We start from the raw sequence: 57,671 nt of genomic DNA on the forward strand, positions 1-57,671 counted from the left end.
CTCTGATGCAGGGGCGGGTGGTTTTGCTGGTGGATGATGTGATGACCTCTGGTGCGACCCTGACCGCCTGCGCTGATGCCTGCCGCGCGGCAGGGGGTGCGGATGGACGGATCGCGGTTCTGGCGCGGGGCACACGGGCGTGAGCATGTGGGGCCGCCTCTGGCAATGATTGCAATGCCGCCCCATATGTCGCAGAACCAACCCATACAGACACATGGAGACCAGTATGAAAACGGTCGAACTCTATACATCGCCGCTCTGCGGTTTTTGCCACGCTGCCAAACGCCTGCTGACCCAAAAAGGCGTGGAGTTTTCAGAGGTCAACGTGCTGGCCAACCCCGGCCGCAAGAAGGAAATGATCCAGCGCGCCAATGGGGGCTATACTGTGCCGCAGATTTTTATCGGCGAGACTCATGTCGGCGGCTGTGACGAGCTGTATGCTCTGGAACAGGCCGGGAAGCTGGACGCATTGCTCGCGGCCTGAAACTGGGGGGCCTGAAATCAGGGGCCAGAAACTGCGGCGCTTGAGAGAGCCTTGCATAGCAAAAGGAAAATCTGATGCGCGCCGCTCTGTTGCAGATCACCTCAAGCGATTGCCCAAGCGACAATCTGGAGCTGCTGCAGCGCCTGATCCCTGAGGCAGTTGCCAATGGTGCGGGCTTTGTGCTGACACCGGAGGTGACAAACTGTGTCTCGCTGAGCCGGGCGCATCAGCAAGAGGTCTTGTGGCACGAGGCGGAGGATCCCAATCTGGCAGCCCTGTGTCAGACGGCTGTGCAGCTGGGGATCTGGCTGTCGATCGGCTCTTTTGGCGTCAAGACCGATGATCCCGATGGCCGGTTTGCCAATCGGCAGTTCCTGATATCGCCGCAGGGCGATGTCAAAGCGCGCTATGACAAGATCCACATGTTTGTTGTGGAGGTGACGCCGGAAGAGACCTTTCGCGAATCCGATGGCTACCGGCCCGGAGACCGGGCTGTTGTTGCCAAAACGCCCTTTGCCACCCTGGGGCTGACCATCTGTTATGATCTGAGGTTTCCGCATCTGCACCGTGCTCTGGCCAGGGCCGGGGCGGAAATCCTGATCGCACCTGCGGCTTTTTCACCGGTGACGGGTGCGGCACATTGGCATGCCTTGTTGCAGGCGCGCGCCATTGAAACCGGCTGTTATGTGCTGGCTGCAGCGCAGACGGGGACGCATAAAACAAGCCGTGGCGCGCAACGTAAAACCTATGGTCACACGCTGGTGGTTGCCCCCTGGGGAGAGATTTTGGCGGATGCCGGCACGGCGCCGGGCATTACTTACGTTGATTTTGACATGGAAAAAGTGGCAGAAGCACGCAGGCGCGTTCCTGCCCTGAGCCATGATCGAAAGTTTGACGGACCCTGATGGAAGAATCCCATTCTTTGGCGGTATCGCTGTTCAGCGAGATCCTTATGGCGGATCAGCTGGCACGGGCGCGTCTGGGCAAGGCCTTGCCCAAGGGGATGGAGCTGTCGCATTTTTCGGTGCTCAATCACCTGACCCGCACCGGGGTTGAACGCTCTCCGGCGCAATTGGCCAAGGCGTTTCATGTGACGCGTGGGGCGATGACCAATACCTTGAGCAAGCTCGAAGTGGCGGGATATGTGCATATTCGACCCGACTGGGATGACGCGCGCCGCAAGATGGGGGCGATCAGCCCGGCAGGACGTAAGGCCCGCGACGCTGCGCTGGCCAGCCTTGTCCCGCTGATCTCAGAGGTGGTGAGCGACCTTGGCGGCGACCGGGTGCGCGCGACGTTGCCCATCCTGCGCGAGCTGCGGGTCAAGCTGGAAACCACCGCCTGAACAGGGCTCGCTGGTTTTTTGGCCAGTAAAAGCGACAAATCAAAAAAGGGCACCATCGCTGGCACCCTTTTTCTTTTCCCTCTTATCCCTCAGTAAACGCAACAAATAGTGGTGCCGAAAAAACAACAGCCGGCAAGGGATGGTAGGGGGAATTTGACCTTTGGCATTCTTGCCAGGTGTGAGTGGTGGTTCTGGTAGTCTTTTGGCCAGTATTTTGGCGAGTGGTTCGGCCAGTGTTTGGAGCAATGACCGGATCTGAAAAACTATTTTCTATCCTCAACATATCAAGACAGACCATCAGACCCAAGGCCGCAAAAGAATGGCTTCCTACTCAAAAGGATAGGAATGTACTGTGGCCTGGGCGACTGGACGTCTAGAAGTTTGGGCCTCAAGGCAAGCGCAGGGTTACGCCGGCTTTGTGCTCGCGGTGACATAGTTGACCGACAGATCCCGGTCCGAGATAGACCAGTTCCAGCTCAGGGGATTAAACACAAATCCCTTGCGGTCCACCGGCGTCAGCCCGGCTTTCTGCAGCAGCTCAAACAGCTCATCCGGCGTGATGAATTTGTGCCATTCATGGGTGCCACGCGGCAGACAGCGCATCACCACCTGGCGCCAAAGATCGCCATGGCATAGCTTTTGGGATTGCGGTTGATGGTCGAGCAGATTTCCAGCCCGCCAGGTTTCAGCAGCTGCCGGGTGGCGGTGAGATAGCTGAGGGGATCCGCCACATGTTCGACCACTTCCATATTGAGCACCACGTCGAACTGCTCGCCCGCTGCGGCCATGTCCTCGGCGGTGGTGTGGCGATAATCAATCGTCAAACCGGTCTGCTCTGCATGCAGCCGCGCCACGGGCAGGTTGCCCGCCGCGGCATCGGCCCCGATCACTGTCGCGCCCAGCCGGGACATGGGCTCACACAAAAGCCCGCCGCCGCAACCCATATCCAGCAGTCGCAGGCCTTTGAAGGGCTCGGGCTGGGTCAGGTCGCGGTCAAACTCAGCCGCAATCTGGCTGGTGATATAGTCCAGGCGGCAGGGATTCAGCATGTGCAGAGGCTTGAACTTACCGTTTGGGATCCCACCACTCGGCTGCCATAGCTTCGAATTTTGCGATTTCAGCCGGATCGACTGTGGATTGAGGCGCTTGCATTCCTGTCTCCGTATGTTCTTTTGTACTCAATGGTTTCATCTAGGTCAGTAATGGACAAATTCTCGGATCAAAAGCGCGCAGTGCACTATCTTTATCCCCCGCTTGATACTTTTGATCAACGGATGCTCGAAGTGGGGCAAGGCCACAAAGTATATGTTGAGCAATCGGGAAACCCGCGCGGCATCCCGGTGGTGGTCTGTCATGGCGGCCCTGGCGGCGGCAGCAGCCCGGCGATGCGGCGGTATTTTGACCCCAAAATCTATCGGGTGATTCTGTTTTACCAGCGTGGCTGTGGCCGCTCGCAGCCGCATGCCTCCTGCAAGGACAACACCACCTGGCATCTGATTGCCGATATGGAAGAGATCCGCAGGCAGCTGGAGATCGACCGCTGGCTGGTTTTTGGTGGCAGCTGGGGGGCGACGCTGGCGTTGATCTACGCCCAGACCCATCCCGAGCGGGTTATGCAGCTCATATTACGCGGCGTTTTTCTGATGACCCAGGCCGAGCTGGACTGGTTTTACGGCGGCGGCGCCGGGCGGTTCTGGCCAGAGCCCTGGGCAAGATTTGTCGCACCGATTCCCGATGCTGAGCGCGGCGATATCATCGCGGCCTACAACAAACGTCTGTTTTCAGGCGATCCCGGGGAAGAGATCCGCCTGGGTCGCAGCTGGTCTGCCTGGGAGAATGCACTGGCCTCGATCCATTCCAATGGCCCCTCGGTCGAAAGCCCCGGAGACTATGCCCGTGCCTTTGCCCGGCGGGAGAATCACTATTTCATCAACCGTGGATTTCTGGATTTTGATGGGCAGATCCTGGCTAATATGGGCCGTATCTCACATATCCCCGGCACCATCGTGCAGGGTCGCTATGATATGATTTGCCCGCCGGTCTCGGCCTGGAAGCTCAGCGAGCTGTGGCCAAATGCGGAATTGATCATGGTGCGCAATGCAGGGCATGCTCTGTCAGAGCCGGGAATCAGCGCAGAGCTGGTGCTGGCCATGGACCGCATTGCCGAGGAACTGCTGCCTTGACCCGTATCGACCGTCGCGCCCTGTTTACCTCTGGTGCCGCTGCTGCCCTGCTGGCGGCGACTGGCACGTCTCTGGCCGCCTCGCCGCGGGCTGGCGGGGTTCTGCGTCTGGCCTTGCCGCGTGAAAGTGGCCTGTTGGATCAGGTGGCGCGCGGCGCCATGTTGGACTGTCTGACCGAGATCGCGCCGGATGGCTTGCTGCGCGCAGAGCTGGCGACGGCCTGGCACAGCCCGGGCAATGCCCGGACCTGGCTCTTTGATCTGCGCCGCGATGTGCTGTTTCACGATGGCAGTCCCTTGCTGGCGACAGATGTGGTTGCCGCGCTGGCAGATCTGGAGATTCCGGGTGTTGGCTCTGTTGCGGTTACAGCCCTTGCGCCGCATCAGGTGGCGGTTCACCTGACGCAGCCCAATCCGCATTTGCCGTATCGTTTGGCCGGGTCTGATTATGTCATCGCGTCACAGGGACAGGGGGATCTGCCGCTGGCGCAGCTGGTGGGAACAGGCTGTTATAAGCTCGAGCGCGCCCAGGAGGGGCGGCACTTTCGTGCCACCAGGGTCTCTGGTCACTATAAAGAGGGGCAGGCAGGCTGGGTCGACAGCCTTGAGGTTATTGTCATTCCCGATGCCGCTGTCCGTGCCGAGGCCCTGCGCGATGGCTTTGTGGATGTCGCAGCCCTGCCGCAACCAAAAGAGCTGCTGAAACGCGGCGGATTTCTCTATCACCCATCTGCCGAGGATATGGCGCTGGCCTTTCGCGCCGATGTTGGCATGCCCCGGATCGTCAGCCAGCAGTCGGCGCTGGATGATGGCCGGATTGCCGAACGCTGGTGGCGCCTCTGACAGCGGTCATTTCGGGCGCTGTCTCCAGACCTCTGTGAGAGAGGAAGTGTGGCTTTGGCCGTTGCGGGTTGAGCGTTCGCAACACAAGGCTTGCAGATTCGCAATCAGGGGCGTATATGGCTGATCAACAGCGGCGTGTTGAGCTCTGGTTCAAGACACCACCGGATTAGTTCAACGGGCCGCGCGCCCGTTTTTTTGTGCCCTTACCAGGCACCGTATCCAACGCCCAACCCGATTGTGGCCAACCCGATTGTGGGAAGCTTAATGACCAACGACCTGATTGCCAAAGCCGCGATAGACCGCCGCCTGGCCGAGATTCTGATCCCCGTGATCGAGGACCTTGGTTATGAGCTGGTGCGCATTCGTCTGATGTCCGGCAAAACCACCACGCTGCAGATCATGGCTGACAAGCCAGATGGCGGTATCGAAGTGGATGATTGCGCTGTCATCTCCAGTGCGGTGAGCGCCACGCTGGATGTTGAGGGTCCGATCCTCGATACCTACACGCTGGAGGTCTCCAGCCCTGGTATCGACCGGCCCCTGACCCGGCTGAAGGACTTTGACATGTTCGAGGGCTACGAGGCCAAGCTGGAAACAGATGAGTTGGTTGGTGGACGTCGCCGCTTTAAGGGCGAGCTGGCCGGCACCGAAGAAGACGAGGTTCTGATCAATATCGAAGATCAGGGCCAAACCGTTACCATTGGTCTGAAATTTGACTGGCTCTCTGATGCCAAGCTGATTTTGACCGATGATCTGATCACGGAAATGCTGCGCCAGCGTAAAGCTGCAGGCACCTTGAACGAAGACGCATTCGACGAGATCGAGGCCGAAGGGCCCGAAGGGGAGAACAAGTAATGGCTATCACCTCTGCAAACCAGCTAGAGCTGTTGCAAACTGCCGAAGCAGTGGCGCGCGAAAAGATGATCGACCCCGGTTTGGTTGTTGACGCGATGGAAGAAAGCCTCGCGCGGGCGGCCAAGAGCCGTTACGGCAGCGAGATGGACATCCGCGTGTCGATTGACCGCAAGACCGGCAAGGCGACCTTTACCCGTGTGCGCTCGGTTGTTGAGGATGACGCGCTGGAAAACTACCAGTCGGAATTCACCGTTGAGCAGGCCACACCGTATATGGCCGACCCCAAAGTGGGCGATACCTACGTTGAAGAAGTGCCTCCGGTTGAAATGGGCCGTATCGCGGCGCAGTCTGCCAAGCAGGTGATTTTGCAGCGGGTGCGTGAAGCTGAGCGTGATCGTCAGTACGAAGAGTTCAAAGACCGCGCCGGCACCATCATCAATGGCTTGGTCAAGCGCGAAGAATTCGGCAATGTTATTGTTGATGTGGGCGCCGGCGAAGGCATTCTGCGCCGCAACGAGAAGATCGGCCGCGAGAGCTATCGCCCTAATGATCGCATTCGTTGCTACATCAAGGACGTGCGTCGCGAACCCCGTGGGCCGCAGATCTTTTTGTCGCGGACCGCGCCCGAGTTCATGTCAGAGCTGTTCAAAATGGAAGTGCCCGAAATCTATGACGGCATCATCCAGATCAAAGCTGTGGCCCGTGACCCCGGCTCACGTGCCAAGATCGCCGTGATCTCTAACGATGGCTCGATCGATCCGGTTGGCGCCTGTGTGGGTATGCGCGGCAGCCGAGTGCAGGCCGTGGTCAACGAGTTGCAGGGTGAAAAGATCGACATCATCCCCTGGAACGATGATCAGCCAACCTTCCTGGTGAACGCTCTGCAGCCTGCCGAGGTCTCCAAGGTTGTTCTGGACGAAGAAGCCGGCAAAATCGAAGTCGTGGTGCCCGAAGAGCAGCTGAGCCTGGCGATTGGTCGCCGGGGTCAGAACGTGCGTCTGGCCTCGCAGCTGACCGGTCTCGACATCGATATCATGACCGAAGAAGAAGAATCGTCGCGTCGCCAGAAGGAATTCGAAGCCCGCACCGGCCTCTTTATGGAAACTCTGGATCTGGACGAATTCTTCGCGCAGCTGCTGGTTTCCGAGGGCTTTACCAGCCTCGAAGAAGTCGCCTATGTTGAACTGGACGAGCTTTTGGTCATCGACGGTGTTGATGACAGCACGGCTGCCGAGTTGCAGGCCCGTGCCCGTGATCACCTGGAAGCCAAGGCAAAAGCCGCAATTGATGCCGCCCGTGCGCTGGGCGCCGAGGACAGCCTGATCCAGTTTGAAGGTCTGACCCCGGTGATGATCGAGGCTCTGGCCAAAGACGACATCAAGACGCTGGAAGATTTTGCAACCTGCGCTGACTGGGAGCTGGCCGGTGGCTGGACCAACAACAATGGTGAGCGCATCAAGGATGACGGTATTCTTGAGCCCTTTGGTATGACCCTTGAAGAGGCGCAGACCATGGTTATGACCGCACGGGTCATGCTGGGCTGGGTTGATCCGGATGACCTGCTGGGTGACCAGGGTGAAGCAGACGATCTCGCCGAGGATGGCGACGAGGAAACCGGAGCGTAAGCTCCGGGTTTCCGAAGAGGAGAAGAACAGCATGGGTCGCGCAGGCGCCAGCAAAATTCGAGAAGATGGTCCGGAGCGCAAGTGCATCGCAACCGGCGAGAGTGAGCCCAAGCAGGGTTTGCTCCGGTTCGTGATGGGACCTGATTCTCAAGTGGTGCCCGATATCTTTGGCAAATTGCCGGGACGCGGGGTCTATGTGACGGCCAGCCGAGAGGCGCTGGATCTGGCGGTGAAGAAAAAACTCTTCTCGCGTGGTTTTAAAGCCCAGGTTTCGGTGCCCGAGGATCTGGCAAATGAGGTGGAGCGTCAGACGCTGCGCCGTCTTGTGGATCTGCTGAGCCTGGCACGAAAGTCAGGCGATGCGGTTGGTGGATATGAAAAAGTCAAGGATTGGCTAGGTAAAGAACATGCCTCGGTCCTGATTCAGGCAAGTGATGGATCAGGTCGCGGCAAATCGAAATTGAGTACCCCGCATCGGGGAAATTTCATTGGGTGCCTCACAGCGGATGAGCTGGGGATGGCATTTGGGCGTCAAACTATGATACATGCGGCGCTCGCCTCTGGTGGACTCAGCAAACGTGTTGTAGACGAAGCGCAACGGTTGCAGGGTTTGCGCGAAATGGTGGGCGGCAGCGGCCGCACAGAAGGATAAAGAGCTTTATGAGCGATAGTGACGGCAAAAAGACCTTGGGTCTGCGTGGCGGCGGTTCCCGGCCTGGGAACGTAAAACAGAGCTTTAGCCACGGGCGGACCAAGAATGTCGTGGTGGAAACCAAACGCAAACGCGTTCTGGTGCCCAAGCCGGGTGGCAATAAGGGCGGCAATGCCGCGCCTGCGACTGACGGATCACGTCGGCCTGCCGGGATTACCGATGCGGAAATGAGCCGCCGCCTGAAGGCGCTGCAGGCTGCCAAGGCCCGCGAAGTCGAAGACGCGGAAAAGCGCGCAGCTGAAGAGAAAGCCCGCGAAGAAGAGCGGGCCCGTCGGCGTGCCGAGGCGGAAGCCAAGGAACGTGAGCAGCGCGAAGCCGAAGAAAAGGCCCGTCAAAAGGCCGAAGAAGAAGCGCGCAAAAAGCAGGAAGCTGCGGACGCCGCCAAACGGTCGGCCGAACCCGCAGCCAAAGCGGCAGCACCTGCTGGCGGAGCTCCTGCCGGAGCCGCGGCGCCACGCAACAACCCTGCTTCGAAACCGGCGCCTGCGCAGACACCGCGCAAGTCCGACCGCGAGCGCGAAGAGCGTGGCAAAGGTAACAAAGCACGTACTGGGGATGACAGCCGTCGGTCCGGTAAGCTGACACTGGGTCAGGCAACTGGGGGTGCGGGCAACCGTCACCGTTCCATGGCCTCGATGAAGCGTAAGCAAGAGCGCGCGCGCCAAAAGGCGATGGGCACGGTTGAGCGTGAAAAGGTTCTGCGCGAAGTGCAGCTGCCCGAGGCCATTATGGTTTCCGAGCTCGCCAACCGGATGTCCGAGCGTGTTGGTGCTGTGGTGAAGTCGCTGATGAACATGGGCATGATGGTCACACAGAACCAGACCATCGACGCCGATACAGCGGAACTGATCATCGAAGAATTTGGCCATAAGGTCGTGCGGGTTTCCGATGCTGACGTCGAAGATGTGCTGAACATTGTGGCCGACAAAGACGAAGATCTGCAGTCGCGTCCCCCTGTGATCACCATCATGGGCCACGTTGACCACGGTAAAACCTCGCTGCTGGATGCGATCCGCGATGCGCGTGTTGTTGCAGGTGAGGCCGGTGGCATCACCCAGCACATCGGTGCCTATCAGGTGACCACCGACAACGGCACCGTGTTGAGCTTCCTTGACACACCCGGCCACGCCGCCTTTACCTCCATGCGCTCACGGGGTGCTCAGGTGACGGATATTGTGGTTCTGGTAGTCGCGGCAGATGACGCTGTGATGCCTCAGACCATCGAGGCCATCGCCCACGCCAAAGCGGCGAAGGTTCCGATGATTGTTGCCATCAACAAGATCGACAAACCGGCGGGTGACCCGATGAAAGTGCGCACAGATCTGCTGCAGCACGAAGTTGTGGTCGAAGCGATGTCTGGTGATGTTCAGGATGTTGAGGTCTCGGCTGTCACAGGCCAGGGCCTTGATCAACTGCTCGAAGCCATTGCGCTGCAGTCGGAAATTCTGGAACTGAAAGCGAACCCGGATCGCGCCGCCCAAGGTGCCGTGATTGAAGCGCAGCTTGATGTTGGCCGGGGTCCGGTTGCAACGGTTCTGGTTCAGAATGGTACTCTGCGTCAGGGCGATATCTTTGTGGTCGGTGAGCAGTACGGTAAGGTCCGTGCGCTGATCAACGACAAGGGCGAGCGCGTTGCAGAAGCCGGCCCGTCAGTTCCTGTCGAGGTTCTTGGTCTCAACGGCACCCCCGAAGCAGGCGATGTGCTGAACGTGACCGAGACAGAAGCCCAGGCGCGTGAGATCGCGGAATACCGGGCTCAGGCGGCCAAGGACAAGCGCGCCGCTGCCGGTGCTGCGACGACCCTGGAACAGCTGATGCAAAAGGCCAAAGACGACGAAACCGTCTCTGAGTTGCCAATTCTGGTCAAGGCCGACGTGCAGGGGTCTGCCGAAGCTATCGTTCAGGCGATGGAGAAAATCGGCAACGACGAAGTACGAGTGCGGGTTCTGCACTCTGGTGTTGGCGCCATCACCGAGACGGACATCGCTCTGGCCGAAGCCTCCGGTGCACCGGTCATGGGCTTTAACGTGCGGGCCAATACATCGGCGCGCAATACAGCCAACCAGAAGGGCGTTGAGATCCGTTACTATTCGGTGATCTACGATCTGGTCGACGACGTGAAAAAGGCCGCTTCCGGCCTGCTCAGTGCCGAGATCAAAGAAACCTTCATCGGTTACGCTGAGATCAAAGACGTCTTCAAGGTGTCCCATGTTGGCAAGGTTGCCGGCTGTCTGGTCACCGAAGGTGTTGCCCGTCGTTCGGCAGGCGTGCGCCTGCTGCGGGACAACGTGGTTATCCACGAGGGGACACTGAAGACGCTGAAGCGTTTCAAAGACGAAGTTCCCGAAGTGCAGTCCGGTCAGGAATGCGGCATGGCCTTTGAGAACTACGAAGATATACGCGCAGGCGATGTCATCGAGATCTTTGAGCGTCAGGAAGTTGAACGTAATCTGGATTAATCAGTCCGGACATCACCTAAAAAAGCCCCGGCAGTTTTGCCGGGGCTTTTTCGTTTTTGCGGCTCCACTAGGGAGGGAGCCGCTTCAGGGACTTTGGTGTAACAGCCAGGTCAGAGAGAGACCCGGGGGGATCAGACATCAGGTCCGGCCGCTGGGGGGCGAGAGAGACGCATTCGTCCTGAACCCCAATCTGCTACAGCCCTATATTGGCGCGATTTGCGCCCCCAAGGACAGAGGCCCCTTGGTATGGGGGCACGGCGCATTGGTGCATGCGAGCTGTCAAAAGGCTGGGGTGTTCAGAATGCTCTGCAGGTGGGATCAGAGGTAAGAAGGCTGGTAGGGTCTCAGGTGGGATCACCGGTCACAATCGCCGACATAGGTCCAAAACCGTCTTGGAAAACTCAAATGGGGCAGCCATTGGCTGCCCCTGTTCTGTGAGTGAGTGGTGGTCTGACAATTTGCAGTGCGGTGCGCGGTGGCCCCTTGTGGGCCTTATTGCCGACACGCAAAGCGCTGCCTGACGAGGTGTTGCCTGTATAAAACTGCCTTGGGATCCTTCCTCGGCACCGCAGGGAGAACGGCGCGGGGTTAAGATCCTTCAGAAACGAAGGTATTCTTGGTCTTGGCACTGCTAATCGAATGCTCTGCCCACTTTTTGCCAAAATGGTTAACAAAACGTTTCCACCGATTCTCTGGGCGGAAAACTTGAGCGGAATTTACGTAAATTTTATTTAGGATCTCTATGTTGGGCCGCATTAATTGGTAGCAAACAAAGTGCCAGCCACAACTTCTGGTGAAGAACAAGAGACCCTTTCTCCATACGAGAGAGCTCCAGATTGATTGGCTGGAGGTAAGGGCGGAGGCACGTGCCAGACGTGAGAAACGACTGGCACGGACCGGTGCTAGAGCCAATCTCGCAAAATTGGGATCAGCGGGATGTCAGCTGCGGGCATGGGGTAGTCGCGCAGATTTTGCGGGCGCACCCATTTCAACTGCTGCCCTTCACGGGCTTCAGGGATCCCCTCCCATTTGCGGCAGGCGAACAACGGCATCAGCAGATGAAAATCATCGTAGCTGTGGCTGGCAAAGGTGAGCGGCGCCAGACAGGACGACCAGGTGTTGATACCCAGCTCCTCTTGCAACTCACGCACCAGGGCGGCCTCGGGGGTCTCGCTGGCCTCAATCTTGCCACCGGGAAACTCCCAGAGGCCGGCCATGGATTTGCCTTCGGGGCGCTGTGCCAGCAGCACGCGCCCCTCCACGTCGATCAGTGCGACAGCAGAGACCAGCACAACCTTCATGAACGGTAGTCCGCGTTTATGGTGATATATTGATGGGTAAGGTCACAGGTCCAGACGGTGCATTTGCCAGCCGCCAAACCCAGATCGACCTTGATGGTGATCTCATCGCGGCTCATTTGGGCAGCGCCGTCTTCTTCGCGGTAGCTGGGAGACACCCAGCCTTTTTCCGCGACCAGAACATCGCCAAACGAGATCGACAGCAAATCGCGGTCGGCTTCGGCGCCGGATTTGCCAATCGCCATGACAATACGGCCCCAGTTGGGATCTTCGCCTGCGATGGCTGTTTTCACCAGCGGAGAGTTGGCAATGGCCAGCCCGTGGACCTTGGCCTCTGCATCGGTGGCTGCACCCGTGATTTGAATTTCGACAAACTTGGTGGCACCTTCGCCGTCCCGCACCACCTGATGCGCCAGATCCAGCATCACGGCTTCGAGCGCCTGAGAGAATTCCGCGCTGTCGGCGACCTCAACCCCAGAGGCGCCCGTGGCACAGAGCATCAGGCTGTCCGAGGTGGAGGTGTCGCTGTCGACGGTGATGCAGTTAAAGCTGAGATCGCACAGGCGGCTCAGCTCGGCCTGCAGCGCCGCCTGAGGTATTTTGGCATCGGTGAAGATATAGACCAGCATGGTGGCCATGTCCGGAGCGATCATCCCCGACCCTTTGGCGATCCCTGCGATGGAGACCACCTCGCCCTCGATGGTGATCTTGGCCGAGGCCCCCTTGGCAAAGGTATCCGTGGGGTCATGATCGCCTTGGCGGCGGCCTCCAGGGCGGTCTCGCTCAGCCCGGCGTTCAGGCTTTCAATCTGCGAGATGATGCGGTCATGGGGCAGGGGTTCACCAATGACCCCGGTTGAGGCGGTAAAGATCCGCGCCTCGGGCAGGCCTGTGATGTCCGCAACGGCGGAACAGATTTCAGCAACCGAGGTCTGGCCGTAGTGACCGGTAAATGCATTGGAATTGCCGGAATTTACCAGAATGGCTGCACCAGTCGAACTGTCTCCACCTAGTTTTTCCTGACAGTCGCGCACCGGGGCCGAGCGGGTCTTGGAGCGGGTGAAGGTGCCGGCGACCGTGGTGCCGGGCGCCATCACCGCGAGCATGACGTCGTCTCTGCCCTGATATTTCACACCAGCAGCGCCCGCGCTGAGACGCAGCCCCTTGATCACGGGCAGCTGAGGAAAGGCACTCGGGGCCAGCGGAGAGCGGGACAGGCTGTCGCTCATGCTTAGTTCCTCACCATACTGAGGTCGCGCAACATGGCTGGATCAAGCCCTTCGACCTCGGGGCGCTCGATAATGGCAGAGGCCGTAAGGCTGCTGACGCGGGACTCAACCGCGGCGTCCTGCAGCTCTTTGGTCAGCGCATCGCGTACATCTTCAAAGGCAGGAGCAGCCGTTTTACGACGCTCTTTCAGCAGAATCAGGTGCCAGCCAAACTGGGTTTCCACGGGATCAGAAATCTCGCCGGCCCGCAGATAGAGCACAGCTTCTTCAAATTCGGGCACCATGCGGCCACGGGTGAACCAGCCCAGATCGCCGCCGTTGGGTCCGGAGGGTCCGGTTGAACGTTCTTTGGCCATGATGGTGAAATCGGCACCGGTATCCAGTTCGGACTTGATCTCAAGGGCGTCTTCTTCGGTTTCAACCAGAATATGCGCGGCGTTAAACTCGTCGCTGCCATCGCCATCTGAGTATTTGTCCTCATAGGCCTGACGCAGGGTTTCTTCGTCAGTGGCGGCCTGCATCACTTTTTCGATAACACTGGCCGCAAGAAGCGCGCGTTCTTCGTTCTCGATGGCCAGTTTCACATAGTGAGGCACGCCGCCATGCAACTCTTGCTTTAGGGCGGTCTGCTGCATCAGCTGATCCAGGATCGCATTATAGAGCACATCGTCCGGCAGTTTCTTATACTGTTCGGGCAGGCCATCGCGGGCCATGATCATGTGACCCAGCGTGATCTCCTCACCATTCACGGTTGCGATCACCGTGTTGGCATGGGGCGCAGCCAATACAGGCAACGGCAAAGCCAGAAAAACGGTCATTGCAGCACCTTGCAAAAAAGTGAGACCTTTACGCATTGAATTCTTCCTATTCCCTGGCCGCAAAGAGGCGCGGCGTTGACACTTATTTTCCTGCCCCTTACATCCCAAAGAGGCCCGAGGCAGAACCGTCGTTTCCCCCATTGTTTATGGGTTGCGACCACGACGGGCAAGCCTGCCTGACACGAAGGCCAATAAGAGGATCGTTGGAGAACACATGCTGGGTATCGGAACACTCGCCAAAAAGGTTTTCGGGACACCGAATGACCGTTTAATCAAGGCGACACGGCCGCTGGTTGCACAGATCAACGGGCTCGAAGAGACGGTCGAGAAACTCAGCGACGAGGGTCTCAAGGCAAAGACAGAAGAGCTGCGCAAGCGGGCGCTGGATGGCGAGAAACTGGATGCCCTGCTGCCCGAGGCCTTTGCCAATGTGCGCGAAGCGGCGCGCCGGGCGCTGGGTCTGCGGGCCTTTGACACCCAGCTGATGGGCGGGATCTTCCTGCATCAGGGTAACATCTCCGAGATGAAGACCGGCGAGGGTAAGACCCTTGTGGCGACCTTCCCGGCCTATCTCAATGCGCTGACCGGCAAGGGCGTGCATGTAGTGACGGTGAACGAATACCTCGCCAAACGCGACGCCGAATGGATGAGCAAGGTTTTTGAAGCTCTGGGCATGACCACCGGGGTGATCTGGTCGGGGCAGCCCGATGACGAAAAGATGGCCGCCTACAAAAGCGATGTCACCTATGCCACCAACAACGAGCTTGGCTTTGACTATCTGCGCGACAACATGAAGTCCTCGCTGGATCAGGTGTTCCAGCTGCAGCACAACTTTGCCATCGTGGATGAGGTCGACTCGATCCTGATCGACGAGGCCCGCACGCCGCTGATCATTTCTGGTCCGGCCGAGGATCGCTCCGAGCTCTATACCTCGATCGACAAGATGATTCCCTTCCTGTCCGATGTGCACTACGAGATTGACGAAAAAACCCGCGGTGTCACCTTTACCGAAGAGGGCAATGATTTCCTTGAGCAAAAGCTGATCGAACATGGTCTGCTCACAGAGGATGCATCGCTTTACGATCCCGAAAGCACCACCGTGGTGCACCACGTGAATCAGGCGCTGCGGGCGCATAAGCTGTTTCAGCGCGACAAAGACTATATCGTGCGCGACGGCGAAGTGGTGCTGATCGACGAATTCACCGGCCGTATGATGGCAGGACGGCGCCTGTCCGAAGGTCTGCATCAGGCGATTGAGGCCAAAGAAGAGGTCACGATCCAGCCGGAAAACACCACATTGGCCTCGGTGACCTTCCAGAACTACTTCCGTCTGTATGACCGCCTGTCCGGCATGACCGGCACCGCGCTGACAGAGGCCGAAGAGTTTTCCGAAATCTACGGCCTTGGCGTGGTCGAGGTTCCGACCAACCGCCCCATCGCGCGGGTGGACGAAGATGACCGGGTCTATCGCACCGCGATGGAAAAATATCAGGCCATGATCGAGGAGACCAAGATTGCCCATGCCAAGGGGCAGCCGGTGCTTCTGGGCACCACATCGAATCGAGAAATCCGAACTGCTGAGCCAACTGCTGGAGCACGAAGGGATCAAGCACAACGTGCTGAACGCCCGTCATCACGAACAAGAAGCCCAGATCGTTGCGGATGCCGGTCGCTATGAAGCGGTCACGATTGCCACCAATATGGCGGGTCGCGGCACCCATATTCAGCTGGGTGGCAATGTCGAGATGATCGTCATGGCCGCGCTTGAGGCAAACCCGGAGGCCGATCCGGTTGCGCTTCGCACCGCCGAAGAGGCCAAGCACGCGGAAGAAAAGAAGAAGGTCATCGAGGCCGGTGGCCTCTGCGTTATGGCCTCTGAACGCCACGAAAGCCGCCGTATTGATAACCAGCTGCGCGGTCGTTCCGGTCGTCAGGGGGATCCGGGCCGCACCTGTTTCTATCTCAGCCTCGAAGACGACCTGATGCGGATTTTCGGCTCTGAACGGCTCGATAAGGTTCTGTCGAGCCTTGGTATGAAGGAAGGCGAAGCGACTTGTTCACCCCTGGGTGAACAAGTCGCTTGAACGCGCCCAGGCCAAGGTCGAGGGCCGTAACTTTGACATGCGTAAAAACGTGCTGAAGTTTGACGATGTGATGAATGACCAGCGTAAGGTGATCTTTGGTCAGCGTCGCGAGATCATGGCCGCTGCAGATCTGTCGGAGATTGTGGGCGATATGCGTCACGAGGTGATCGACGAGCTGATCGACACCTATATGCCGCCTAAAACCTATGCCGAACAGTGGGACGTCGAGGGTCTGCATGCTGCCGTGCTGGAAAAACTGAGCATGGATGCGCCGGTTGCGGACTGGGCCGCCGAAGAAGGCGTCGATGACGAGCAGATGGCCGAGCGCCTGTCTGAGGCCAGCGACCAGATGATGGCGGAGAAGACCGAAGCCTTTGGCCCGGAAAGCATGCGCAATATCGAAAAGCAGGTCCTGCTTCAGGCCATCGACGCCAAATGGCGCGAGCATCTGCTGACGCTGGAGCACCTGCGCTCGGTTGTGGGCTTTCGCGGCTATGCGCAGCGTGATCCGCTGAACGAGTATAAAAACGAAAGCTTCCAGCTGTTTGAGACCATGTTGGACACTCTGCGCGAAGATGTGACCACGCAGTTGAGCCGGGTGCGTCCAATGACCGACGAAGAGCAGCAAAAGATGCTGTCGGAAATGGCCGCACGTCAGCTGGCCATGCAGCAGATGGCTCTGGGAGAGTCGCCAGCAAAGGCGAATCCCGAGGACGCAGCACCCGGATTTGTCGAAGATGATCCGCAAACCTGGGGAAATCCTTCGCGCAACGACAAATGCCCCTGCGGGTCTGGCAAAAAGTTCAAGCATTGCCACGGCCGCCTGAATTGATCCTTTGGGGCAGTAAAATGGTCCCGGTAAAGACCTAGCTCCGGTAAAAATCAGGCCACAGCAAAAACTATTCAAAATTGACCCCGGCCTTTGGCTGGGGTTAATTATTTTGGTCTAGCCTCACAGCAGCATGCAGACTGTGATGGCATACCGATCTGCCGGAGTCTGTAGAATTGCGATGAGTTGCCTGAATCTCATCCGCTGGAGGTCATAAACTGGCCTCCTTTGCCCTGTGTTATGTCCAAAGTCCCACGTCAGGTTCTGAGTTTAGGTTTGGAGTGTAAAATGCTGGATAAACGCACGGTTTTGATAGGCGCGGCCACCGCGGCCTGCGCCTTGGGAATTGGATTTCTGATGCAGCCTGCCGCAGTTGGCGACTCTGCAACAGGCCTGGCTCAGATCAGTGCGCAACAGCGGATGCCTTCGGATCCTGCGCTTGCATCACAGCTGGAGATTGAGAAAATCACCCTGACCTCGCGGCAAGAACTCCCTCCGGTTGGCGGGGGCGAGAGCGATGTTGCGGCCCAGAATCAGACACAGGATCAGGCTTCTGCCACTACCTCTGCCGGTACGGCCTGTCGCATGCAGGCCAGCGCCAAAGCCCTGCCAGGAGCCATGGTTGCTTTGACAATTCTGGCGCGCTGTCGCGCCGGGGAGCGCGTAACCTTGCATCATCAGGGCATGATGGTCACCGAAACCCTTGAGGACAGCGGATCACTTTCGCTCACGGTGCCAGCGCTTGCCAGCTCTGCCATCTTTATTATTGAGCCCACCATGGTGCCAAAAGCGCTACGCCTTCGTACTGCGCCGGCCGGTGGTGCGGTGGTTCAGGTCGCAGTGCCGGATATGGCGCAGGTCGACCGGGTTGTGCTGCAGTGGAGCGGCAACAGCGGATTTGAGGTGCATGCCCGTGAATTTGGCGCGCAATACGGCGAGCGCGGCCATGTCTGGCACGGCGCTGACCCGGCGCGTGGCGCGGGAGAGATGATTCAATTAGGCGATCGCGCGCAATTGTCGCCGCGGTTGGCAGAGGTCTACAGCTTCCGGCGGGACACAGCGGCGGCGGACGGGGTTATTGAAATCAGCGTCGAGGCCGAAGTCACCGAGATCAATTGTGGTCGCGAAATAGCCGCACAAAGCCTGCGGTTTTCGCAAGGGCGGGTACAAACCAGAGATTTGGTCCTCGAGATGCCCGATTGCACGGCGACGGGTGACTTTCTTGTGTTGAATAATCTGGTAGAACACCTGAAAATCACGGCCAAGTGATCTGCGGCTAATTCAGGAATTTTCATGATCAATTTTCGTGCGGCCGTGTGCGCCGCACTCCTTCTTTTTGTAGCTCCAAATTTGGTGCAGGCGCAGGATGTTACCCTGTCGTCTCCGGATGGGGCGGTTGAAATAACGGGCAACCTTTTGGGGTTCGACGGTGAGTTCTACCGGGTTGAAAACAAATTTGGCGAACTGACCCTGGATGGCTCTGGTGTGAGCTGCGAGGGACCCGGCTGCCCCAGCCTGTCTTATTTTGTGGCCGAGGTCACGCTTTCGGGGTCGTCCATATTGGACGAGGTGCTGCTGCCTGCCCTGATCGAGGGGTTTGCCCTGCGAAACGGTTTCAAAACACGCCGTGATTCGCTGCCAGGTGGGAATTTTGAATATACTTTGCTGCGCGCCGAAGGGCGCCCGGCGGCGCGGTTTTCTTTTTTGATCAGCACGACGGACGATGGGTTCACGGATCTCATTGCGCAGGAGGCCGATATTGTCATGGCGCAGCGCGAAATTCGCGCCGCCGAGCAAAAGATGGCCCGCGAGGCAGGTCTGGGAGACATGACGGCTGCCTCACGCAGCAGAATTGTGGCGCTGGACGCTCTGGTGCCGGTGGTATCGCCCGCGAATCCAGTCACCCGCATCTCGCTTCCCAGTCTTGCCAAAGTCTTTTCAGGTGAAATCAAAAACTGGCAGGCGCTTGGTGGGCCGGATGCGCCAATATCGCTGCATATGTCAGCGCCAGGGGCGGGGCTGACGCAGGCATTTGAGGATCGGGTTCTGGCGGCCTCGGGCAAGCAGTTTTCTCAGGATCTGCGCTACTATGATCGTGGCACGGCTCTGGTGCGGCGGGTGGCGACGGATCCTTTTGCCATTGGTATTACCAGTTTTTCGAATACCGGAACGACGCGGATGCTGGCTCTGACCGGGACCTGTGGGTTTATGCTGCGCGCCAACCGTCGTACGATCAAGACCGAGGATTATCCGCTGACCTCTCCGATGTTTCTGTATCTGCCCGAGCGCCGACTGGCGAAGGTGGCACGGGATTTTCTGGCCTATGTGCGCGGACCCGGGGCGCAGATTGTGATCCGGCGGGCTGGGTTTGTCGATCAGGCCCCGGAAAGGATTTCGATGAATGCCCAGGGCGACCGGCTGACCAATGCCATCCTGGCGGCTGGACCAGAGGTGCCCCTGGGGGAACTACAGCGTTTGGCGCATACGCTCTCGGGGTTTCGGCGTCTGAGCACGTCCTTTCGGTTTGAAACGGGCTCTGCCCGGCCCGATGCGCAATCCAGAAGCAATATCGAGCAGTTGGCGCGTGCCCTTGAAACCGGGTTGTACGATGGCAAAGTTCTGAAGTTTGTGGGTTTTTCAGATGGACAGGGGGTAGCTTCTGGCAACCAGAAGATCGCATTGAAGCGCGCCAAAAGCGTGCGGGACAAAGTGCTGAGCACGGCAGAGACCGTGAGTGTTGAGCGGGTTGAGCTGCAGGTCGAAGCCTTTGGCGAGGCCCTGCCCATGGCCTGTGATGACAGTGCCTGGGGTCGGCAAGTCAATCGCCGTGTCGAGGTCTGGGTGCGCTAAGGGAGGGGCATTCTGGGGCTTTCAAGGGGTGGCTGGAGGATCTGTTGCGACATGTCGCACCCAACAAATCCGCTCCAAATGAAATCCGCACCAAATGGCTCCCGCGGCTTTTGGCATCATCCAAGATGATCCAAAGCGCCTTGGGCCGAGCGCGCCGCTTACGCGGCGCGGGGTCTGTTTGGCCAGCCAATGGGGCTAAAGCAAACCCTGGGAGCGAAAGCTGAGTTCGGTCGCGCTGCCGATGATCAGATGGTCATGCAAGGTAATTCCCAAGGGGGTGAGCGCCTGATTGACCCGCTCGGTCATCTCGATATCACTCTGCGAGGGCGAGGGATCACCTGAAGGGTGGTTGTGGACCAAAATGACGGCACTGGCGTTGAGATCTAAGGCACGTTTGGCCACCTCGCGCGGGTAGACGGGCACATGATCCACAGTGCCACGGGCCTGTTCCTCGTCAGCGATCAGGCAATTTTTGCGGTCCAGAAACAGCACACGAAAGTGTTCGATCGTGCGATGCGCCATCACGGTGTGGCAATAGTCGAGCAGGGCGTCCCAGCTGGAAATCACCTGTCGTTGCATCACCTTGGCGCGGGCCATGCGCTGGGCGGCGGCCTCCAGGATTTTGAGGTCGGTGACCAGCGCCTCACCGACGCCTTTCACCTGGACAAGACGTTCCGGGCGGGCACTGACCACCCGGCTGAAATCCCCGAACTGTTTCAGCAATTGATGCGCAAGAGGTTTGACGTCCTGGCGTGGCAGAGAACGAAACAGCACAAGTTCCAGCAGCTCGTAGTCGGGGATCGCGGCTGCACCGCCGTCGCGAAACCGCTGGCGCAGGCGGCTGCGGTGGTCCTTGATATAGGAGGGCAGCTTGCCTCTGGTCACTGGGCTGTGAGGCGGCGGTGCCTGTGGCTCCAGATCCGCGTCAGGGAACAGCGGCAGAGAGGTCGTGCCAGTGCCTGCCTCGTCCTGTGCCATCCGCGCCTCTCATTGGTCTTTGGGTGTGGAGGAGAAGGCTAGGAGCGAATTGTCGACGCACAAAAGAAAAACGCCCCCGCAGGGGCGCTTTTTGTGCTGGTCTTTTGGTTGGCTTGAAAAAGGGTCAGCCCTTCATGCCATCCCAGAAGCCTTTGACCGAGGAAAAGAAGCTGCGGGATTCGGGGTTTGTGGTGTCCTCGGAGAGGTCCTCGAATTCGCGCAGGATTTCTTTTTGCCGGATCGTCAGGTTGACGGGTGTTTCCACCGCCAGTTCGATGAACATATCCCCAACGCCACCGCCACGCAGGGCAGGCATGCCCTTGCTGCGCAGACGCATCTGGCGACCGGACTGGCTGCCTTCGGGGATCTGCACCCGGCCACGGCCACCGTCGATGGTCGGCACCTCAATGGCGCCCCCCAAAGCGGCCTTGGCCATGGATACAGGCACGCGACAATAGAGATTGTTGCCGTCGCGCTCGAACAGATCATGGGCTGTGACCTCAACAAAGATGTAGAGATCACCCGGAGGGCCACCGCGCATGCCGGCTTCACCTTCGCCTGCGAGGCGAATACGGGTGCCGGTTTCTACGCCCGCCGGAATATTCACCGACAGCGAGCGGTCCTTTTCAACCCGGCCATGACCATGGCAGGTTTTACAGGGGTTCTTGATGATTTGCCCCAGGCCCGAACAGGTCGGGCAGGTGCGCTCAACAGTAAAGAAGCCCTGCTGCGCCCGGACCTTGCCCATACCTGAACAGGTCGGGCAGGTGGTGGGTTCGACCCCGCCTTCGGCGCCCGATCCCTCGCAGGAGGTACAGGAGACCGAGGTGGGCACCTTGATGGTCTTGTGCAGCCCGGAATAGGCCTCTTCCAGCGAGACCCGCAGATTGTAGCGCAGATCAGCACCGCGCGAGGCGCGTTGCCGCCCGCCGCCGCCTGCCTGACCACGGCCGCCCATAAAGTCGCCAAAGAGATCGTCAAAGACATCGGAGAAGGCAGAGGAGAATTCTCCGTTGCCACCGCCGCCGCCCTGGCCACGTCCACCGCCGCCCATACCGCCTTCAAAGGCGGCATGACCAAAGCGGTCATAAGCTGCCTTTTTTTCCGGGTCCTTTAGAATCTCATGGGCCTCGTTGGCCTCTTTGAACTGCGCTTCAGCGTTTGGGTTATCGCTGTTGCGGTCAGGATGCAGTTCTTTGGCCTTCGCCCGAAAGCCCTTTTTGATTTCCTCTGCTGTGGCGCCTTTGGCCACACCGAGAACGTCGTAATAGTCGCGTTTCGACATCGGTTTACCTCTGCTGCCTTAACGACAACGAGCCGGTCCGTGGTCGGACCGGCCCGCCGCCGCCAAGAGTTCAGACCTTAGCGATTGGCGCCGTCCAGTCTTCGAATTCGGCATCAACGATGTCATCATCGCCGCCGCCCGCATCTTCGTCTGCAGCGGTAGGCTCATCACCCGCCTCTTCCTGAGCGGCCTTGTAGATCGCTTCACCCAGACGCATTGCGGCTTCGGTAACGTTCTGGATGCCTGCCTTGATCTTCTCGGCAGTTGCTTTTTCGCTTTCGAGGTCGTCCCGCAGAGCGGCCAGAGCCAGTTCGATGGCTTCGACAGTGGAAGGATCCACCTTGTCGCCATGCTCTTCGACGTGCTTTTCGGTCGAGTGGATCAGGCTTTCGGCCTGGTTCCGCGCTTCGATCAGCTCGCGACGCTCTTTATCGGCCTCGGCGTTGTCTTCTGCATCCTTGACCATCTGTTCGATGTCGGCATCCGACAGACCACCAGAGGCTTGAATGGTGATGACCTGCTCTTTGCCGGTGCCTTTGTCCTTGGCCGAAACCGAGACTATGCCGTTTGCGTCGATGTCAAAGGTGACTTCGATCTGCGGCAGGCCACGGGGCGCCGGTGGGATATCTTCGAGGTTGAACTGACCCAGCATCTTGTTGTCTGAGGCCATTTCGCGCTCACCCTGGAACACCCGGATGGTCACTGCGTTCTGGTTGTCTTCGGCGGTCGAGAACACCTGCGACTTTTTGGTCGGGATGGTGGTGTTGCGGTCGATCAGACGGGTGAAGACACCGCCCAGGGTTTCGATACCCAGCGACAGAGGCGTAACATCGAGCAAAACAACGTCTTTGACGTCGCCCTGCAGAACGCCGGCCTGAATGGCAGCACCCATGGCAACCACTTCGTCAGGGTTCACACCCTTGTGGGGCTCTTTGCCAAAGAATTTGGTCACTTCTTCGATGACGCGCGGCATGCGGGTCATACCACCAACCAGAACCACTTCGTCGATGTCAGAGGCCGAGATGCCAGCGTCTTTCAGAGCGGCAGCACAGGGCTTCATCGAGGCTTTGATCAGATCGTTGACCAGGCTTTCCAGCTTGGCACGGGTCAGTTTCATAACCATGTGCAGCGGCTGGCCCGAAGAGGGGTCCATCGAGATGAACGGCTGGTTGATTTCGGTCTGGCTCGAAGAGGAGAGCTCGATTTTGGCTTTTTCAGCGGCTTCTTTCAGACGCTGCAGAGCCATCTTGTCTTTGGTCAGATCAACGCCGTGCTCTTTTTTGAACTCGGCCGCCAGGTAGTTGACGATGCGCATGTCAAAGTCTTCGCCACCCAGGAAGGTGTCGCCGTTGGTCGATTTGACCTCGAACAGACCGTCGTCGATTTCCAGGATGGTCACATCGAAAGTACCACCACCAAGGTCATATACCGCGATGGTCTGGGTCTCCTCTTTGTCGAGACCATAGGCCAGCGCCGCGGCTGTTGGCTCGTTGATGATGCGCAACACTTCGAGACCGGCGATTTTGCCGGCGTCTCTGGTGGCCTGACGCTGGGCGTCGTTGAAATAGGCAGGCACGGTGATCACGGCCTGGGTCACATCTTCGCCGAGGTAGGACTCGGCGGTTTCTTTCATCTTACCAAGGATGAAAGCGGAAAGCTGCGAGGGAGAGTACTTCTCACCTTTTGCTTCGACCCATGCGTCCCCATTGCCACCGCTCACCAGCGAGAAGGGCAGGTTCTGTTTGTCTTTTGCGAGGTCTGCATCCTTGAACCGGCGGCCGACAAGGCGCTTAACACCAAAAATGGTGTTTTCCGGGTTTGTCACAGCCTGGCGTTTGGCGGCCTGGCCAACCAGACGTTCGTCGTCGGTGAAGGCGACGATCGATGGGGTTGTGCGCGCGCCTTCGGCGTTTTCGATAACCCGTGGCTGCGAGGGATCCATGATGGCAATGCAAGAGTTGGTTGTTCCGAGGTCAATCCCGATAACTTTGCTCATGTTTGATCCCTTTAACTTACTAAGGCGATTACCCGAGGCTTGAACCCGTTTTGGCATCCAGGCCCCGATTTTGTTGCAGTGGGGTCTGCACCTCACTGCTGCACGGCGTATATAGGGAGCGGAATATGCCCCTGCAAGCGTCAGTACGCATCGCTAAATGCGATTCACAGCGCTTTTTTGCACGGGATGTGGTTAAGAATGGAATAATCATCATGAGCGTGCTGCGATTGCGCGGGTTTCAGATCCACAAATCCCACCTTGATTCAGCGGCGCAGCGCGCGCTGGTCGAGGCTTTGCGCCCTGTCTTGCGCGCCGCGCCGCTGTTTTCGCCTTCGGTTCCGGGGGGTGGAAAAATGTCAGTGCGCATGACCTCGGCGGGGAAATTTGGCTGGTTCGCCGATGAAACCGGGTATCGCTATGCCGAAAACCATCCCAAAGGGACAGGCTGGCCAGCTATTCCCGCCCCCATTCTGGCGATCTGGCGCGATCTTACCGGGCTTGAGCGGCAGCCGGACTCGTGCCTGCTGAACTATTATGGACAGGACGCCAAAATGGGCCTGCATCAGGACAAGGACGAGGCGGACTTCTCTTTTCCCGTGGTCTCGATCAGCCTGGGCGATGATTGCATGTTTCGCATGGGCGATGCGCGCCGTGGTGGCAAAACCGATGCGATCTGGCTGAACTCTGGCGATGTGGGGGTGATGGGCGGTGAGGCAAGGCTCAACTATCATGGGCTGGACCGGATCCGGTTCGGCTCGTCCCGGCTGTTGCCAAAGGGCGGACGTATCAATCTGACCCTGCGGGTGGTGACTTGAGAGGGGGAGGTGCCAACCCGGAGGGGGCAGGCGCAGCGACAGGCTAGCGCCGCGCGTTCCAGCTGATCGAGGCGTGACGACGGGTGTAGAAATCGCCCATCAATCCGATCATCACCAGCCCCACCGCAACCCAGGCGGCATATGGCCAGTTGCTGTAGTGCGGGTTGTAATTGATAAAGACAAATCCCCGCGCCTGATCGATGCAATGGAACAAGGGGTTCCAGTCAAACATCGCCAGCATAAAGCTGGGCAGGGTAATTGGCGAGAAACATCTTGCCCGAGGCGACCATATTGGCGCGCTGATAGATGGTGGTGAGAATGCCGACAACGCCGGGGGCCCAGGGTTTGAGCACCAGAAAGACCAGACCAACGGCGGCACCTGTGACCCAGGAGAGCAGAATCATGCCGTAGGCCTGAATGGGCTGCTCGATCTCCAGCGGGGTAAAGGCCACATGATAGACAAAGAGAATGAGAAAGAGAGAGACCGTCTGGATATAGAGGGACCCGAGCGCGGCAGAAAGAATAGCCACCATCGTATTCATCGGCGCATGTTGCATCATCGGGCTTGCAGGGCCCTCGGCACCGGCGACGGCGCCCACTGTTTTTGTGTGGGTCAGAAACAGAAAGATGCCCGACATCACATAGAGCAGGAAATCACCCCGGATCGCCGAGCCTCGCATGCCGAGAATCGAAAACATCGCGTAAAACACGGCAACAAACATCACCGCTTGCATAATATTGAGCGCCAGCGCGATCAGGGCATTGTTGTGCTTTGAGCGCACGCTGCGCACGATGGAGTGAAACACCACCTCAGAAAGCGAGATGGCGCCGGAAAACCAAGTTTGCTGCTTGCGCACCTGAAACATTTTGCCTGCAATCCGTGCTATGGGCCAGATAGACCCGGTCGATACCCTAATGGACTTCTTGATGATCCAACTGCGACCCAGCATAAGGGTGCGGAAGGAAATTTTCAATTAACCCTTTTGGGGAGAGCAGCCAGATGACCTATGAAGAGCTTATTCCAGTGATCCGCCGTCTGGCGATCGAAGCGGGCAGCAAGATCATGGAAATATACAATTCCGATGATTTTGACGTGAAGGTAAAATCCGACGACAGCCCGGTGACGGCCGCGGATGAGGCGGCAGATGCCTTGATCTCGGCAGGTTTGCGCAGCGCCTTTCCGGATCTGATGCTGGGGACCGAAGAGCAGTCCGATTCGCACAAGGCGCAGGGCCACACCTTTCTGATCGTTGATTCGCTGGACGGCACCAAGGAATTCATCCACCGCCGTGGCGATTTCACCGTGAACATTGCGCTGGTAGAGCAGGGCGTGCCAACCCGTGATGTGGTCTATGCGCCCGCGAAACAGCGGATGTTCTTTACCCTTGCAGATGGCTCGGCCGTTGAAGAAACTGGCGCGTTCGACCCGCAGGTCATTGGCGCGACAAGCCCGATCCGGGTGGCAAAAAGCGACAATGCGGCCCTGATGGTGGTGGCGTCAAAATCACACCGGGACCAGGCCACCGAAGATTACATTGGCAAATATGCCGTCAAGGACAGCAAAAGCGCGGGCTCCTCGCTAAAGTTCTGTCTGGTGGCCACTGGTGAAGCGGATATTTACCCCCGTGTTGGCCGCACCATGGAATGGGACACGGCGGCAGGTCACGCGGTTCTCTCCGGTGCTGGCGGCAAAGTGGTCCGTTTGGATGATCGCGAGCCGCTGATGTACGGCAAGGAAGGTTATGCGAACCCCTTCTTTATTGCCACTGCTCCCGATGTTGATCTGAAAGAAGCCTGATGTCTGTTCTGATTGTCATTCCTGCCCGCTATGCCTCGACCCGTTACCCCGGCAAGCCCCTGGTAGAGCTCACGGGCGCCGGCGGGGATAAACGCACCCTGATTGAGCGCTCCTGGCGGGCCGCCTGTGCGGTGCAGGGGGTCGACCGCGTGGTTGTGGCCACGGATGATGATCGGATCCGGCAGGCTGCAGAGGGGTTCGGCGCCGAGGGTGTGATGACCTCGGAAAGCTGTGCCAACGGCACCGAGCGCTGCGCCGAGGCCCATGCGGCGCTGGGCGGCCAGTATGAGGTGGTGGTAAATTTGCAGGGCGACGCGCCGCTAACACCGCATTGGTTCATTGAGGATCTGGTCAAGGGGCTGCGTGCGGCGCCGAGCATGGGGCTGGCGACACCGGTGCTGCAATGCGATGGCGACACGCTCAACAGTCTGCTGGCGGATCGTGCGGCGGGCCGGGTTGGCGGCACCACAGCCGGTTTTTGGCAGCGACCATAGCGGGCTCTACTTCTCCAAAGAGGTGGTGCCCTTTTGCGCCGAACGTTTTGAAGGCGCAGACAGGACACCGGTGTTTCACCATGTTGGCGTCTATGCTTATCGGCCGGATGCGCTGGCAGCCTACCCCAGTTGGCCGACCGGGCCACTGGAACAGCTCGAAGGGCTGGAACAGCTGCGCTTTTTGGAGAACGCCCACAAGATCCTCTGTGGCGAGGTTGAGGCGCGGGGCCGCGAATTCTGGGAGCTGAACAACCCCGAAGATGTGGAGCGTATTGAGGCGATGATGGTCAAAATGGGCGATTTATAGCCGGGTACTGAGCGTTTGTGATACAGTCGCAGCCAGCATTTCTGCAAGGGAGTTGAGCTGTGTGATGAAGCAGTGTTTTAAGATGCCCCAATGGTTCTTGGCAGGAAAACAGCCCGACCATGCGATGCAGCGCAGAGGAATGCACGCTTGTTTGGAAGGCCATAAAATAGTATCGGCGGTTTAAAGGCGATGCTTCTGTATTTTAAACATGTAGGCCCTTTAGGGCAGATGAGTGAGAAGAAACCATGCGTAAAAAGAGAAAAAAGCAATTTTTCCGGTTGCCGGTCTGGGCACGCGTTTCTTGCCAGCCACCAAATCGGTGCCAAAAGAAATTATGACATTGGTCGACCGCCCGCTGGTGCAATACGCCATCGACGAGGCGCGCGCTGCCGGCATCAAGGAATTTATCTTTGTCACATCGCGGGGCAAAGGGGCGTTGGAGGACTATTTTGACCACGCGCCTGTGCTCGAGCAGGAGTTGCGCAAAAAGGGCAAAGACGATCTTTTGGAGATCCTGAAAGACACCAATATGGAAAGCGGTGCCATCGCCTATATCCGCCAGCATCGCGCGCTGGGCCTGGGTCACGCGGTCTGGTGCGCCCGCCGTCTTATTGCCAACGAGCCCTTTGCCGTGATCCTGCCCGATGATGTCATTGCCGCAGAAACACCCTGCCTCAAACAGATGGTTGAGGCCTATGAGGAAATCGGCGGCAATATGGTTGCGGCCATGGAGGTGGCGCCGGAAAAAACCAGCTCTTACGGGGTGCTGGACATCAAAGAGGACATGGGATCGGTGGTCTCGGTCAAAGGCATGGTGGAAAAGCCCAAAGCGGTGGATGCGCCTTCCAATCTGGCGGTGATCGGCCGCTATATTCTGGGGCCCTCGGTGCTGCGCAATTTGCAACAGCTCAAGTCCGGCGCCGGCGGCGAGATCCAGTTGACCGACGCTATTGCCCAGGACATTGGCTCTGATGTGCCGGTCAGCGGCTACAGGTTTAAGGGCGAGCGGTTTGACTGCGGCTCCAAAGCGGGCTTTTTGCAGGCGACCGTCTCCTTTGCTCTGTCCCGCCCGGAGCTGCGCGATGATTTGATGAGCTACATAACCAAAGTGGCGCAGGTCGATAAAGCAGCTGAGTGATTTTGACCACGGTTGTGCCGCAGCGCAGGACCAATTGAGGACGTAATCTGACGTGAAGACAGTTCTTGTGACCGGTGGAGCCGGATATATCGGCTCGCATGCCTGCAAAGCGCTTAAGGCGGCAGGCTATAGGCCCGTGACCTTTGATAATCTTGTGACCGGCTGGAAAGATGCCGTGAAATTTGGCCCCTTTGGGCAGGGCGATTTGCAGGACCGTGCCCGGCTGGATGAGGTTTTTGCCAAGCATAAGCCCGTGGCGGGATGCATTTTGCTGCACTCAGTCAGGTCGGCGAAGCCATGAGCGAGCCGGGGCGCTACTGGGCCAATAACACGGGTGGCTCGCTGAACCTGATCGAGGCGGCTGTCGCGGCCAACTGTCTGGATTTTGTCTTTTCCTCCACCTGTGCCACCTATGGCGAGCACGACAATGTGGTGCTTGATGAGACTACGCCGCAGCTGCCACTGAATGCCTATGGCGCGTCCAAACGCGCGGTCGAAGACATCCTCAAGGATTTTGGCGCCGCCTACGGTCTGCGCTCGGTGATCTTTCGCTATTTCAACGTGGCCGGCGCCGACCCTGATGCCGAAGTGGGCGAGTTCCATCGTCCCGAAACCCATCTGGTGCCGCTGGTGCTGGATGCGATTGATGGCAAGCGCGACGCCCTGACCATTTTTGGCACCGATTATGACACGCCTGACGGCACCTGCATCCGCGACTATGTGCATGTCTGCGATCTGGTTGATGCGCATGTTCTGGGGCTGAAATGGCTGGAGGCGGACAAGGGCTCGCAGGTGTTTAACCTGGGCACCGGCTCCGGCTTTTCCGTGCGCGAGGTCATGGACCGGGGCGCCGCCGTCACGGGCCGCCCTGTGCCCTGCAACACCGGTCCGCGCGGCGCGGGCGATTGTACCAAACTGGTCTCTGGTTCGACCCGCGCCATCACCGATCTTGGCTGGGAGCCGCGTCCCTCCAGTTTGGACATGATGATCGCGGACGCCTGGAAATGGCACCAGACGGGCCATTACGAGGCCTGATATGCACGTAGCCAGCGCAACCGCCCTCACGCCGCCCGGATGGCGGGCGCGGTATGTGTTGCGTCTGAAGCGGCGGCGCCTTTTGTGGCGGGCTCTGCGGGCGCGTCATCAGTTGCACTGCCTGCTAGATCGCAGCGCTGCAATTAAATCAGATGATTTGCTGGTGTTTGTGGTGCTGCGCAATGAGAGTGCCCGCCTGCCATTTTTCCTTGAGTATTACCGCGCGCTTGGCGTGGCGCATTTTCTGGTGGTGGACAATGGCAGCAGTGATGGCAGCGACAGCTATCTGGCGGCGCAACAGGATGTGTCCCTGTGGCAGACCGGGGCGGGCTACCGAGCGGCGCGCTTTGGGCTGGACTGGAGCACCTGGCTGCAGGTGCGCTATGGCCACAACCATTGGTGCCTGACGGTCGATGCCGATGAGCTGCTGGTCTATGACGGCATTGAGCAGCATGATCTTCGTGCGCTGACCCGGCATCTGGAGACGCGCGACATTCAGGGCTTTGGCGCCATGATGCTGGATCTCTATCCTCGGGGGCCATTGGGCCAGCAGAGCTATGCGCCGGGACAGGATCCGCGAGAGGTGCTGAACTGGTTTGATGCCGCGCCCTACCGGGCCAGTCGTCAGGCTCCGATGGGAACCCTCTGGCTGAAGGGCGGCGCGGCGAAAGGGCGTTTTTCGCCGCCACGCCCAGCCGGTCCCCAACCCTGAACAAGATCCCGCTGGTGAAATGGCAGCGCAGCTATGCCTATGTGAACTCGACCCACGCGCTGCTGCCTTTTGCATTGAATGGTTTGTATGACGGCCCGGGCGGAGATCAGCCTGCCGGCGTGTTGTTGCATACGAAATTTTTACCGGAAATTGTTTCCAAATCGGCAACGGAAAAGCAGCGCCAGCAGCACTTTCATACGCCGCAGGATTTTGATCACTACTACGACGATGTTGCAGCCGCACCAGACCTTTGGACTGAAAACTCTCAGCAATATATGGGGCCCGACCAGCTGTGCCGCCTGGGCCTGATGCCAAAACTGCGCCTTTAGCCGTACCGCTGCCAAATTGCAGGCGCGCCTCTGCGGGATCCGGGAGGGCTGGAATGGTATGTAACTGTTTCTAAATCCGTTGTTCATAGTGTTTTTCCGTGACATATTAAGGCACAGGATCGAGAGCTGTTGCGGCGCAGGTTTTTAGCGGGCTTTTTCCCGGATCGTTCTGTCGAAATTTACTACCGAGATCTGTCTCACCGGGAGGACCCCCGCGAGCGTTTCTGGCAATGGGCATGGAGGTGTTGTGGGAATTTGGGATTCTTACCGTATGCGTGTCCGGCGCAGGCACAGGCTCCTTCGGGCGGCGCGCAAATCGCGTGAGCTGACCTGCCTGCAGGACAACACGGCCTCCATCCGGCCCAGCGACGTTCTGCTGGTCTCGACCATGCGCAATGAGCAGATCCGGCTGCCGTATTTCCTCGACTATTACCGTGGGCTGGGGATCAACCACTTTTTGTTTGTCGACAATGGCTCCGAGGATGGCACGGCAGACTATCTGGCGGGCATGGCGGATGTGTCGCTGTGGCAGACCCATGCCAGCTATCGCAAGTCCAATTTCGGCGTCGACTGGATGAACCACCTCAAACGCAAATATGCCCATGGGCATTGGGTGCTGGTGGTGGACCCGGATGAGCTGTTTATCTACCCATTCTGTGACACCCGGCCCATTCAGGCCCTGACGGACTGGCTTGATAATTCGGCGATCCGCAGTTTCTCGGCGATGTTGATTGATACCTACCCAAAGGGGCGCATCAGCGATCTGCCCTATCAGGCCGGGCAAAACCCGCTGGAGATCGCCAACTGGTTCGATAGTGGCAACTACACCATCAGCAAGAACCTGATGTATGGCAATCCCTGGATCCAGGGCGGGCCGCGGGCCCGGGTGTTTTTTGCGGATGAGCCGAAAAAGGCGCCGGCCCTGAACAAAACACCACTGGTAAAGTGGGACCACCGCTATGCCTATGTCAGCTCCACCCATGCGATTTTGCCGCGCGGGCTTAATCAGGTCTATGAGACCGATGGCGGTGAAAAAGCCAGTGGCGCGTTGCTGCATACCAAATTCCTCGACACCTTTGGCACCAAGGCAAAAGAGGAATTGCAGCGCAGTGAGCACTATGCCGGGTCGCGTGAATACAAGGCCTATGCCGACAGTCTGGAGCAACAGCCCGATCTCTGGTGCAAATGGAGCGAGAAATACATCAACTGGCGCCAGCTTGAGATTCTGGGGCTGATGTCCAAGGGGAACTGGGCATGAGCACCGTTGGCATCGTCATGCTGGTGCACACCGCACTGGACCGGGCCGAGGAGGTGGCGCGTCACTGGACCGCCAGCGGCTGCCCGGTGGTGCTGCATGTGGACAAGAACGTCGAGGCCGCCACCTTTAAGAAATTTCGCAACTCCTTGATCAATGACCCTCTGATCCGGTTCAGCAAAAGGCATCGCTGCGAATGGGGCACCTGGGGCATTGTGGCCGCCTCGCAAGCCGCCTCAGCGCTGATTTTGCAAGAGTTCCCGGAGGTGCGCCACGTCTATCTGTCATCAGGCTCTTGTCTGCCGCTGCGCCCTGTCGAGGAGCTGGTGGACTATCTGGCGGCCCGCCCGCGCACCGATTTCATCGAGAGCGCCACAACCGCCGATGTGCCCTGGATCGTCGGCGGTCTGGACTTTGAGCGCTTTACCCTGCGGTTCCCGTTTTCCTGGAAAAAGCATCGCTACCTGTTTGACCGCTATGTGGAGCTGCAGCGGGCTTTGCGGATGCGGCGGCGGATTCCGACGGGGCGGGTGCCACATATGGGCAGTCAATGGTGGTGCCTGACCCGGCAAACCCTGTCAGCGATCCTGGAAGACCCCGAGCGCCCCACCTATGACCGCTACTTCCAAAAGGTCTGGATCCCGGATGAAAGCTATTATCAGACGCTGGCCCGGCAATATTCTACCAATATCGAGAGCCGGTCTCTGACGCTGTCAAAGTTCGATTTTCAGGGCAAACCGCACATCTTTTATGATGACCACCTGCAGCTGTTGCGTCGCTCTGACTGCTTTGTGGCCCGCAAGATCTGGCCACGGGCGGATCGGCTGTATCAGGCCTTTCTGACCGATTCAGCCGGAGCGATGAAAAAGACCGAGCCCAACCCCGGCAAGATCGACCGAATTTTTGCCAAGGCCGTTGAGCGCCGCACCCGGGGGCGAGCCGGTCTTTATATGCAGAGCCGTTTTCCCGGCCGCTGGTCGGTCAATACTGTCACCTCCAGCCCCTATTCGGTGTTTCAGGGCTTTAGCGAGCTGTTTGAGGATTTCGAGAGCTGGTTAGGGCGGATTACCGGCGCTAGGGTGCATGGCCATCTCTTTGGCCCGGGGCATGCTGAGCTGGCCGGTGGTGGCCGCATGATCAATGGCGCGCTGAGCGACAATGCCAGGATACGCGACTATAATGCCCAAAGCTTCCTCACCAATCTGATCTGGAACACCCGCGGCGAGCGCCAGTGTTTCCAGTTTGGCCCCGGCGATAATCAAGTGATCCGTGGCACCTTTGCGCGCGATCCAAATGCGCAGATCTCGGTGATTAGCGGTGCCTGGGCGGTGCCTCTGTTTCGTTCGAACCGCAACTTTGCCGAGCTGCGGCAGCTGGCCGCCAAACTGCAGCAGATCGAGGCCAGCTATCTGACTGTTCTGCGGGCGCAAGACAACAAAGGCGCGGGTGCGGATATGGACGATGGCAGAATTCATCGAGGCCCCTATGGAGCCTATGCAATCCATTCTGGATGAGCTGGGCCCCTTGATGCCGCGCCATCTCAGCGAGGCGCCGACGATGGTCAACCTGGATGGGTTTGGTCAGTTTCTGCAGAACCTCAAAAACCAGGGCATGCACCCCTATCTGATGGGCGATTTCCCAGTAGAAGAGGGGCCGGTAAATATGTCAAAACCTCCCAGAAAACCTTATCTGGTGCGAAAATAACCTATGTCAGCCTCTTTTGATTATTTCATTGTTTTTGCCGAAATGCGGACGGGCTCCAATTTTCTGGAAACCAACCTCAATGCCTTTGAAGGCGTGATCTGCCACGGCGAAGCCTTCAATCCGCATTTCATCGGCTATCCCAACAGCGACGCTATTCTTGGGGTGACGCAAGACATGCGAGAGGCAGATCCCAGCGCTCTTATCGCCCGGATCAGGTCTGAGCCGGGCGCGTTGGGGGGCTTTCGCTACTTTCATGACCATGATCCGCGCATCCTTGATGAGGCACTGGCAGATCCGCGCTGCGCCAAGATTATCCTGACGCGCAACCCGCTGGACAGCTATGTCTCCTGGAAGATTGCCAAGGCCACCGGACAGTGGAAGCTGACCAATGTGAAGCGGCGTAAAGAGGCGCTGGCGCAGTTTGACGGCGCAGAGTTCTCGCGCCATGTCGAGGCCTTGCAGGATTTTCAGATCACGCTTCTGAACCGGTTGCAGAAAACGGGCCAGACCGCCTTTTATATCGCTTATGAGGATTTGCAGAGCGTTGAGGTGATGAATGGGCTGGTGAAGTGGCTGGGCGTGAGCGCGCGGCTTGAGGCGCTGGATGACAGTCTGAAACGGCAAAACCCGGCACCGGTGGTCTCGAAGGTCGAAAACCCCAAGGTGATGCTGGAGGCCCTGGCTGGACTGGATCGGTTTAATCTGAGCCGCACTCCGAATTTTGAGCCGCGCCGCGGCCCCGCCGTGCCGGGCTATGTTGCCGGGGCTGTGGCGCCTCTGCTGTATCTGCCAATCAAGGGCGGTCCTGAGGCCGAGGTCACGGCCTGGATGGCTGGGCTCGACCATGTGGCGCCAGAGGGGCTCATCAGTAAGATGAACCAAAAGCAGCTGCGCCAATGGAAACGTGGTAAGCGAGGCTTTCGCAGCTTTACGGTACTGCGGCATCCAGCAGCCCGGGTGCATTCGACCTTTTGCCGTCGGATCTTGCCCAAGGGCGGCAGCAGCTATGGCAATATACGCGAGACTTTGCGGCGTCAGTTCAAGCTGCCTCTGCCCAAGAATGGCCCGGATGAAAGCTATAGTAAGGCAGACCACCGGGAGGCGTTCTCTCAGTTTCTGACCTTCCTGCAGGCCAATCTGGCGGGACAGACATCGGTCCGGGTGGATGCGGAATGGGCCAGCCAGGTACAGGCCCTGACCGGGTTCAATGAATTGGGCTCCCCTGATCTAATCCTGCGCGAAGACGAGCTGTCAGAGGCATTGCCAGCGCTGGCGCGAAAGTTGGGGAGGCCCACACCTGGCGTGCTGGAAAGAACAGCGGTGGATCGGCCCTACAGCCTTGATGAGATTTGGGACCCGGAGCTGGAGAAGCAGATTTCCTCCGTCTACCAGCGCGATTATCTGATGTTTGGGTTTTCTTCCTGGCGCGCGTAAAGAACGGCACCGCGTGCGGTCGGCTGGTGGTTTCAGCAGGGTAGCTCTCCCGCGCCCGTTTGATGTTTTGTTAAGCAAAACTTCAAAACGGCCTTGGGGGTGGCGCCGCGCTTTGCGCGGCGCTGAATCGAGAGACGGCAGGTGTTGATCTTAAGACGCAGAATGCGGCATGCGACAAGGTGAGCTGTGTCGCGCACAGAAGAGTTCCGGAGGAACTCTTCTGCCGGGCCCAACGGGAAGGGATCTTTGCAAAAGATCCGCTGACGGGCGGGAGCCTGCCGCTGCCTTGGACCACCCTCGGGGGGTCTGTTGGGAAGAGTTGCTAGCTTAGTCTGGCGAGGACTGGGGAAAGGGTCAGGCAGCTTGAACGGGCTGTGCCTCGGTCAGGATCGTGAACAGGGTTGCCGGATCGTGGTTGGCCCGCAGCTTGGTGCAAAAACTCTGCTCTCGCAGCGTGCGCGACACCAGGGCAAGGGCCTTCAGGTGCTCAACACCTGCATCTTCTGGTGCAAAAAGCGAGAAGGCGATATCTATCGGCTGGCGATCAACGGAGTCAAAGTCGAGAGGCTTTTCCAGGATCAGAAACACGCCACAGACCTCGTTGAGGCTGTCGAGACGGGCATGGGGCAGTGCTACGCCGTGTCCAACCCCGGTGGGGCCAAGGCTCTCCCGGTCCAAGAGAGCCTCAACCGTAGGCTGGGCGGGCAGGCCGTAAGAGGCCTGGGCCACCTCGCCAATTTCCTGAAACAGGCGCTTTTTGCTGGAGACTGCTCCGATAACCCGGACTGCGTCCGGTTTAAGGATGCTTGAAATCTGCATAGTCACCTGCTCCGTTCAGATGCCGTGGTGCACCTTAGTTTAAGGTCTATACGTTCGGGTCGATCCAACCAATGTTGCCATCTTCCCGGCGGTATACCACGTTCACCCCGTTTTTGCTCTCATTGCGGAAAACCAGCACCGGGGCGCCTGCAAGCTCCATCTGCATCACAGCTTCACCAACAGAGAGGGATTGGATCTCGGTTTCCATCTCGGCAACGATGATCGGCTGCAGTGTTTCGGGCTCGGATTCGGTTTCCGCTTCATCAGAGGCGAGGATATATGAGCTCGCGCCGAGAATTTCAACCGGTTCGCTGCGATCCCTGTGGTGATCTTTCAGCCGACGCTTGTAGCGGCGCAGCTGTTTTTCCATCTTTTCGTTGCAGGCTTCAAAAGCGGCATAAATTTCAGTGGCATGCGCCTTTGCCTGGGCCGTAAGCCCAGTCGACAGATGCACGGTAGCTTCGCAAACAAATTCATGAGCAGACTTGGAAAAGACGACGTTGGCGTCTGTCGGACGTTCTGCATATTTTGCGACGACAGTCCCCAGCTCGGTTTTAACATGGGTCTGCAAGGCTTCACCAATGTCGATCTGTTTACCGCTGATTTTGTAACGCATGTGATCTCCTTCACAAATTTCCACCCAAAACACCACCCGGGCCGGGCCCGGAGAGTTGTCGTCAGTTCTGGGTCAGGGGAATAGGCAAGGCAGAAGTTTGCAGGCCTTCAGGTCTTGTTGCCAAGACCTCTTTCCGGACTGCCTCATACTGCGCTTTTGCCATGGCTCAATTCGATGCCAAACCAGCCAGAGAGTCAATGGAGATAGGTCAAATTGATGGTAGGAAAACCATACCATCAGCGGAAAACCGTGGTGCAAAATGCTGCATTTTTCATGTGGGTTCTGCGCGGCATAATAGAGTATTTTGCCGCGTAAATAAAGCGCTAGGAGATGCGGAAATTATCGCCCAGATAGACCCGGCGCACGTTCTCGTTCTCGACCACCTCAGAGGGGCTGCCAGACATTAGCACCTGCCCGTCATGCAGGATATAGGCGCGGTCAACGATCTCCAGCGTCTCACGCACGTTGTGATCGGTGATCAAAACGCCAATGCCGCGTTTTTTCAAATCGGCCACCAGGTGGCGAATATCGCCAACCGATATGGGGTCAACCCCGGCAAAAGGCTCATCCAGCAGCAGGTATTTGGGGTCCGCCGCCAGACAACGGGCAATCTCCACCCGGCGACGTTCGCCACCAGACAGGGCCAGGGCCGGGGCGCGCCGCAGATGCTCAATGGAGAAGTCAGACAACAGCTCTTCCAGCCGCTCGCGTCGTCTGTGGCTGTGCTTTACCGCGATGTCGAGAACCGCCATGATATTGTCTTCGACTGAAAGCCCGCGAAAAATCGACATTTCCTGCGGCAGATAGCCAATCCCAAGGCGGGCGCGCCGGTACATCGGCAGCGTGGTTACATTTTGCCCGTCTATGGTCACGGTGCCGGCTTCGGGAAAGATCAGTCCGGCAATGGCATAAAAACTGGTGGTCTTGCCGGATCCGTTTGGCCCAAGCAGCGCCACCACTTCACCGCGATCCAGCGAGATGGAAACATCGCGGATCACAAGCTTCTTGCGATAGCTCTTGCGCAGCTTTTCGATGCGCAGCCCCGAGGAGCCCTCGGTCACTTTCAGGTCGGGTTTTTGCGACATCAGTTCTGGTCGCTCGAAGGTGAGCTTGGGTTCAGGATTGTCTTTACCCGACCAGCCATATTGGCGGTGCCGGTGGTCAGGTTGACCACCATGCGCTGCGAGGTGAGGGTGCCAGCGCTTTGGTTCAGCAGCACATTGCCGCTCATGACGATGGTGCCCTGATCGATGGAGTATTCTGCGCGCTGCGCCTCTGCCGCATCGGGTCCGCTGACCAGCAGCACATTGCCGTCTGCCTCGAGCCGATCGATCGCGCGCTTGCCCTCGACGTCCGTTTTGTAGATCACCAGAACCCGGTCTGCCGAAAGCCGCATCACGCCCTGAATGATCAGGACATTGCCGGTGAACTCGGCCGAGCCATCAACCTGATTGACGGCCAGCGCATCCGATGTGACCTCAACGGGTTGCGTCGGGTCGGCCTTGACCGCGCCAAAGGCGACGTTTTGCGCCATAGCGGGCGCAGTAAACCACAGGGTGGAAAGCAGGCAAATCAACAAGGCGCGCAAATGAGTCACAGTCTATCTTTCCGGTTTTAGGGGATCGTATACCAGCTTGACACCGTTGGTGAAGAGAAGATGCACCGGCCCACCAACAGTTTCTGAGGTGATTTCCATGTGACCGGCCGTCAGCTCGCCCAGATCGCTGGTGGCCCGTATGGCACCGGGGCTTTCAGCCTGGACGCGGCTGAGCTCGGTTTTGAGGGCTTCGGTTTCCACAATCATGCCGTCGGCCGTGGTGATTGCCACATTGCCAATAAAGCGGGCGAGATCCTGGTCCGGGTGCACGGTGCCGCGATCTGACCTGAGGGTCAGACGCCCGCCCGCAACCATGCGGATCTCTGCCTTGAGGGTCATTGGCGATCACCGGCGTGTCAGAGATCGCCCGGGCCACGGTTGCGGTGACCCAGATCTCATCCCCCTGCGAGGTGGAGCCGGAAAAGAACGGCGCTGTCACCTGCTGGCCGCGCATGCGCTGTTCGATTTCCTTGTCGGCAAAGGGAATGACGGCCTCGGTATCGGCGCTGCGGGAAATCAGAAACAAGGTCGACAACAGGCCCAGAGCTGCCAGTGGCAGCAGGACTTTGAGGTAGCTCACCATGCGCGAATACTGATCCATGACCGGGTTGCCCTGCACCTATCCGAGGCCCGCGCGCAGGCAGTCGTGAATGTGCAACAGCCCCTCGGCGCGATGACCCTTGGCCGGGTCAACCACAAAGAGGCAGGTGATCTTGCGCTGATTCATGATGGCCACGGCCTCTTCTGCCAGGGCATCGGGGGCAATGGTTGTGGGATCCTTGGTCATCACGGCGAGGGCAGTGTTGTCGAGCAACCCCTGCATGTGGCGCCGCAGATCCCCATCGGTGATGATGCCCAGCAGGGTGCCGTCATTATCGGTGACGCCAGAGACGCCAAACCCCTTTTGGCTGATCTCGATCAGCGCGTCGGACATGGGGGTGTCTTTGGTGACCACCGGCAGGGCGGCGCCGCTGTGCATCAGATCGCTGACCTTACTGAGACGCGCGCCCAGTTTGCCACCTGGGTGGAAGTCACGGAAATCCTCCGGGCGGAAATCGCGGTGTTTCATGATGGCAATGGCCAGAGCGTCCCCCATCGCCAGCGTCAGCGTGGTCGAGTTTGAGGGCACAATGCCATAGCCACAGGCCTCACCCATTGCCGGGATCTGCAGTTGCACGTCGGCCTGGGTCATCAATGTGCTGTCCGGTTTGCTCGATAGCCCTATAAGAGGGATTTTAAAGCGGCGGGTAAAGGCCAGCAGATTGGCCAGCTCAGGTGCTTCGCCTGAGTTGGAGATTGCGATCACCACATCGCCTTTGGACAACATGCCCAGATCGCCGTGGCTGGCCTCGGCGGGGTGCACAAAATAGGCAGGCGTGCCGGTGCTGGCCAGGGTGGCGGCAATCTTGCGAGCGATATGGCCGCATTTGCCGATGCCGCTGATGATGATCCGGCCCGTTGCCGCCATCACCAATTGGGCAGCGTCGACAAAGCGTTGATCAAAGCTCTCAGCCAATGCCTCCAGCGCGCGGGCTTCGTCTGTGGCCACCTGTCGGGCGGTCGCGAGGAGTTTTTCTGAATCGGTCATGAGTGTGCAAAAATATCCGTATCGGGCCAACCGGCCAGGTCCAGTTTGGCACGCATCGGCAAAAAGTCAAAACAGGCCTGTGCCATCTCGACCCGGCCTTCGCGCGCCAGACGTTTGTTCAGCGCTTCGCGCAGCCGGTGCAGGTACAATACATCCGAGGCCGCATAGTCCAGCTGTGCATCTGTGAGGGTCTTGGCGCCCCAGTCGCTCATCTGCTGCTGTTTCGAGATATCGACCCCCAAAAGTTCCTGCGTCAGGTTCTTTAATCCGTGGCGGTCGGTATAGGTGCGGATCAGCCGGCTGGCGATCTTGGTGCAATAGACCGGTGCGGTGAGGGCGCCAAAGGCATTGTACATGGCGGCAATGTCAAAACGGCCATAGTGGAACAGTTTCAGGACCTTGGGATCCTCCAGTATGGCGCAGAGATTGGGGGCCTCGGTCTGGCCCTTTGAGACCTGCACCAGATGGGCGTTGCCATCACCGCCGGACAATTGAACGACGCAGAGGCGGTCACGATGCGGGTTCAACCCCATGGTTTCGCAGTCGATAGCCACCACCGGCCCAAGGTCGAGCCCATCAGGTAAATCGTTTTTGTAGAGATGGTTGGCCACTGCAGAATTCCTTTGTCCGTAGAGCGCCAGTGCGCGGCGCCGCCTTGATCGAGCCTTACCTGATCGTCCCTTGCCTGATTGTCCCTTGCCGGACTGTGCGCTGCTATCCTGGTCCATGTGTCAGATGTCGTTGCCTTCGAAATAGGGGCAATACCGGGCGAACTCAACTGTCAGACAGCTCTGGTCACGGCCAATGGAGGATAAATCCCGAAAATACGCGTGTTTTGAACCTGTTGCTGCCTTGGATTGGAGTGGAGATTTGCGGAAAATTGTCGCTCCGCCACCGCTCCACCTGTGATGCCTTGCTTGCATCATAGCGCTGCGCTCTGAAGGACGCGTTAAACAGGCCGCAAAACAGGCTGCAAAACAGGCTGTAAAACTGGGGGTAAAACTGCAGGTCAGGAGGCGTGTGAGCGGGTGCAAAGAGCCTGCCAGACAGGACATCTCCCCCTCAAAATCATGTGAATAAAACTGAGGGGGGAGTATGGTGCCCAGGAGAGGACTCGAACCTCCACGTCCTTGCGAACACTAGCACCTGAAGCTAGCGCGTCTACCATTCCGCCACCTGGGCAGGTGTCGTGAGGGGCGTATACGGCGATGGCTCAGGGGCGTCAAACGGATTTTTGACATTTTTGCAAAAACTCTTCTGCCGCCGGATTCTCAAAGGATCTGCAGGGCGGCTGACCTGGGTTCACAAGCGGGGTTTAGCTTTGTTCTGGCGGCGGAAAGAAGGCCATCCTTTTTGCAATGTAGGCGAGAAAATCTGACCAGGCCTCGTGCATCTCGTCGCTCCAGTCGGGGCCAAGCGTGTTTGCCAGCGCGCTGATGAAGCTATCTATGAAGCCTCTGAAGTGGGTGTCTGAGATCTGCATCTTGCGGTGTTTTTCACCCAGCTGGCTGAGAATGGCATTCAGGCGATCGGTGTCTTCCAGGGCCTCAGCGATATGGGTGAGGGAGGCCAGCATCTTTGCCTCCAGTCGCGCGGTGTCCGACGGAAAAATGGCGCGGCTCTCAGGGCAGAGCAAAAAGAACGTTCTGTAGAATTCAGGAATGAAGGTATCGAGATTCAGCCGTGTGCTCTCAAAACTGCGCAGGATCAGGGTTTTACAGTGATCAGCTTGCATGAAATACTCATATTTATTGTATGTTTAAAGGCTCTGCGCGGTGATGCCCCTATATACATCGTTATTCCTGAATAGCTCGTAAAGTAATTCGGATCTCTTGTCTGATTTTTTAACCCCAAATCCAGAATCCCGGTTCATTGTGCCTGTCGCCGCTCGTTTTGCGCCTTGTTTGAAAGGCGCAGTAACGGTAGATCGGTCACATAGCTAATTGCAGGAGCCAAAAGATGTCCAAACTGGTCACGATCTATGGCGGGTCTGTTTTTTTGGCCGCTACATTGCGCGTCGCATGGCCAAAGAAGGCTGGCGGGTTCGGGTTGCCGTACGCCGCCCCAATGAAGCCATGCATGTAAAACCCTATGGCACGCCGGGTCAGGTTGAACCGGTCCTGTGCAATATCCGTGATGACGCTTCGGTGGCCGCGGCGATGCAGGGTGCGGATGCGGTGGTGAACTGTGTGGGCATCCTGAATGCACATGGCAAAAACACCTTCGACTCGGTACAGGCTGATGGAGCCGGCCGGGTGGCCTGTCTTGCGCAGGAGCAGGGGATTGGCCAATTGGTGCATATCTCGGCTCTGGGTGCCGATGCCGAGGGTGCCAGTGACTATGCCCGCACCAAGGCGCTCGGCGAAGAGTCCGTGCGCAGCTATTTTCCCAATGCAGTGATTTTGCGCCCCTCGGTTATCTTTGGCACCGAGGACGAGTTCTTCAACCGCTTTGCCGGTATGGCGAGCCTTTCGCCCGTGCTGCCGATCGCCAAGGGCAAGACCCTGTTTCAGCCGGTCTATGTCGATGATGTTGCCCGCGCCGCCGTCAAGGGCATCCTTGGTGAGGCCGCACCTGGCATCTATGAGCTCGGCGGCCCCGAGGTAAAGAGCTTTGCCGCGCTGATGCGCGATATGTGCGACATCATCCTGCGCCGCCGTTTGGTCTTGTCGATGCCGGGCTTTGCCGCCTGGCTGGTCGCCTTTAGCTTTGACATGCTGCAGGCTGCGAGCTTTCAGCTGATCGAAAACAAAGTGCTAAGCCGTGACCAGTTGAAAAACCTTGGGATAGACAATGTTGTCTCCGCAGATGCCAAGGGCTTTGCCGATCTGGGCATTACGCCTGAGCTGATGGAGCCGATTCTAGAAAGCTATCTGTGGAAATTCCGCCCCTCCGGTCAATATGATGAGATGACGGCCTCGGCGCGCAACCTAAAGGGCGAAGCCTGACCCTCGGCTTGGGGAGAGGTCCGACAGGGGTGCTCTGGACGGGGTAAACCGTGCGGGCCAACCACATTGAAGAACTCACATTGAGGAGAGCGCAGGGAGACCTGTGCTCTTTCTTTTTACCGGGTGCTTTTTGGGACTTTCTGGCAAAAGCGCGGTCAGCTGCCGTAGGCATAGCCCAGCAGGGCAAGCCCCAGAATCACCCGGTAGATCACATAGGGCGTAAAGCTGGTCGAGCGCAGCAGCCGCATCATCAGGCTGAGGGCTGCCAGAGCGGAGAGCATCGCCAGCACGGCGGCGATGGCGGCGTCCCTGATCAGCTCCATATTGGCGTCCAGCGCGACTTCGGTGCCAAGCAGGACGCCAGAGGCAAAGATCGTCGGGATCGACATCAGCATGGCCAGTCGGGCGCCGTCTTCGCGCCTGTATCCCAGGCGTCGTGCGCCGGTGATGGTGATGCCGGACCGCGAGGTGCCGGGAATCAGTGCGATCATCTGCCAGAGCCCCATGATCAGGGCGTCGCGCAGGGTCCAGTCGCTTGAGACCTTTTCCTGCGCGCCTCTTTGGTCGGCGATATACAGCACGATGCCAAAGGTCAGCATGGCCCAGCCAATCACCGCCGGAGAGCGCAGTGCCTCGCTGAAGTGGCTGTAATGCAGGAAGGCGCCAAACAGGACCGTTGGGATGGTGGCGATGATCAGGCCAAGTGCCAGCCGGGAGCCTTGGGTGTCGGCGCGCCCACAGGCCAGACAGGTCAACCCACCCAGACACAGCCGGACATCGCGCCAGAAAAAGATCATGACCGCGACAAGGGTGCCAAGGTGCACAGCGACATCGATGACTTGTCCCTGGTCGGAATAGCCGGTCAGCCCGGGCAGAAGAATCAGGTGGCCAGAGGAGGAGACCGGCAGGAATTCTGTGATCCCCTGGATCAAAGCGACAAGAACGAGTTGCAACAATGGCATAGTGGGTGGTCCTGAAAGGGGGCGCCTGCGGGGATCAATGAGGCGTGGATCGCGTGGCCTTGTATAATTCCTTGGTCCGGATAGGGAAGCTGACATTTAGATCCGATCCGGACCTAAAACTGCTGTACATTTCTGTGGGAACAAGTATCAGAGGTCAATTGAGACCTTTTTAGGTCAGTACTAGTGACCCATTAATGCAGTGCTCCGATCCGGACCTGTCGCAGCCAGCCAAAATAGGGAGTTCGCCCATGGCCAAGCAACCGATGCTCAAATTCGTGAAGATTGATCGCGATATGCCCGAGAAGCGCGCCGCCGAGACGCGTCGGGAAGACTTTGACGAGATCTATGCGGAATATGCTGCCACCAAGGCAGCAGAGCAGGCGAGCCGCTGCAGCCAATGCGGTGTGCCCTATTGCCAGTCTCACTGCCCTTTGCACAACAATATCCCCGACTGGCTGCGCCTCACCGCGACCGGTCGTCTGGAAGAGGCCTATCAGACCAGCCAGGCCACCAATACCTTCCCCGAAATCTGCGGTCGCATCTGCCCGCAGGACCGTCTGTGCGAAGGCAACTGCGTGATCGAGCAATCCGTTCATGGCACCGTGACCATTGGCGCTGTTGAGAAATACATTACCGATACCGCCTGGGACAAGGGCTGGGTCAAGCCAATCGTGCCGGTCCAGGAACGCGGCGAAAGCGTTGGTATTATTGGCGCCGGCCCCGGAGGTCTGGCAGCGGCGGACATGCTGCGCCGGGCGGGCATTCAGGTCACTGTCTATGATCGCTACGACCGGGCCGGCGGTTTGCTGACCTACGGTATTCCGGGCTTTAAGCTGGAAAAAGACATTGTCATGCGGCGCAACCAGCTGCTGGCGGATGGCGGCGTCACCTTTGTGATGAACTGCAATATCGGCACCGATATCACCTTTGACGAGATCCGCGCCAAACATAACGCGGTGATCATCGCCACCGGCGTCTACAAATCCCGTGATCTGGAAATGCCCGGCTCGGGGGCCACTGGTATCGTCAAGGCGATTGATTTTCTTACGGCTGCCAACCGCGCGTCGAACTTTGGCGATACCGTCGAAGAATTTGAGAATGGCACGCTGAATGCTGCGGGCAAAAAAGTTGTGGTCATCGGTGGTGGCGACACGGCCATGGACTGCCTGCGCACCTCGATCCGTCAGGGCGCAACATCGGTCAAATGTCTCTACCGGCGTGACCGGGCCAATATGCCAGGCTCGCAGCGCGAGACACAGAACGCCGAAGAAGAGGGCGTGGTGTTTGAATGGCTCTCGGCCCCCAAGGGATTTACCGATGCTGACGGCGGCGTGAATGGCGTCATGGTGCAAAAGATGCGTCTGGGTCAGCCGGATGTCACCGGACGGCAGGCGCCCGAAGTGATTGAGGGTGCTGATTATGTGGAAGACGCTGATCTGGTGATCAAGGCGCTGGGCTTTGAGCCCGAAGATCTGCCCACCCTCTGGGGTCAGGCCGAGCTGCCGACGACCCGTTGGGGCACCATCAAGGCAGAGCATCTCACCGGCGCCACCGATCTCGACGGGGTTTACGCCGTGGGCGATATCGTACGCGGTGCGTCGCTGGTGGTCTGGGCCATCAAAGACGGCCGGGACTGCGCCGATGCCATCGTTACACGTTTCAACAATGCTGGCGCGCAGGTCGCGGCAGAGTAACCTGAAAAGCCACCGCAAGGGAGCCAGCGATATGAGTGAGCTGCAAGGACATTGCATGTGCGAAGCCGTCACGGTCTCGATGACGCCTGCGCGACAGGCTCTTGGCGCCTGCCACTGTGACATGTGCCGCCGCTGGACCAGTTCGATGTTGATGACCATTCCGGCCGCCTCTGGCTATGCGGCGCTGGGCCCGGTGAAAACCTATGTCTCGTCGGAATGGGCAGAACGCGCCTTTTGCGGCGACTGCGGATCAGCGCTCTGGTATCGCATAACGGCTCCCGGAAAAATGCACGGTCAGACCCAAATGGCAGCTGGCCTTTTCGACAATGCAGGCGAGAACACTCTCGGCCTGGAACTCTATATCGACAAAAAGCCCAAGGGCTACGCCTTTACTGGTGCGCAACGGCAGATGACCGAAGCGGAAGTAAAGGCAGCCTTTGGCCCCTCGGAAGAAGGAGACAACCAATGACCAAACTTGATGCTGTCAAATATGATGCGGACTGGGTGCGCGCTGAGGAAGCTAAGCGTAAGTGGATGGCCGAAAATGGTCTCTATACCGAGGACGAAGAGCATTCCTCCTGTGGTGTTGGCCTGGTGGTTGCGGTGAATGGCAAAAGCAGCCGCAGTGTTGTTGAGGCCGGAATCAATGCGCTTAAGGCGATCTGGCACCGGGGTGCCGTGGACGCCGATGGCAAAACCGGCGATGGCGCGGGTATCCACGTGCAGATCCCGGCTCCGTTCTTTTATGACCAGATCCGCCGCACCGGCCATGAGCCGCGCGAAGATCAGCTGATGGCTGTTGGGCAGGTCTTTCTGCCCCGCACCGATTTTGGTGCGCAGGAAACCTGCCGGACCATCGTTGAGAGCGAAGTGCTGCGCATGGGCTATTACATCTACGGCTGGCGCCATGTGCCGGTTGATGTGACCTGTCTGGGCGAAAAGGCCAACGCGACCCGTCCCGAGATCGAACAGATCCTGATCTCAAACTCCAAAGGCGTTGACGAGGAAACCTTTGAGCGCGAACTTTATGTGATCCGTCGCCGTGTTGAAAAAGCGGCAGCTGCTGCTGGCATTGGCGGGCTCTATATTGCGTCATTGTCGTGCCGGTCGATCATCTACAAAGGCATGATGCTGGCCGAGCAGGTCGCGGTCTTCTACCCTGACCTGATGGACGAGCGGTTCGAGAGCGCCTTTGCGATCTATCACCAGCGCTATTCCACCAATACCTTCCCGCAGTGGTGGCTGGCACAGCCCTTCCGCATGTTGGCCCATAACGGTGAAATCAACACCCTGCGCGGCAACACGAACTGGATGAAAAGCCACGAAATCCGTATGGCTTCCAGCACCTTTGGCGACTATGCCGAAGACATCAAACCCATCATTGCTGGCGGATCTTCCGACTCGGCGGCGCTCGATTCGGTGTTTGAGGTTCTGGTGCGCGCGGGACGTTCTGCGCCGATGGCCAAAACCATGCTGGTGCCCGAAAGCTGGTCCAAGCAGGCGGTTGAGTTGCCGCAGGCCTGGCGCGATATGTATTCCTACTGCAACTCGGTGATGGAACCCTGGGATGGCCCCGCCGCCCTGGCGATGACCGATGGCCGCTGGGTCTGCGCCGGTCTCGACCGCAACGGGCTGCGCCCCATGCGCTATGTGGTGACCGGGGATGGCCTGGTGATTGCCCGGCTCTGAGGCGGGCATGGTGCCGATCAACGAGGCAACCGTGGTGGGAAAAAGGCGCGCTTGGCCCCCGCCAGATGCTGGCGGTCGGTATGAAAAAGGGCAAGCTGTTCCACGACACCCAGATCAAGAACAAACTGGCCGCAGCCCTGCCCTTTGGCGAATGGGTTGGCAAGATCAACGATGTGGAGCAGACGCTCTCAACCGTGACCGAGGCTGCGATGTTCTCGGGAGAAGAGCTGCGCCGCCGACAGGTGGCTGCGGGCTATACCATCGAAGAGCTGGAGCAAATTCTGTCGCCAATGGCAGAAGAGGGAAAAGAGACCCTGGCCTCGATGGGCGACGACACACCCTCGGCCGTTTTGTCCAAGATGTATCGCCCGCTCAGCCATTTCTTCCGGCAGAACTTTAGCCAGGTGACCAACCCGCCAATCGATTCGCTGCGCGAATTCCGGGTGATGTCGCTGAAGACACGCTTTGGCAACCTGAAGAACGTGCTGGAAGAAAACAGCAGCCAGACCGAAATCGTCGTGCTGGAAAGCCCCTTTGTCGGCAACGCGCAATGGGACAAGCTGGTCACCGAATTCAACGCGCCCCTGGCCGAGATCGATTGTTCCTTTGATCCCGCCAAGGGCTCATTGAGCCAGGCGCTGGAGCGCATTCGCGCCGAGGCCGAAGACGCTGTGCGCTCTGGTGCCGGCCATCTGGTGCTGACCGATCAGTATTCGGATGCGACCCGCGTGGCGATGCCGATGATTCTGGCCACATCCGCTGTGCATTCGCATCTGACACGCAAAGGTCTGCGGACCTTCAGCTCGCTCAATGTGCGCTCTGCCGAATGCATTGATCCGCATTACTTTGCCGTGCTCATCGGCTGTGGCGCCACCGTGGTGAACGCCTATCTGGCCGAAGATTCGCTGGCGGACCGCATTGACCGTGGCTTGCTGGACGGCAGCCTCACCGAAAACGTGGCGCGCTACCGCGAAGCCATCGACCAGGGTCTGCTCAAGATCATGGCCAAGATGGGGATCTCGGTTATCTCCTCCTATCGCGGCGGTCTGAACTTTGAGGCGGTGGGCCTGTCACGTGCCATGTGTGCAGAATTCTTCCCCGGCATGACCAGCCGGATTTCCGGTATTGGTGTCAGCGGCATTCAGGTCAAAGCCGAAGAAATTCACGCCAAAGGCTGGAACGCGGCCGACAACATCCTGCCCATCGGCGGCTTTTACAAGGCGCGTACATCCGGCGAGACTCACGCCTGGGAAGCCACCTCAATGCATATGCTGCAGATGGCCTGCAACACGGCGTCGTTTGAGATGTGGAAGCGCTACTCTGCCAAGATGCAGAGCAACCCGCCGATCCACCTGCGCGATCTGCTCGACATCAAGCCCATGGGCAAATCGGTGCCTATCGAGGAAGTCGAATCGATCACTTCGATCCGCAAACGTTTTGTCACGCCGGGTATGAGCCTCGGGGCTCTGTCGCCAGAGGCTCATAAGACCCTGAACGTGGCGATGAACCGGATTGGCGCCAAGTCGGATTCCGGTGAGGGCGGCGAAGATCCGGCGCATTTTGTGCCGGAACCCAATGGCGACAACCCAAGCGCCAAGATCAAACAGGTGGCCTCGGGGCGTTTTGGCGTCACCGCAGAATACCTGAACCAGTGCGAAGAGCTGGAGATCAAAGTGGCCCAGGGTGCCAAACCCGGCGAGGGCGGCCAGCTGCCCGGCATGAAGGTCACCGACCTGATTGCCCGTCTGCGGCATTCGACCAAGGGGGTGACGCTGATTTCACCACCGCCGCACCACGATATTTACTCGATCGAGGATCTGGCGCAGCTGATCTATGATCTGAAACAGATCAACCCGCGCTGCAAAGTGACGGTAAAGTTGGTTGCGGCCTCGGGTGTTGGCACCATTGCCGCGGGCGTCGCCAAGGCCAAGGCGGATGTGATTCTGATCTCGGGTCACAACGGTGGCACCGGCGCGTCTCCGGCGACCTCGATCAAATATGCCGGTCTGCCCTGGGAGATGGGCCTCACCGAGGCGCATCAGGTTCTGGCGATGAACAACCTGCGCGAACGGGTCACCCTGCGCACCGATGGCGGGCTGCGCACCGGGCGTGATATTGTCATGGCGGCCATGCTGGGGGCCGAGGAATACGGCATCGGCACAGCCGCGCTGATCGCGATGGGCTGTATCATGGTGCGTCAGTGCCAGTCCAATACCTGCCCCGTTGGGGTCTGCACCCAGGACGAAGCTCTGCGTGGTAAATTCACCGGAAATGCCGACAAGGTGGTCAACCTCATCACCTTCTATGCGCAGGAAGTGCGGGAAATCCTCGCCTCTATCGGCGCGCGCAGCATGGATGAGGTGATTGGTCGGGCGGATCTGCTGGCGCAGGTCTCGCGTGGCTCGGCGCATCTGGATGATCTCGATCTCAACCCGCTGCTGATCACCGTCGATGGTGCGGCAGAGATCGTCTACAACCGCGACAAAGAGCGCAACGCAGTGCCCGATACGCTGGATTCTGAGATCGTACGCGATGCGGCGCGGTTCCTGCAGGATGGCGAAAAGATGCAGCTGTCCTATGCGGTGCAAAACACGCATCGTTCGGTAGGTACCCGCACCTCGAGCCATATCGTGCGCAACTTTGGTATGCGCAATGCCTTCCAGCCGGATCACCTGACGGTGAAATTGCAGGGCTCTGCCGGGCAGTCGCTGGGTGCCTTTGCGGCTCCCGGACTGAAACTAGAGGTTTCTGGCGATGCCAATGACTATGTCGGCAAAGGTCTGTCAGGGGGCACCATTGTTGTGCGTCCACCGATGGCCTCGCCGCTGAAGGCGAGCGAGAATACCATTGTCGGCAATACCGTGCTCTATGGCGCAACCGATGGCTATCTCTTTGCTGCGGGCCGCGCTGGTGAGCGCTTTGCGGTGCGGAACTCTGGCGCCTCGGTGGTGGTTGAGGGCTGCGGCGCCTGCGGCTGTGAGTATATGACCGGCGGTGTCGCGGTGATCCTGGGCTCGATTGGGGCGGACTTTGGCGCGGGGATGACAGGCGGGATGGCCTATCTCTATGACCCGGAGGGCAAGGCGCAGACCATGATGAACATGGAAAGCCTGGTCACCTGCCCGGTCACGGTGGAGCACTGGAACACCCAGCTGAAGACCCTGATTGAGCGGCATCTGGAAGAAACCGGCAGTCGCAAGGCGGCTGAGATCCTGCAGAACTGGGATCTGGAACAGGGCAACTTTTTGCAGGTCTGTCCCATCGAGATGCTGCAAAATCTTAAGTACCCCCTGAGCCACGAAAAAACGGCTGTACCGGCAGAATAGGCCGCAGCGCGTACTGTTTAAGAATTGTCCCGCAAGCTGATCGCTTGCGGGGCTTTTTTCTTTCCGGGCTGGCGTTTTGCTTCTGGCCCGTGCCGCGCGCCTGTGCCGTGCACCTATGCTGGAGGCCAAGTGGGCCCGTTTCCGTGTTTGTTCTGGGCGGGGTGCTGGCCTATAGAAGGGCATGGCAAAGGCAGTAAAGAAAACAAAAAAGAAACAGGCAGGCCACTCCTGGCTCAGAGAGAAGCTGATGCAGCCGCTGCGCTGGCTGCGGCGCTGGCTGTTGCGTGGTCTGTTGGGGGGCGTGGGTTTTGCGACCTTTTTGGTGCTATTGTTTTCCGTGGTGAACCCGCCCACGACCCATACTATCTGGAGCGAAAAGCGCAGGCTGGGCGAGATCGATCAGGAATGGGTGCCATTGGCGGATATCGCGCCGGTGCTGGCGCGCTCGGTGGTGGCAGCAGAGGATGCGCGGTTTTGCCAGCACTGGGGCATTGACGTGCAGGCCATCCGGGCAGCCATTGCCGAAGGCGGCCAGCGCGGGGGCTCTACCCTGTCGCAGCAGGTGGTCAAAAATGTCTTTCTCTGGCAGGGGCGCAGCTGGGGGCGAAAAGCCCTGGAAACCCTGCTGACACCCCTGGTCGAGGCGATCTGGAGCAAGAAACGCATTCTGGAGGTCTATCTTAATGTGGCCGAGATGGATGAGGGTATCTTTGGGGCTGAAGCAGCCGCACGACATTATTTTGGTGTTGGCCCGGATGCGCTGAGCGCCCGTCAGGCGGCCCTGATTGCTGCGGTCCTGCCGAACCCGAAACAACGCTCGGCTTCCCGCCCGAGCAAAGCTGTCAGCCGCCGGGCCGCCAGGATTCAGGATGGAGCGGCTACCATTCGCGCAGATGGGCGGTCGGACTGTTTCGAGGATTGAAGTTTTGCCGCGTACAGGGCATTGCTGGGTTTGATCCCCGGCGCTCGATTTGGAGTTACAATAAGGCCTATGGCACGTCTTTATCATGTCCCCCTTTCCCCCTTTTGCCGGAAGGTCCGTCTGTCTCTGGCGGAAAAGAAAATCGAAGTCGAGTTGATAGAGGAACGCTACTGGGAGGCGGATCCGGATTTTCTCCGCCGCAACCCAGCGGCCAAGGTTCCGGTGATTCGGCTGGATGGCAAGATGATGGCTGAGAGCGCTGCCATCTGCGAATATCTGGAAGAAACCCGCCCTACGCCTTCGTTGATGCCAAATGACCCGGATGGCCGCTATGAAGTGCGCCGCATTGTCAGCTGGTTCGACGACAAATTCCACGCCGAGGTGACGTCAAAGCTGCTGTATGAACGGGTCAACAAAAAGGTCACGGGCGAGGGCTATCCCGATAGCAAGAACGTCAAGGCCGGCGCCCGCGCGATCAAGTACCATCTTGATTACATGACCTGGCTGCTGGATCATCGTCGCTGGCTTGCGGGCGATCAGATGAGCCTGGCTGATTTTGCCGCCGCTGCACATCTGTCCTCGCTGGACTATATTTCGGACGTGGACTGGAACCGCTCGGCTGTGGTCAAGGATTGGTATGCCAAGATCAAATCGCGGCCGGCCTTTCGCTCTATTCTGGCAGACCAGATTTCGGGATTCCGCCCGCCCGCGCATTACGCCGACCTCGATTTCTGATCCCTGATCTGTAGCGTAGAGAGGCTCTGAGATGACAGCTGACCTCAAAGACAGGCTGGTGGCACAGGCCCTGGCGGAGGGTTTTGTCTCATGCAAAATCTGCCGACCTGGTGATGTGCCCGAGGTCCCCGACCGGCTGCAGCAGTTCCTCGACAAGGGCTATCACGGTCCGATGGGCTGGATGGCAGAGCGCAGCCATTGGCGCGGTGATCCCAGCGTTTTGTGGCCCGAGGCGCGCTCGGTCATCATGCTGGCAGAGAGCTATACCCCCGAGGAAGACCCGATGGCGGTTGTCGGCTGCCCGGAGCGCGGTGCTGTGTCGGTTTATGCCCGCAACAAAGACTATCATGATCTGGTCAAGAAGCGTTTGAAACGGCTGGCGCGCTGGCTGATCGACGAGGCCAAAAAGCAGGATGAGACGGCGCAAGTAAAGGTCTTTGTCGACACGGCGCCAGTGCCGGAAAAACCCCTGGGCCAGGCGGCTGGGCTGGGCTGGCAGGGCAAACACACCAATCTGGTGAGCCGGGACTGGGGCAATTGGGCCTTTTTAGGCTCTGTTTTCACCACGCTGGAGCTGCCGGTTGATGAGGCTGAGCCAGATCGCTGTGGCTCTTGCAACTCTTGCCTGACGGCCTGCCCGACCGAGGCCTTTACCGCGCACTACCAGATGGATGCGCGGCGCTGCATTTCCTATCTGACGATTGAGCACAAAGGCCCGGTTGAGGAAGAGCTGCGCAGCAAGCTGGGCAACCGGATTTACGGCTGTGACGACTGCCTGTCAGCCTGCCCCTGGAACAAATTCGCGGTGGCTGCAAGTGATCTGCGCTACGCTGCACGGGCCGAACTGCAGGCGCCAAAACTGGCCGAGCTGGCGGTACTGGATGATGCCGGATTTCGCGCTTTCTTTGCTGGCTCACCTATTAAACGGATCGGGCGGGATCGGTTTGTACGTAATGTGCTTTATGCCATTGGCAACTCAAAGCTGGCTGAATTGCGCAGCGTGGCCGCAGGACTGGCCAATGATCCTGACCCAACGGTTGCCGATGCGGCAGAGTGGGCGGTTCAGCGGCTTTCGTGACGCAAACGGGATGGACGCGTCTGAAATAGACGCTAGACCAGTGTTGCGCAGAAACCGGAGCGGCGAACAGACTGGAGATCACAACATGGCGCTTTTGCTGGGTGTTGATACGGGCGGAACCTATACGGATGCGGTGTTGATCCGCGACGAGGCTGAGGTGATCGCCACGGCGAAATCTCTGACAACCCGTGCCGATCTGGCGATTGGCGTTGGTGGCGCCATTCGCGCCGTTCTGGCGCAATCGGGCTGTGCCGCCTCCGAGGTCTCGATGGCGGCCCTGTCAACCACCTTGGCCACCAATGCGCTGGTCGAGGGGCAGGGAGGCCGTGTTGCCCTGATCTATATCGGATTTGGCGAAAGCGATCTCGAACGCCACGGGCTGAAGGACGCGCTGAAGGGCGACCCGGCGCTGGTGCTGGCAGGCGGTCATAACCACGCGGGTTTTGAGGCGCAGCCGCTGGATGTCGACGCGCTGAGGGCCTTTTTAGAGACACATATGGTGGGTGTTTCCGGTTTTGCTGTGGCTTCGGTCTTTGCCACCCGCAACCCGGCCCATGAGGTCGAGGCCGCCCGAATCATTACAGAGATGACCCAGGCGCCGGTGACCTGCTCGCATCAGTTGTCGGCAAAACTGAACGGCCCCAAACGTGCGGTGACGGCGGTGCTGAATGCGCGGCTGATTGGCATGATTGACCGGCTGATTGGGCGGGCACAGGACACACTGGTGGATCTTGGCGTGACGGCCCCGATGATGGTGGTGCGCGGCGATGGCGCCCTGATGTCGGCCGAGCAGGCGCGCGCCCGGCCGATTGAAACCATCCTCAGTGGTCCGGCCGCCTCGATTGTGGGGGCGCGCTGGATGACCGGCGTGGAAAATGCGCTGGTCAGCGATATTGGCGGCACCACCACCGATGTGGCGCTGATCCGCGATGGCAAGCCGGCCATTGATCCCGCGGGCGCGCAGGTTGGCCCATTCCGCACCATGGTCGAGGCGGTGGCCATGCGCACCACTGGTCTGGGCGGTGACAGCCAGGTGCATCTGCAATCCAGTGGTCTGCAGGGCGGCGTGACGCTGGGGCCGCGCCGGGTGGTGCCTGTCTCGCTGATGGCATCCGAGGCACCAGAGGTGGTGCATGCGGCGCTGGACAAACAGCTCAACGCGCCGGTGGTGGGAGAATACGACGGCAGATTCGTCCGGGCCGTCATCGGTCTGCCGACCGCTGGTCTTGGCGAGCGCGAGTTTGCGCTATTGGGTCGGATTGGCACCGAGGTGCAGCCGCTGGGCGCGATTTTGCGCACACGGATGGAGCAGGGCGCGCTGAGCCGTCTGGTGGATCGTGGTCTGGTGCAGGTTGCGGGCATAACGCCTTCGGACGCCAGCCATGTGCTGGGCCGGGTTGCGGTCTGGGATGGGGCAGCGGCTGAAAAGGCGCTGACGCTGTTTGCCCGCCGCCGGATTGGCAGCGGCGACTGCCTGGCACCGGACGCACAGTCACTGGCGCAGAGGATTGTGGACCAGCTGACCCAGCAGACGGTTTTAACCTTGTTAGAGAGTGCTTTTGTCGAGGAAGACAGCGATTTTGGCTTGGCTACTGCCGAGCTGGCTCGTCATGTTTTGACACAAAAAGGTCTGGCCTCGCATCGGGGCATTCTGGCCTTTGAGACCTCGATGAACATCGACGTCGTCGGGCTGGGCGCCTCTGCACCCAGCTATTACCCAGCGGTGGGAGAGCGGCTGAAATGCCGCATGCGTTTGCCGGAACACGCAGGTGTTGCCAATGCCATCGGTGCCGTTGTTGGCCGTGTCACCATGCGGCGCAGCGGCAGCGTCACCTCCCCAAGCGAGGGAAAATTTCGCGTGCATCTGGACAGTGGGCCGCAGGATTTTGCTTCCTCGCTTGAGGCGTTACAAAGGCTGGAACAGGTTCTGGAACAGCAGGCGCGCACCGATGCCGAAGCAGCCGGGGCCGAAGACATCCACATCCATGTGACGCGGGATATTCGCACTGCCGAGGTTGAGGCGCGTGAGGTTTTTGTTGAGGCCATGCTGACGGTTGAGGCCAGCGGTCGCCCGCGTGTCGCCAGGGACTGATCCCGTAACTAGGGACAAAAGGCCCGCGTCTGCGTGAGGCGGGCCTTTCTGAAATGCGATGATGAAATCTGGCTCTAACCCAGGTTATTCTGCCGCTTCACTGCGTTTGGGCAGCACCCAGTCAGGCCGTGCAAAATGGCAGGTGTGGCCGTTTGGCTGCCGTTCAAGGTAGTCCTGGTGCTCGGGCTCGGCCTCCCAGAAGTCGCTGACCGGCTCGACCTCGGTCACCACCTTGCCGGGCCACAGGCCACAGGCCTCGACATCGGCGATGGTCTCCAGCGCCATAGCTTTCTGCGCTTCGTCCACATAGTAGATGGCGGAGCGATAGCTCATCCCCAGATCATTGCCCTGCCGGTTTTCGGTGGTGGGGTCGTGGATCTGAAAGAAGAACTCCAGCAAATCGCGATAGGATGTCTGGCTGGGATCAAACATGATCTCGATCCCTTCGGCATGGCTGCCGTGGTTCTTGTAGGTGGCATGGGCCACATCGCCGCCGGTATAGCCGACACGGGTTGAGAGCACGCCTTTGCGCTTGCGGATCAGATCCTGCATGCCCCAAAAGCAGCCCCCGGCGAGAACAGCGCGTTCGCTCATGAGTGTTCCTCCACTTGGTTGATGTAGTCTGCGTAGCCTTCGGCCTCCATCTCAGCCGGCGGCACAAAAGCGCAGAGAGGCGGAGTTGATGCAGTAGCGCAGCCCGCCGTGCTCGACGGGGCCGTCGGGAAAGACATGGCCCAGATGGCCGTCGCCATGGGTTGAGCGCACTTCGGTGCGAATCATACCCAGGGCCCGGTCTTCCAGCTCGCTGACATAGGCGGGCTCGATCGGTTTGGTAAAACTGGGCCAGCCGCAGCCCGAATCGTATTTGTCAGCCGAGGCAAACAGCGGCTCGCCCGAGACGATATCCACATAGATGCCGACTTCTTTGTTCGACAGCAATTTTCCAGTGCCGGGGCGTTCGGTGCCGGAGTTCTGCGTGACGTAGAATTCTTCTGCCGACAGGGCAGCAATGGCCGCGGCGTCTTTGGTATATTTGATCATGCTATTCTCCCTCTTGCGCGACCTTTATCTGCGGATCGCTCTGTTCGCTATGGTGCCAAAGATGGGGGGTCGCCGCCAAAATGCAAATGGCATTTCACGCGGCTCGCGCATCTGTGTGGCAACTGCCCCTTTGCTGCAGCCTTATGTCGGAGTCGATGGGGTTTGCGGGCTAGGCGCGGGTGGCTGTTTTTGGATGGACTGGCGCGACGGCTGCACCGCCAGAATCCCCAGGGTGACAATCGCGACGCCCAAAAGATCAAGCAGCCCCAGCTTTTCGCCCAGCATAAAGCTGGCGATGGCGACGCCAAAGACCGGGTTGAGAAAGTGGAACGTCGCGGCCCGAATGGCGCCGATCCGGTTCAGCAGCTTAACCCAGATGAAGGTGGCCATCAGCCCCGGAACAAGAGTGGTATAGGCAAAGGCCAGCCCCAACCGCAGGGTCGGATTGACAAAAATATCTTCGCTCAGGGGGGCGGCGACAAACAGAATGGCAGAGCCGATCAGCATCTGCAGCCCAACCACCATCATAAAGTTTCCGCCCGATGTGGCGCCCCGCAGCGCCAGGGTTGCCACGGTCAGGGCCAGCACGCCAATGACGCACAACAGGATGCCAAAGCCATCCACTCCGGCGTTGATTCGTGTCCCCATAATGAGGGCGACGCCCGCGACACCTGCCATCAGACCAATCAGGCCAAGCGGTTTTATCCGGTCGCCAAAGATGACCCAGGAGGCCAGCGCCACGCACAGCGGCATGGTCGAGGCGAGAATAGCGGCCAGCGAGGCTTCGATCCATTGCATGGCAGCCAAGTTGAGACCGAGATAGAGCGCGTTCTGGCAAATGCCAAAGATCACCGTGGCGCGCCATTGGCCGCGGGTCAGTCGCCAAGTCTGCCCCAGGGCCAGGGCTATGGCGACCCCGAGCAGCCCCGAAATCAAAAACCGCACCGCCAGAGAAAACAGCGGCGAGGCATCCACCACGATGATCCGGGCCGAGGTAAAGGCGGAGGACCACATCAAGGCAAAGGTGAGCCCCATAGCAATTGCGCGAAAATCCATGGCTGGGGCCTTCCAGGGGAATTGTTCTTTGGTAGATGTTTAGCAAGGCAAGGAACGGGTGGAAATGCGTATTCGCGCGATTTCACGTGATTGCGGCGGCGTCAGCGCTAGGACAAAGGCGCGACCAAGCCCAGGTTCAAAATTCTGCCCATACTTCTGGCACAAAAAAGGGCCGCCAGAGGCGACCCTAATCTCGAAAGCTTTGATGCAGGACTATCCTGTCTCAGGCTTCGCCGTTGACGCTGTCTTTCAGAGCCTTGGCAATGGTCATTTTCACAACCTTGTCCGCCTCTTTCATGAATTTCTCGCCGGTGGCTGGGTTGCGCACTTCGCGCTCGGGGCGCTCGCGGCAATAGATTTTGCCAATGCCGGGCAGGGTCACGGCACCGCCGCCAGACACTTCGCGTGTGATCAGGGCGCACACGGCATCCAGAGCAACGCCTGCTGTCTTTTTATCTTCGCCCATTTCCTCAGCCAGAGCTGCAACAAGCTGGGTTTTTGTCATCGGTTTGGACATTCTCAGATCTCCTTAAAACTGCCCGAACTGTGGGGCCTCATCGCGCAACATTATCGTTATGTTGTGTAGGAACACAACGTGTTGTGTAGTGAAAGACCA

Annotated in this window: 40 protein-coding genes, 1 tRNA gene and 11 pseudogenes; 30 read left to right on the forward strand and 22 right to left on the reverse strand. The window is 58.9% G+C overall.

The features are described 5' to 3' along the window. The 4 genes from B4968_RS00005 to B4968_RS00020 form a co-directional block, all read left to right on the forward strand. On the forward strand, positions 1-143 hold a 143-nt coding region (locus tag B4968_RS00005; protein ID WP_277620900.1), incomplete at its 5' end, for a ComF family protein. A gap of 83 nt (positions 144-226) precedes the next feature. Next, a complete protein-coding gene (grxC, locus tag B4968_RS00010) occupies positions 227-484 on the forward strand; it encodes a glutaredoxin 3 (RefSeq protein WP_083095645.1) in 258 nt (85 codons plus the stop codon). Positions 485-558: 74 nt separating this feature from the next. Continuing rightward, on the forward strand, positions 559-1,389 hold the full coding sequence (locus B4968_RS00015) for a carbon-nitrogen hydrolase family protein (protein ID WP_083095647.1): 831 nt from the start codon (positions 559-561) through the stop codon (positions 1,387-1,389). Further along, the gene (locus B4968_RS00020) at positions 1,389-1,829 is read left to right on the forward strand and encodes a MarR family winged helix-turn-helix transcriptional regulator (RefSeq protein WP_083095649.1); all 441 of its coding nucleotides are present in this window, start codon (positions 1,389-1,391) and stop codon (positions 1,827-1,829) included. Before B4968_RS00015 ends, B4968_RS00020 begins: the two co-directional genes overlap by 1 nt. A gap of 405 nt (positions 1,830-2,234) precedes the next feature. On the opposite strand, the pseudogene ubiG reads toward B4968_RS00020, so the two are convergent. Further along, a pseudogene (ubiG, locus tag B4968_RS00025) lies at positions 2,235-2,981 on the reverse strand (bifunctional 2-polyprenyl-6-hydroxyphenol methylase/3-demethylubiquinol 3-O-methyltransferase UbiG). A gap of 50 nt (positions 2,982-3,031) precedes the next feature. Here ubiG and pip point away from each other — a divergent pair. The 6 genes from pip (at position 3,032) to infB (ending at position 10,505) form a co-directional block, all read left to right on the forward strand. Further along, on the forward strand, positions 3,032-4,012 hold the full coding sequence (pip, locus tag B4968_RS00030; RefSeq protein ID WP_083095650.1) for a prolyl aminopeptidase: 981 nt from the start codon (positions 3,032-3,034) through the stop codon (positions 4,010-4,012). Next, on the forward strand, positions 4,009-4,854 hold the full coding sequence (locus B4968_RS00035) for an ABC transporter substrate-binding protein (RefSeq protein ID WP_083095651.1): 846 nt from the start codon (positions 4,009-4,011) through the stop codon (positions 4,852-4,854). Before pip ends, B4968_RS00035 begins: the two co-directional genes overlap by 4 nt. 264 nt (positions 4,855-5,118) lie before the next feature. Further along, positions 5,119-5,709 (forward strand): ribosome maturation factor RimP, encoded by a 591-nt coding sequence (gene rimP / locus B4968_RS00040; RefSeq protein WP_083095653.1) that lies wholly within the window; start codon positions 5,119-5,121, stop codon positions 5,707-5,709. Continuing rightward, positions 5,709-7,334 (forward strand): transcription termination factor NusA, encoded by a 1,626-nt coding sequence (gene nusA / locus B4968_RS00045; RefSeq protein ID WP_083095654.1) that lies wholly within the window; start codon positions 5,709-5,711, stop codon positions 7,332-7,334. The genes rimP and nusA overlap by 1 nt, the downstream gene beginning before the upstream one ends. A 31-nt stretch (positions 7,335-7,365) precedes the next feature. Then, positions 7,366-7,986: an RNA-binding protein gene (locus B4968_RS00050; RefSeq protein WP_083095656.1), complete on the forward strand. Its 621-nt coding sequence runs from the start codon at positions 7,366-7,368 to the stop codon at positions 7,984-7,986. A gap of 8 nt (positions 7,987-7,994) precedes the next feature. Then, positions 7,995-10,505 carry a translation initiation factor IF-2 gene (infB, locus tag B4968_RS00055; RefSeq protein WP_083095658.1) on the forward strand — a complete coding sequence of 837 codons (2,511 nt, stop codon included), beginning with the start codon at positions 7,995-7,997 and terminating at the stop codon, positions 10,503-10,505. A 902-nt stretch (positions 10,506-11,407) separates the two neighbouring features. On the opposite strand, the gene B4968_RS00060 is transcribed toward infB, so the two are convergent. The 3 genes and pseudogenes from B4968_RS00060 to B4968_RS00070 all read right to left on the reverse strand — a co-directional run bounded on the left by B4968_RS00060 (position 11,408) and on the right by B4968_RS00070 (position 13,885). Beyond that, a complete protein-coding gene (locus tag B4968_RS00060) occupies positions 11,408-11,806 on the reverse strand; it encodes a (deoxy)nucleoside triphosphate pyrophosphohydrolase (protein WP_083095660.1) in 399 nt (132 codons plus the stop codon). Next, positions 11,803-13,031, reverse strand: a pseudogene (gene argJ / locus B4968_RS00065) (bifunctional glutamate N-acetyltransferase/amino-acid acetyltransferase ArgJ). Before argJ ends, B4968_RS00060 begins: the two are co-directional and overlap by 4 nt. Positions 13,032-13,033: 2 nt before the next feature. Further along, positions 13,034-13,885, reverse strand: a complete 852-nt coding sequence (locus B4968_RS00070; RefSeq protein WP_083095662.1) for a peptidylprolyl isomerase — start codon at positions 13,883-13,885, stop codon at positions 13,034-13,036. Positions 13,886-14,063: 178 nt separating this feature from the next. Here B4968_RS00070 and secA point away from each other — a divergent pair. The 3 genes and pseudogenes from secA to B4968_RS00085 all read left to right on the forward strand — a co-directional run bounded on the left by secA (position 14,064) and on the right by B4968_RS00085 (position 19,612). Continuing rightward, positions 14,064-16,765, forward strand: a pseudogene (secA, locus tag B4968_RS00075) (preprotein translocase subunit SecA). A 285-nt stretch (positions 16,766-17,050) separates the two neighbouring features. After that, positions 17,051-18,031, forward strand: a complete 981-nt coding sequence (locus B4968_RS00080; RefSeq protein WP_083095664.1) for a hypothetical protein — start codon at positions 17,051-17,053, stop codon at positions 18,029-18,031. A gap of 24 nt (positions 18,032-18,055) precedes the next feature. After that, positions 18,056-19,612 carry a phosphate ABC transporter substrate-binding/OmpA family protein gene (locus B4968_RS00085; protein WP_083095666.1) on the forward strand — a complete coding sequence of 519 codons (1,557 nt, stop codon included), beginning with the start codon at positions 18,056-18,058 and terminating at the stop codon, positions 19,610-19,612. Positions 19,613-19,807: 195 nt separating this feature from the next. Here B4968_RS00085 and radC read toward each other — a convergent pair whose 3' ends face one another. The 3 genes from radC to dnaK all read right to left on the reverse strand — a co-directional run bounded on the left by radC (position 19,808) and on the right by dnaK (position 23,871). Then, positions 19,808-20,590, reverse strand: coding sequence for a RadC family protein (radC, locus tag B4968_RS00090; protein ID WP_083095667.1), 783 nt, complete (start codon positions 20,588-20,590; stop codon positions 19,808-19,810). Between the two features lie 124 nt (positions 20,591-20,714). After that, on the reverse strand, positions 20,715-21,875 hold the full coding sequence (gene dnaJ, locus B4968_RS00095; RefSeq protein WP_083095669.1) for a molecular chaperone DnaJ: 1,161 nt from the start codon (positions 21,873-21,875) through the stop codon (positions 20,715-20,717). A gap of 70 nt (positions 21,876-21,945) precedes the next feature. Then, on the reverse strand, positions 21,946-23,871 hold the full coding sequence (dnaK, locus tag B4968_RS00100) for a molecular chaperone DnaK (RefSeq protein WP_083095671.1): 1,926 nt from the start codon (positions 23,869-23,871) through the stop codon (positions 21,946-21,948). Between the two features lie 212 nt (positions 23,872-24,083). Between dnaK and B4968_RS00105 the strand changes: the two genes are divergently transcribed. Then, entirely contained in the window at positions 24,084-24,686 is a 603-nt protein-coding gene (locus B4968_RS00105) for an alpha-ketoglutarate-dependent dioxygenase AlkB family protein (protein ID WP_083095672.1), read from the forward strand. Between the two features lie 43 nt (positions 24,687-24,729). Here B4968_RS00105 and B4968_RS00110 read toward each other — a convergent pair. Further along, positions 24,730-25,552 (reverse strand): annotated as a pseudogene (locus B4968_RS00110) (ABC transporter permease). A gap of 134 nt (positions 25,553-25,686) precedes the next feature. On the opposite strand from B4968_RS00110, the gene cysQ reads away from it, so the two are divergent. From cysQ to B4968_RS00150, 8 genes and pseudogenes are all read left to right on the forward strand, one after another. Beyond that, complete coding sequence (cysQ, locus tag B4968_RS00115; protein ID WP_083095674.1) at positions 25,687-26,484, forward strand: 3'(2'),5'-bisphosphate nucleotidase CysQ; 798 nt, start codon at positions 25,687-25,689, stop codon at positions 26,482-26,484. Next, positions 26,484-27,285: pseudogene (locus tag B4968_RS00120) on the forward strand (3-deoxy-manno-octulosonate cytidylyltransferase). Before cysQ ends, B4968_RS00120 begins: the two are co-directional and overlap by 1 nt. Positions 27,286-27,553: 268 nt before the next feature. Next, positions 27,554-28,423 carry a UTP--glucose-1-phosphate uridylyltransferase gene (locus B4968_RS00125; RefSeq protein ID WP_083095675.1) on the forward strand — a complete coding sequence of 290 codons (870 nt, stop codon included), beginning with the start codon at positions 27,554-27,556 and terminating at the stop codon, positions 28,421-28,423. 52 nt (positions 28,424-28,475) lie between these two features. After that, positions 28,476-29,458: pseudogene (galE, locus tag B4968_RS00130) on the forward strand (UDP-glucose 4-epimerase GalE). A 1-nt stretch (position 29,459) separates the two neighbouring features. Continuing rightward, positions 29,460-30,499, forward strand: a pseudogene (locus tag B4968_RS00135) (glycosyltransferase family 2 protein). Positions 30,500-30,770: 271 nt separating this feature from the next. Beyond that, on the forward strand, positions 30,771-31,757 hold the full coding sequence (locus B4968_RS00140) for a glycosyltransferase family 2 protein (protein ID WP_083095677.1): 987 nt from the start codon (positions 30,771-30,773) through the stop codon (positions 31,755-31,757). Beyond that, positions 31,754-33,458 (forward strand): annotated as a pseudogene (locus tag B4968_RS00145) (DUF5927 domain-containing protein). The gene B4968_RS00140 and the pseudogene B4968_RS00145 overlap by 4 nt, the downstream one beginning before the upstream one ends. A gap of 3 nt (positions 33,459-33,461) precedes the next feature. Then, positions 33,462-34,892 carry a sulfotransferase family 2 domain-containing protein gene (locus tag B4968_RS00150; protein ID WP_083095678.1) on the forward strand — a complete coding sequence of 477 codons (1,431 nt, stop codon included), beginning with the start codon at positions 33,462-33,464 and terminating at the stop codon, positions 34,890-34,892. A gap of 354 nt (positions 34,893-35,246) precedes the next feature. On the opposite strand, the gene B4968_RS00155 is transcribed toward B4968_RS00150, so the two are convergent. From B4968_RS00155 to B4968_RS00195, 9 genes are all read right to left on the reverse strand, one after another. Then, complete coding sequence (locus B4968_RS00155; RefSeq protein ID WP_083095680.1) at positions 35,247-35,711, reverse strand: PTS sugar transporter subunit IIA; 465 nt, start codon at positions 35,709-35,711, stop codon at positions 35,247-35,249. A 46-nt stretch (positions 35,712-35,757) separates the two neighbouring features. Further along, a complete protein-coding gene (gene hpf / locus B4968_RS00160; RefSeq protein WP_083095682.1) occupies positions 35,758-36,327 on the reverse strand; it encodes a ribosome hibernation-promoting factor, HPF/YfiA family in 570 nt (189 codons plus the stop codon). A 323-nt stretch (positions 36,328-36,650) separates the two neighbouring features. Continuing rightward, positions 36,651-37,412 carry an LPS export ABC transporter ATP-binding protein gene (lptB, locus tag B4968_RS00165; RefSeq protein ID WP_083095684.1) on the reverse strand — a complete coding sequence of 254 codons (762 nt, stop codon included), beginning with the start codon at positions 37,410-37,412 and terminating at the stop codon, positions 36,651-36,653. Then, positions 37,412-37,924 carry an LptA/OstA family protein gene (locus B4968_RS00170; RefSeq protein ID WP_083095686.1) on the reverse strand — a complete coding sequence of 171 codons (513 nt, stop codon included), beginning with the start codon at positions 37,922-37,924 and terminating at the stop codon, positions 37,412-37,414. Before B4968_RS00170 ends, lptB begins: the two co-directional genes overlap by 1 nt. Before the next feature lie 3 nt (positions 37,925-37,927). Next, a complete protein-coding gene (gene lptC / locus B4968_RS25485) occupies positions 37,928-38,263 on the reverse strand; it encodes an LPS export ABC transporter periplasmic protein LptC (RefSeq protein WP_338153176.1) in 336 nt (111 codons plus the stop codon). A 280-nt stretch (positions 38,264-38,543) separates the two neighbouring features. Continuing rightward, positions 38,544-39,512 carry a KpsF/GutQ family sugar-phosphate isomerase gene (locus B4968_RS00180; RefSeq protein ID WP_083095687.1) on the reverse strand — a complete coding sequence of 323 codons (969 nt, stop codon included), beginning with the start codon at positions 39,510-39,512 and terminating at the stop codon, positions 38,544-38,546. Then, positions 39,509-40,123 carry a ribonuclease D gene (locus B4968_RS00185; RefSeq protein ID WP_083095689.1) on the reverse strand — a complete coding sequence of 205 codons (615 nt, stop codon included), beginning with the start codon at positions 40,121-40,123 and terminating at the stop codon, positions 39,509-39,511. Before B4968_RS00185 ends, B4968_RS00180 begins: the two co-directional genes overlap by 4 nt. Positions 40,124-40,608: 485 nt before the next feature. After that, a tRNA-Leu gene (locus B4968_RS00190) sits at positions 40,609-40,694 on the reverse strand. Positions 40,695-40,827: 133 nt separating this feature from the next. Next, positions 40,828-41,247, reverse strand: coding sequence for a globin domain-containing protein (locus B4968_RS00195; protein WP_083095691.1), 420 nt, complete (start codon positions 41,245-41,247; stop codon positions 40,828-40,830). Between the two features lie 224 nt (positions 41,248-41,471). Here B4968_RS00195 and B4968_RS00200 point away from each other — a divergent pair. After that, positions 41,472-42,460 (forward strand): annotated as a pseudogene (locus B4968_RS00200) (complex I NDUFA9 subunit family protein). A gap of 155 nt (positions 42,461-42,615) precedes the next feature. Here the strand turns inward: B4968_RS00200 and B4968_RS00205 are convergent. Continuing rightward, positions 42,616-43,422: an undecaprenyl-diphosphate phosphatase gene (locus tag B4968_RS00205; RefSeq protein ID WP_083095692.1), complete on the reverse strand. Its 807-nt coding sequence runs from the start codon at positions 43,420-43,422 to the stop codon at positions 42,616-42,618. 248 nt (positions 43,423-43,670) lie between these two features. On the opposite strand from B4968_RS00205, the gene B4968_RS00210 reads away from it, so the two are divergent. The 7 genes and pseudogenes from B4968_RS00210 to B4968_RS00240 all read left to right on the forward strand — a co-directional run bounded on the left by B4968_RS00210 (position 43,671) and on the right by B4968_RS00240 (position 54,958). Then, positions 43,671-45,116 carry an NAD(P)-dependent oxidoreductase gene (locus B4968_RS00210; RefSeq protein WP_083095694.1) on the forward strand — a complete coding sequence of 482 codons (1,446 nt, stop codon included), beginning with the start codon at positions 43,671-43,673 and terminating at the stop codon, positions 45,114-45,116. A 31-nt stretch (positions 45,117-45,147) separates the two neighbouring features. Beyond that, a complete protein-coding gene (locus tag B4968_RS00215) occupies positions 45,148-45,585 on the forward strand; it encodes a GFA family protein (RefSeq protein ID WP_083095844.1) in 438 nt (145 codons plus the stop codon). Next, positions 45,582-50,131: pseudogene (gltB, locus tag B4968_RS00220) on the forward strand (glutamate synthase large subunit). The gene B4968_RS00215 and the pseudogene gltB overlap by 4 nt, the downstream one beginning before the upstream one ends. 181 nt (positions 50,132-50,312) lie before the next feature. After that, on the forward strand, positions 50,313-51,053 hold the full coding sequence (gene mtgA / locus B4968_RS00225; RefSeq protein ID WP_083095696.1) for a monofunctional biosynthetic peptidoglycan transglycosylase: 741 nt from the start codon (positions 50,313-50,315) through the stop codon (positions 51,051-51,053). Positions 51,054-51,122: 69 nt separating this feature from the next. Next, positions 51,123-51,788 carry an FtsZ-binding protein FzlA gene (gene fzlA, locus B4968_RS00230; protein ID WP_083095697.1) on the forward strand — a complete coding sequence of 222 codons (666 nt, stop codon included), beginning with the start codon at positions 51,123-51,125 and terminating at the stop codon, positions 51,786-51,788. A 31-nt stretch (positions 51,789-51,819) separates the two neighbouring features. Then, on the forward strand, positions 51,820-52,866 hold the full coding sequence (gene queG, locus B4968_RS00235) for a tRNA epoxyqueuosine(34) reductase QueG (protein WP_083095699.1): 1,047 nt from the start codon (positions 51,820-51,822) through the stop codon (positions 52,864-52,866). Between the two features lie 85 nt (positions 52,867-52,951). Then, positions 52,952-54,958 carry a hydantoinase/oxoprolinase N-terminal domain-containing protein gene (locus tag B4968_RS00240; RefSeq protein WP_083095701.1) on the forward strand — a complete coding sequence of 669 codons (2,007 nt, stop codon included), beginning with the start codon at positions 52,952-52,954 and terminating at the stop codon, positions 54,956-54,958. 84 nt (positions 54,959-55,042) lie between these two features. On the opposite strand, the gene msrA is transcribed toward B4968_RS00240, so the two are convergent. From msrA to B4968_RS00260, 4 genes and pseudogenes are all read right to left on the reverse strand, one after another. Beyond that, a complete protein-coding gene (msrA, locus tag B4968_RS00245; RefSeq protein ID WP_083095702.1) occupies positions 55,043-55,552 on the reverse strand; it encodes a peptide-methionine (S)-S-oxide reductase MsrA in 510 nt (169 codons plus the stop codon). Continuing rightward, positions 55,549-55,999: pseudogene (gene msrB / locus B4968_RS00250) on the reverse strand (peptide-methionine (R)-S-oxide reductase MsrB). Before msrB ends, msrA begins: the two are co-directional and overlap by 4 nt. A gap of 141 nt (positions 56,000-56,140) precedes the next feature. Next, the gene (locus B4968_RS00255) at positions 56,141-57,055 is read right to left on the reverse strand and encodes a DMT family transporter (RefSeq protein ID WP_083095704.1); all 915 of its coding nucleotides are present in this window, start codon (positions 57,053-57,055) and stop codon (positions 56,141-56,143) included. A gap of 223 nt (positions 57,056-57,278) precedes the next feature. Beyond that, on the reverse strand, positions 57,279-57,572 hold the full coding sequence (locus tag B4968_RS00260; RefSeq protein WP_083095706.1) for an HU family DNA-binding protein: 294 nt from the start codon (positions 57,570-57,572) through the stop codon (positions 57,279-57,281). Positions 57,573-57,671: the final 99 nt, after the last annotated feature.

The organism is Pseudophaeobacter leonis (assembly GCF_002087335.1).
GTDB classification, from domain to species: Bacteria; Pseudomonadota; Alphaproteobacteria; order Rhodobacterales; family Rhodobacteraceae; genus Pseudophaeobacter; species Pseudophaeobacter leonis.

Excerpts from the sequence above, each read along its gene's own strand:
- grxC (WP_083095645.1), top strand. The coding sequence starts at position 227 with ATGAAAACGGTCGAACTCTATACATCGCCGCTCTGCGGTTTTTGCCAC.
- mtgA (WP_083095696.1), top strand. The coding sequence starts at position 50,313 with ATGGCAAAGGCAGTAAAGAAAACAAAAAAGAAACAGGCAGGCCACTCC.
- B4968_RS00140 (WP_083095677.1), top strand. The coding sequence starts at position 30,771 with ATGCGTGTCCGGCGCAGGCACAGGCTCCTTCGGGCGGCGCGCAAATCG.
- B4968_RS00070 (WP_083095662.1), bottom strand. The coding sequence starts at position 13,885 with ATGCGTAAAGGTCTCACTTTTTTGCAAGGTGCTGCAATGACCGTTTTT.
- B4968_RS00020 (WP_083095649.1), top strand. The coding sequence starts at position 1,389 with ATGGAAGAATCCCATTCTTTGGCGGTATCGCTGTTCAGCGAGATCCTT.
- B4968_RS00015 (WP_083095647.1), top strand. The coding sequence starts at position 559 with ATGCGCGCCGCTCTGTTGCAGATCACCTCAAGCGATTGCCCAAGCGAC.
- B4968_RS00240 (WP_083095701.1), top strand. The coding sequence starts at position 52,952 with ATGGCGCTTTTGCTGGGTGTTGATACGGGCGGAACCTATACGGATGCG.
- B4968_RS00180 (WP_083095687.1), bottom strand. The coding sequence starts at position 39,512 with ATGACCGATTCAGAAAAACTCCTCGCGACCGCCCGACAGGTGGCCACA.
- msrA (WP_083095702.1), bottom strand. The coding sequence starts at position 55,552 with ATGAGCGAACGCGCTGTTCTCGCCGGGGGCTGCTTTTGGGGCATGCAG.
- rimP (WP_083095653.1), top strand. The coding sequence starts at position 5,119 with ATGACCAACGACCTGATTGCCAAAGCCGCGATAGACCGCCGCCTGGCC.
- infB (WP_083095658.1), top strand. The coding sequence starts at position 7,995 with ATGAGCGATAGTGACGGCAAAAAGACCTTGGGTCTGCGTGGCGGCGGT.
- B4968_RS00105 (WP_083095672.1), top strand. The coding sequence starts at position 24,084 with ATGAGCGTGCTGCGATTGCGCGGGTTTCAGATCCACAAATCCCACCTT.
- dnaJ (WP_083095669.1), bottom strand. The coding sequence starts at position 21,875 with ATGTCGAAACGCGACTATTACGACGTTCTCGGTGTGGCCAAAGGCGCC.
- B4968_RS00080 (WP_083095664.1), top strand. The coding sequence starts at position 17,051 with ATGCTGGATAAACGCACGGTTTTGATAGGCGCGGCCACCGCGGCCTGC.
- pip (WP_083095650.1), top strand. The coding sequence starts at position 3,032 with ATGGACAAATTCTCGGATCAAAAGCGCGCAGTGCACTATCTTTATCCC.
- B4968_RS00205 (WP_083095692.1), bottom strand. The coding sequence starts at position 43,422 with ATGCCATTGTTGCAACTCGTTCTTGTCGCTTTGATCCAGGGGATCACA.
- B4968_RS00215 (WP_083095844.1), top strand. The coding sequence starts at position 45,148 with ATGAGTGAGCTGCAAGGACATTGCATGTGCGAAGCCGTCACGGTCTCG.
- B4968_RS00150 (WP_083095678.1), top strand. The coding sequence starts at position 33,462 with ATGTCAGCCTCTTTTGATTATTTCATTGTTTTTGCCGAAATGCGGACG.
- B4968_RS00085 (WP_083095666.1), top strand. The coding sequence starts at position 18,056 with ATGATCAATTTTCGTGCGGCCGTGTGCGCCGCACTCCTTCTTTTTGTA.
- cysQ (WP_083095674.1), top strand. The coding sequence starts at position 25,687 with ATGACCTATGAAGAGCTTATTCCAGTGATCCGCCGTCTGGCGATCGAA.
- queG (WP_083095699.1), top strand. The coding sequence starts at position 51,820 with ATGACAGCTGACCTCAAAGACAGGCTGGTGGCACAGGCCCTGGCGGAG.
- nusA (WP_083095654.1), top strand. The coding sequence starts at position 5,709 with ATGGCTATCACCTCTGCAAACCAGCTAGAGCTGTTGCAAACTGCCGAA.
- B4968_RS00195 (WP_083095691.1), bottom strand. The coding sequence starts at position 41,247 with ATGCAAGCTGATCACTGTAAAACCCTGATCCTGCGCAGTTTTGAGAGC.
- hpf (WP_083095682.1), bottom strand. The coding sequence starts at position 36,327 with ATGCGTTACAAAATCAGCGGTAAACAGATCGACATTGGTGAAGCCTTG.
- lptB (WP_083095684.1), bottom strand. The coding sequence starts at position 37,412 with ATGTCGCAAAAACCCGACCTGAAAGTGACCGAGGGCTCCTCGGGGCTG.
- lptC (WP_338153176.1), bottom strand. The coding sequence starts at position 38,263 with ATGACCCTCAAGGCAGAGATCCGCATGGTTGCGGGCGGGCGTCTGACC.
- radC (WP_083095667.1), bottom strand. The coding sequence starts at position 20,590 with ATGGCACAGGACGAGGCAGGCACTGGCACGACCTCTCTGCCGCTGTTC.
- B4968_RS00050 (WP_083095656.1), top strand. The coding sequence starts at position 7,366 with ATGGGTCGCGCAGGCGCCAGCAAAATTCGAGAAGATGGTCCGGAGCGC.
- fzlA (WP_083095697.1), top strand. The coding sequence starts at position 51,123 with ATGGCACGTCTTTATCATGTCCCCCTTTCCCCCTTTTGCCGGAAGGTC.
- B4968_RS00255 (WP_083095704.1), bottom strand. The coding sequence starts at position 57,055 with ATGGATTTTCGCGCAATTGCTATGGGGCTCACCTTTGCCTTGATGTGG.
- B4968_RS00260 (WP_083095706.1), bottom strand. The coding sequence starts at position 57,572 with ATGTCCAAACCGATGACAAAAACCCAGCTTGTTGCAGCTCTGGCTGAG.
- dnaK (WP_083095671.1), bottom strand. The coding sequence starts at position 23,871 with ATGAGCAAAGTTATCGGGATTGACCTCGGAACAACCAACTCTTGCATT.
- B4968_RS00210 (WP_083095694.1), top strand. The coding sequence starts at position 43,671 with ATGGCCAAGCAACCGATGCTCAAATTCGTGAAGATTGATCGCGATATG.
- B4968_RS00155 (WP_083095680.1), bottom strand. The coding sequence starts at position 35,711 with ATGCAGATTTCAAGCATCCTTAAACCGGACGCAGTCCGGGTTATCGGA.
- B4968_RS00060 (WP_083095660.1), bottom strand. The coding sequence starts at position 11,806 with ATGAAGGTTGTGCTGGTCTCTGCTGTCGCACTGATCGACGTGGAGGGG.